48 protein-coding genes are annotated in these 57,671 nt (G+C 39.9%); 20 read left to right on the top strand and 28 right to left on the bottom strand.

Features of this window, described 5'->3' with window-relative positions:
- Positions 1–76: 76 nt before the first annotated feature.
- Positions 77–1,654, bottom strand: coding sequence for a glutamate--cysteine ligase (gshA, locus tag PSR9079_RS06275; RefSeq protein ID WP_149980793.1), 1,578 nt, complete (start codon positions 1,652–1,654; stop codon positions 77–79).
- 485 nt (positions 1,655–2,139) lie between these two features.
- Here gshA and PSR9079_RS06280 point away from each other — a divergent pair, with 485 nt between their 5' ends.
- Complete coding sequence (locus tag PSR9079_RS06280; protein ID WP_149980794.1) at positions 2,140–3,687, top strand: methyl-accepting chemotaxis protein; 1,548 nt, start codon at positions 2,140–2,142, stop codon at positions 3,685–3,687.
- Between the two features lie 111 nt (positions 3,688–3,798).
- On the opposite strand, the gene clpB is transcribed toward PSR9079_RS06280, so the two are convergent.
- The 3 genes from clpB to rluD all read right to left on the bottom strand — a co-directional run bounded on the left by clpB (position 3,799) and on the right by rluD (position 8,185).
- On the bottom strand, positions 3,799–6,375 hold the full coding sequence (clpB, locus tag PSR9079_RS06285; RefSeq protein ID WP_149980795.1) for an ATP-dependent chaperone ClpB: 2,577 nt from the start codon (positions 6,373–6,375) through the stop codon (positions 3,799–3,801).
- A gap of 97 nt (positions 6,376–6,472) precedes the next feature.
- Positions 6,473–7,198 (bottom strand): peptidoglycan editing factor PgeF, encoded by a 726-nt coding sequence (gene pgeF / locus PSR9079_RS06290; protein ID WP_149980796.1) that lies wholly within the window; start codon positions 7,196–7,198, stop codon positions 6,473–6,475.
- Positions 7,199–7,207: 9 nt separating this feature from the next.
- Complete coding sequence (gene rluD, locus PSR9079_RS06295; protein WP_145237221.1) at positions 7,208–8,185, bottom strand: 23S rRNA pseudouridine(1911/1915/1917) synthase RluD; 978 nt, start codon at positions 8,183–8,185, stop codon at positions 7,208–7,210.
- Positions 8,186–8,326: 141 nt separating this feature from the next.
- On the opposite strand from rluD, the gene PSR9079_RS06300 reads away from it, so the two are divergent.
- Positions 8,327–9,088 carry an outer membrane protein assembly factor BamD gene (locus tag PSR9079_RS06300; protein WP_149980797.1) on the top strand — a complete coding sequence of 254 codons (762 nt, stop codon included), beginning with the start codon at positions 8,327–8,329 and terminating at the stop codon, positions 9,086–9,088.
- Between the two features lie 82 nt (positions 9,089–9,170).
- On the opposite strand, the gene glnB is transcribed toward PSR9079_RS06300, so the two are convergent.
- Positions 9,171–9,509, bottom strand: coding sequence for a nitrogen regulatory protein P-II (glnB, locus tag PSR9079_RS06305; protein WP_145237227.1), 339 nt, complete (start codon positions 9,507–9,509; stop codon positions 9,171–9,173).
- A 196-nt stretch (positions 9,510–9,705) separates the two neighbouring features.
- Here glnB and PSR9079_RS06310 point away from each other — a divergent pair, with 196 nt between their 5' ends.
- Together PSR9079_RS06310 and PSR9079_RS06315 are read left to right on the top strand one after the other, a co-directional pair.
- A complete protein-coding gene (locus PSR9079_RS06310) occupies positions 9,706–10,251 on the top strand; it encodes a GspH/FimT family pseudopilin (RefSeq protein ID WP_149980933.1) in 546 nt (181 codons plus the stop codon).
- 155 nt (positions 10,252–10,406) lie between these two features.
- Positions 10,407–10,859, top strand: a complete 453-nt coding sequence (locus PSR9079_RS06315; protein WP_179959147.1) for a GspH/FimT family protein — start codon at positions 10,407–10,409, stop codon at positions 10,857–10,859.
- Between the two features lie 22 nt (positions 10,860–10,881).
- Here the strand turns inward: PSR9079_RS06315 and PSR9079_RS06320 are convergent, their stop codons facing one another.
- The 13 genes from PSR9079_RS06320 to murJ all read right to left on the bottom strand — a co-directional run bounded on the left by PSR9079_RS06320 (position 10,882) and on the right by murJ (position 25,786).
- Positions 10,882–11,304 carry a type IV pilin protein gene (locus PSR9079_RS06320; RefSeq protein ID WP_149980799.1) on the bottom strand — a complete coding sequence of 141 codons (423 nt, stop codon included), beginning with the start codon at positions 11,302–11,304 and terminating at the stop codon, positions 10,882–10,884.
- Complete coding sequence (locus PSR9079_RS06325; RefSeq protein ID WP_149980800.1) at positions 11,288–14,497, bottom strand: pilus assembly protein; 3,210 nt, start codon at positions 14,495–14,497, stop codon at positions 11,288–11,290. The genes PSR9079_RS06320 and PSR9079_RS06325 overlap by 17 nt, the downstream gene beginning before the upstream one ends.
- A gap of 10 nt (positions 14,498–14,507) precedes the next feature.
- The gene (locus PSR9079_RS06330) at positions 14,508–14,990 is read right to left on the bottom strand and encodes a pilus assembly PilX family protein (protein ID WP_149980801.1); all 483 of its coding nucleotides are present in this window, start codon (positions 14,988–14,990) and stop codon (positions 14,508–14,510) included.
- Entirely contained in the window at positions 14,978–15,967 is a 990-nt protein-coding gene (locus PSR9079_RS06335) for a PilW family protein (protein ID WP_149980802.1), read from the bottom strand. Before PSR9079_RS06335 ends, PSR9079_RS06330 begins: the two co-directional genes overlap by 13 nt.
- A gap of 1 nt (position 15,968) precedes the next feature.
- Positions 15,969–16,529: a type IV pilus modification protein PilV gene (gene pilV / locus PSR9079_RS06340; RefSeq protein ID WP_149980803.1), complete on the bottom strand. Its 561-nt coding sequence runs from the start codon at positions 16,527–16,529 to the stop codon at positions 15,969–15,971.
- A 133-nt stretch (positions 16,530–16,662) separates the two neighbouring features.
- Positions 16,663–17,364, bottom strand: a complete 702-nt coding sequence (locus PSR9079_RS06345) for a LytR/AlgR family response regulator transcription factor (protein ID WP_149980804.1) — start codon at positions 17,362–17,364, stop codon at positions 16,663–16,665.
- On the bottom strand, positions 17,361–18,401 hold the full coding sequence (locus PSR9079_RS06350) for a sensor histidine kinase (RefSeq protein WP_149980805.1): 1,041 nt from the start codon (positions 18,399–18,401) through the stop codon (positions 17,361–17,363). Before PSR9079_RS06350 ends, PSR9079_RS06345 begins: the two co-directional genes overlap by 4 nt.
- A 38-nt stretch (positions 18,402–18,439) precedes the next feature.
- Positions 18,440–19,369: a 4-hydroxy-3-methylbut-2-enyl diphosphate reductase gene (ispH, locus tag PSR9079_RS06355; RefSeq protein ID WP_149980806.1), complete on the bottom strand. Its 930-nt coding sequence runs from the start codon at positions 19,367–19,369 to the stop codon at positions 18,440–18,442.
- Positions 19,369–19,809 (bottom strand): FKBP-type peptidyl-prolyl cis-trans isomerase, encoded by a 441-nt coding sequence (gene fkpB / locus PSR9079_RS06360; protein WP_145237262.1) that lies wholly within the window; start codon positions 19,807–19,809, stop codon positions 19,369–19,371. Before fkpB ends, ispH begins: the two co-directional genes overlap by 1 nt.
- Positions 19,806–20,306, bottom strand: coding sequence for a signal peptidase II (gene lspA / locus PSR9079_RS06365; RefSeq protein WP_145237265.1), 501 nt, complete (start codon positions 20,304–20,306; stop codon positions 19,806–19,808). Before lspA ends, fkpB begins: the two co-directional genes overlap by 4 nt.
- 9 nt (positions 20,307–20,315) lie before the next feature.
- Positions 20,316–23,144: an isoleucine--tRNA ligase gene (gene ileS / locus PSR9079_RS06370; RefSeq protein WP_149980807.1), complete on the bottom strand. Its 2,829-nt coding sequence runs from the start codon at positions 23,142–23,144 to the stop codon at positions 20,316–20,318.
- A 25-nt stretch (positions 23,145–23,169) separates the two neighbouring features.
- A complete protein-coding gene (gene ribF / locus PSR9079_RS06375; protein WP_149980808.1) occupies positions 23,170–24,096 on the bottom strand; it encodes a bifunctional riboflavin kinase/FAD synthetase in 927 nt (308 codons plus the stop codon).
- A gap of 109 nt (positions 24,097–24,205) precedes the next feature.
- Positions 24,206–25,786, bottom strand: coding sequence for a murein biosynthesis integral membrane protein MurJ (gene murJ, locus PSR9079_RS06380; protein WP_281290890.1), 1,581 nt, complete (start codon positions 25,784–25,786; stop codon positions 24,206–24,208).
- Between the two features lie 255 nt (positions 25,787–26,041).
- On the opposite strand from murJ, the gene rpsT reads away from it, so the two are divergent.
- Positions 26,042–26,302, top strand: coding sequence for a 30S ribosomal protein S20 (gene rpsT, locus PSR9079_RS06385; RefSeq protein WP_145237275.1), 261 nt, complete (start codon positions 26,042–26,044; stop codon positions 26,300–26,302).
- A gap of 92 nt (positions 26,303–26,394) precedes the next feature.
- Here the strand turns inward: rpsT and PSR9079_RS06390 are convergent, their stop codons facing one another.
- The gene (locus tag PSR9079_RS06390) at positions 26,395–26,778 is read right to left on the bottom strand and encodes a response regulator (protein WP_145237278.1); all 384 of its coding nucleotides are present in this window, start codon (positions 26,776–26,778) and stop codon (positions 26,395–26,397) included.
- Positions 26,779–26,887: 109 nt separating this feature from the next.
- Here PSR9079_RS06390 and PSR9079_RS06395 point away from each other — a divergent pair, with 109 nt between their 5' ends.
- The 3 genes from PSR9079_RS06395 (at position 26,888) to smrA (ending at position 28,395) form a co-directional block, all read left to right on the top strand.
- Positions 26,888–27,337 (top strand): hypothetical protein, encoded by a 450-nt coding sequence (locus tag PSR9079_RS06395; RefSeq protein ID WP_149980809.1) that lies wholly within the window; start codon positions 26,888–26,890, stop codon positions 27,335–27,337.
- A 99-nt stretch (positions 27,338–27,436) separates the two neighbouring features.
- Positions 27,437–27,682, top strand: a complete 246-nt coding sequence (locus PSR9079_RS23880; RefSeq protein WP_145237284.1) for a hypothetical protein — start codon at positions 27,437–27,439, stop codon at positions 27,680–27,682.
- A gap of 134 nt (positions 27,683–27,816) precedes the next feature.
- Positions 27,817–28,395, top strand: coding sequence for a DNA endonuclease SmrA (gene smrA, locus PSR9079_RS06405; protein WP_145237288.1), 579 nt, complete (start codon positions 27,817–27,819; stop codon positions 28,393–28,395).
- 30 nt (positions 28,396–28,425) lie between these two features.
- On the opposite strand, the gene PSR9079_RS24140 is transcribed toward smrA, so the two are convergent.
- Together PSR9079_RS24140 and PSR9079_RS06410 are read right to left on the bottom strand one after the other, a co-directional pair.
- Complete coding sequence (locus PSR9079_RS24140) at positions 28,426–28,557, bottom strand: hypothetical protein (RefSeq protein ID WP_257325490.1); 132 nt, start codon at positions 28,555–28,557, stop codon at positions 28,426–28,428.
- A 98-nt stretch (positions 28,558–28,655) separates the two neighbouring features.
- Positions 28,656–29,576, bottom strand: coding sequence for a 2-hydroxyacid dehydrogenase (locus PSR9079_RS06410; protein WP_149980810.1), 921 nt, complete (start codon positions 29,574–29,576; stop codon positions 28,656–28,658).
- 169 nt (positions 29,577–29,745) lie between these two features.
- Between PSR9079_RS06410 and olsF the strand changes: the two genes are divergently transcribed.
- The 3 genes from olsF to PSR9079_RS06425 all read left to right on the top strand — a co-directional run bounded on the left by olsF (position 29,746) and on the right by PSR9079_RS06425 (position 33,962).
- Entirely contained in the window at positions 29,746–31,458 is a 1,713-nt protein-coding gene (gene olsF, locus PSR9079_RS06415; RefSeq protein ID WP_149980811.1) for a bifunctional ornithine lipid synthase OlsF, read from the top strand.
- 163 nt (positions 31,459–31,621) lie between these two features.
- Positions 31,622–33,235 (top strand): ATP-binding protein, encoded by a 1,614-nt coding sequence (locus tag PSR9079_RS06420; protein ID WP_149980812.1) that lies wholly within the window; start codon positions 31,622–31,624, stop codon positions 33,233–33,235.
- A gap of 19 nt (positions 33,236–33,254) precedes the next feature.
- Positions 33,255–33,962, top strand: a complete 708-nt coding sequence (locus tag PSR9079_RS06425) for a response regulator (RefSeq protein ID WP_149980813.1) — start codon at positions 33,255–33,257, stop codon at positions 33,960–33,962.
- Between the two features lie 123 nt (positions 33,963–34,085).
- Here the strand turns inward: PSR9079_RS06425 and PSR9079_RS06430 are convergent, their stop codons facing one another.
- From PSR9079_RS06430 to PSR9079_RS06440, 3 genes are all read right to left on the bottom strand, one after another.
- Complete coding sequence (locus PSR9079_RS06430; RefSeq protein WP_149980814.1) at positions 34,086–34,757, bottom strand: hypothetical protein; 672 nt, start codon at positions 34,755–34,757, stop codon at positions 34,086–34,088.
- A 227-nt stretch (positions 34,758–34,984) separates the two neighbouring features.
- Positions 34,985–36,172, bottom strand: a complete 1,188-nt coding sequence (gene dapE, locus PSR9079_RS06435) for a succinyl-diaminopimelate desuccinylase (RefSeq protein WP_149980815.1) — start codon at positions 36,170–36,172, stop codon at positions 34,985–34,987.
- 281 nt (positions 36,173–36,453) lie between these two features.
- Positions 36,454–37,872 (bottom strand): MATE family efflux transporter, encoded by a 1,419-nt coding sequence (locus tag PSR9079_RS06440; RefSeq protein ID WP_149980816.1) that lies wholly within the window; start codon positions 37,870–37,872, stop codon positions 36,454–36,456.
- A 238-nt stretch (positions 37,873–38,110) separates the two neighbouring features.
- On the opposite strand from PSR9079_RS06440, the gene PSR9079_RS06445 reads away from it, so the two are divergent.
- Positions 38,111–38,764: an OmpW/AlkL family protein gene (locus PSR9079_RS06445; RefSeq protein WP_149980817.1), complete on the top strand. Its 654-nt coding sequence runs from the start codon at positions 38,111–38,113 to the stop codon at positions 38,762–38,764.
- A 45-nt stretch (positions 38,765–38,809) separates the two neighbouring features.
- On the opposite strand, the gene PSR9079_RS06450 is transcribed toward PSR9079_RS06445, so the two are convergent.
- A complete protein-coding gene (locus PSR9079_RS06450) occupies positions 38,810–39,346 on the bottom strand; it encodes a thioesterase family protein (protein ID WP_149980818.1) in 537 nt (178 codons plus the stop codon).
- A gap of 108 nt (positions 39,347–39,454) precedes the next feature.
- Between PSR9079_RS06450 and PSR9079_RS06455 the strand changes: the two genes are divergently transcribed.
- Positions 39,455–39,946, top strand: a complete 492-nt coding sequence (locus PSR9079_RS06455; protein ID WP_404674458.1) for a hypothetical protein — start codon at positions 39,455–39,457, stop codon at positions 39,944–39,946.
- 27 nt (positions 39,947–39,973) lie between these two features.
- Here PSR9079_RS06455 and tyrR read toward each other — a convergent pair whose 3' ends face one another.
- The 3 genes from tyrR to bcsE form a co-directional block, all read right to left on the bottom strand.
- A complete protein-coding gene (gene tyrR / locus PSR9079_RS06460; protein WP_149980819.1) occupies positions 39,974–41,530 on the bottom strand; it encodes a transcriptional regulator TyrR in 1,557 nt (518 codons plus the stop codon).
- A gap of 97 nt (positions 41,531–41,627) precedes the next feature.
- Positions 41,628–43,208, bottom strand: a complete 1,581-nt coding sequence (gene bcsG, locus PSR9079_RS06465) for a cellulose biosynthesis protein BcsG (protein ID WP_149980820.1) — start codon at positions 43,206–43,208, stop codon at positions 41,628–41,630.
- Positions 43,209–43,377: 169 nt separating this feature from the next.
- Complete coding sequence (gene bcsE / locus PSR9079_RS06470) at positions 43,378–45,003, bottom strand: cellulose biosynthesis protein BcsE (RefSeq protein ID WP_149980821.1); 1,626 nt, start codon at positions 45,001–45,003, stop codon at positions 43,378–43,380.
- 119 nt (positions 45,004–45,122) lie between these two features.
- Here bcsE and bcsR point away from each other — a divergent pair, with 119 nt between their 5' ends.
- The 7 genes from bcsR (at position 45,123) to PSR9079_RS06505 (ending at position 57,583) form a co-directional block, all read left to right on the top strand.
- Positions 45,123–45,338 (top strand): BcsR/BcsP family cellulose biosynthesis protein, encoded by a 216-nt coding sequence (bcsR, locus tag PSR9079_RS06475; protein WP_149980822.1) that lies wholly within the window; start codon positions 45,123–45,125, stop codon positions 45,336–45,338.
- Between the two features lie 3 nt (positions 45,339–45,341).
- On the top strand, positions 45,342–46,064 hold the full coding sequence (gene bcsQ, locus PSR9079_RS06480) for a cellulose biosynthesis protein BcsQ (RefSeq protein ID WP_149980823.1): 723 nt from the start codon (positions 45,342–45,344) through the stop codon (positions 46,062–46,064).
- Positions 46,054–48,720, top strand: a complete 2,667-nt coding sequence (bcsA, locus tag PSR9079_RS06485; protein ID WP_149980824.1) for a UDP-forming cellulose synthase catalytic subunit — start codon at positions 46,054–46,056, stop codon at positions 48,718–48,720. The genes bcsQ and bcsA overlap by 11 nt, the downstream gene beginning before the upstream one ends.
- The gene (gene bcsB / locus PSR9079_RS06490) at positions 48,717–50,966 is read left to right on the top strand and encodes a cellulose biosynthesis cyclic di-GMP-binding regulatory protein BcsB (RefSeq protein WP_149980825.1); all 2,250 of its coding nucleotides are present in this window, start codon (positions 48,717–48,719) and stop codon (positions 50,964–50,966) included. The genes bcsA and bcsB overlap by 4 nt, the downstream gene beginning before the upstream one ends.
- Positions 50,966–52,087: a cellulose synthase complex periplasmic endoglucanase BcsZ gene (bcsZ, locus tag PSR9079_RS06495; protein WP_149980826.1), complete on the top strand. Its 1,122-nt coding sequence runs from the start codon at positions 50,966–50,968 to the stop codon at positions 52,085–52,087. Before bcsB ends, bcsZ begins: the two co-directional genes overlap by 1 nt.
- The gene (locus PSR9079_RS06500) at positions 52,078–55,890 is read left to right on the top strand and encodes a cellulose synthase subunit BcsC-related outer membrane protein (protein ID WP_149980827.1); all 3,813 of its coding nucleotides are present in this window, start codon (positions 52,078–52,080) and stop codon (positions 55,888–55,890) included. The genes bcsZ and PSR9079_RS06500 overlap by 10 nt, the downstream gene beginning before the upstream one ends.
- Before the next feature lie 262 nt (positions 55,891–56,152).
- Positions 56,153–57,583 (top strand): peptide MFS transporter, encoded by a 1,431-nt coding sequence (locus PSR9079_RS06505; protein WP_149980828.1) that lies wholly within the window; start codon positions 56,153–56,155, stop codon positions 57,581–57,583.
- The last annotated feature ends 88 nt before the right edge of the window (positions 57,584–57,671 follow it).

Here is a 57,671-nt window from a genome sequence, read left to right on the forward strand (position 1 = left end):
GCATTGTTTATCCCTGAAGAATCTTTACGCAGCCAACTTGGGCTGCGTTTTTTTGCCTGCTTATTTAGCTGCAAACTTACTTAGTGGCAAAATAATCATCTAAAAATGCATTAAATGTTTGATTATCAGCGGCTTTCAACTCGCGTTCAGCAATAACTGACTGTTCTGCTTGTTGTTTTAAATAGCTGTCTGAATACACTTTATATGGCGTATCTTGATGTTGTTGCTGGTAACTTTTTGCCAACGATAAGGCAAAATAACCATTATCAATACCAGACCCTTTCAGTTGACTAACGTAGCGCCCTGAGTATGTTAATTCAGGATCTGCTATCCATTGGCTTAATCGAGTAATCGTTTCGCTGTAATAGCTAACGCCGTAAGCATTATCCATATAGGCTGCAACTTGTTGTAACTGTACGAAGATATCTGCTCCCCACGTTGCTAGACTGCATAAACTACCAGAGCGATTTAGCATCACTTCTAAAGCGCGACCTTGGCTTACAACCGTATCTAAATTTTCGGTGCTCCGCTGTTGCGAATCCCAATCCATTGTTGGAGAATCTTTCAATAAGCAATAAGTTAGAAAAACATCTAGGAAATGAATTTGCTCAATATCAATTCCCGTTGCTGCAAATGGATTTACATCTAGAGCCCGGATTTCAATATACTCAATACCGCCACGTAACAGTGCGTCAGTCGGTGTTTCACCACTTTTAGCATTGCGCTTAGGACGAATTGGCGAATAAAATTCGTTTTCAATCTGCAATACATTTTTATTCAATTGTTTAGGCTGGGCATCTTTATAATCAGCAAGCTGACCATAAATATCTGACGGTGAATGAATCGCACTTTTTAATCCTGCTACATATTCATCTAGTGAGTTATACAGTACTTTTAGTGATGACTGAGCACTGTTGGTATAACCCAAATTACCTAAGCGCAAAGCTGTACCCACTTCAAGATAAAGCGTACCTTTACCTAGCTTTTTAAAAGGAAGATCCGTACTGCGCCCTTGTAAAAATGAATTACACAGCGCTGGCGATGCACCAAATAAATAACTGATCAACCATAGTTCTCGTTTGAAGTTACGGATCAGTCCTAAATAACCTGCCGAAATAAACTCTTGTAATGAGCCAGTATCGCCTTTAATCGTTTTTAAACTCTGCCAAAATGACTCTGGAAACGATATATTAAAGTGCACACCGGCAATCGCTTGCATCATGCTGCCATAACGATTTTTAAGACCTTCGCGGTACAAGGTTTTCATGCGTCCAATATTAGAATCACCAAATTGAGCTAATACAATGTCATCTTGATGTTCTATAAAACACGGCATACTGATAGGCCATAATAATTCATCGCCCATCTGTGATAGGGTAAACTTTTGTAAGTCTTGCAGCTGATTTAACGTTTCTTCAGCAGATTCACTAACGGGTGTTATAAACTCTAGTAAAGACTCAGAAAAATCAGTTGTGATATGCCCGTTAGTTAACGCACAACCAACCCCTTTTGGATGACCTTGCTGTGAAATTACACCGTTTGGCTTGATCCGCAACGCTTCTCTTTCAATACCGCGTTGAATGCCTTTAATTGCGTATTTATGCTGTTCTGGGGCTAGCGCTGCTAACGCTTTAGTTAAATCATGTGTAGTCAAAAATGCTTCCTCGAGCCACGTGGCCTAATCATAAGTCAATGGGGGCAAATTGATAATACTCAAGGTTTAATAGTGGCATAACTCTAATTTCCACTATTTTCCAAGAAGGTCACCGTATGTTTGTAAAGCAAACTTGCTGCGGGCAGCCAAGCTATAATAGCCAAATATTTACTAATCTTGCCATTGTAAGAGCTAATATACAATTGCTTTAATGACACCACAGTAATGCAAGATACTGACTAATTAAATGTTTGCTTGTTATCTGTAACTCATTGCTGACATTTACTCATTGCTCGCACTAGAGCAATGATATCTATTTATATATTAAGCTATTACCCGCGCACTTTTTGCAAGTTTCTTTGTTTTAGATCATTAAAAAGCTATTTAATAGCTATTTTACTCCTGTGATCACTGAACCTGCTATCATTACATTTGTATGAACTTTATAATCATCACTAATAATAAAGCATGTTTAAGGACTACCTATGCGTCGGGGTCAGCAGTTAATAAACGAAGAAGTCACCTTTTCAGATCACCAGGAGCTCGTCTCCACTACAGATATACGTGGAGTGATAACCTATGCAAATAAAGAATTTTGCAACATTGCCGGCTTCACCCTTGAAGAACTGATTGGCAAAAATCATAATATTGTTCGCCACCCAGATATGCCTAAAGCAGCATTTAAAGAAATGTGGGGAAAACTCAAACAAGGTCATTCATGGCGCGGCATGGTAAAGAATCGCTGCAAGGATGGCCGCTATTATTGGGTTGATGCATTTGTTACTCCTATTTTTGAACATGGTCAACTCGTTGGCTATCAATCAGTACGAACAAAACCGAGCGAACAACTAAAACGACGCGCACAAAGCCTATACACTAAAATAAATGCCGGTAAATCGTTGTCCTCTTGGCGTGAATGGGTAGGTGTTCGCCAAAGTGCAGCCCTACTGATTGGCTTACTTGGTTTAGTACTATTGGCAGCTTTTGTATCTATTTCTGTTGCATTGATAACCGCGTTATTTAGTTTACTAATTATGCTATTAAATTATGATGAATTAGTTTTCACACCAACAGCACTGAAACAGCTAAAGGCAGTAAATGATTCTGTATCCCGCTATGTCTATGTCGGCCATCATCCATTTAGTATTAGTGAATATAACCAGCAAATGCTTAATGCTAAATTACGTACCGTATTAGGACGAGTAAAAGATACGACTGTCACGTTTACCGGTATTGCGGCTAATCTAGACCAACAATCAGCATTAACTGAAAAAGGCATTGCCGCACAAGGACAACGCCTTGGCCAAATGGCCACCGCAATGTCACAAATGAGCGCAACCATAGGTGAAATATCGGGCAACACTCATCATACCGCTGAAAAAGTAAATATTACTTACCAAAGCTGCACTGATATAAAACTGCACATTGCAGACAATAGTGCCATGGTGTCTGACCTTGCTTTACAAGTTGAACAAGCGGCAAGTACTGCTAATTCCCTTGCAACCGAGGCGGATAAAATAGGTCAAGTAATGACTGAAATCGAAGGCATTGCAGAACAAACCAATTTACTGGCATTAAATGCTGCAATTGAAGCCGCGCGTGCTGGTGAACATGGCCGAGGCTTTGCAGTAGTTGCCGATGAAGTGCGTGCATTATCTTCTCGTACTCAACGTGCTACTGCACAAATTCATAGCTCTATTAAAGAAATTCAAGATACCCTGTTTAGCTGGTCTACGGTCATGAAAAACACCAAGGCGCAAGCCGATGAATGTGTAAATACCACCGGACATACTCAAGTTGAACTGGATAGCATTTTCGCGCAAATAAGTGAAATATCACAACTAGCGACACAAATATCTGCTGCCGCCGAGCAACAACAAACTGTCAGCCTCGATATTAGCGACAACATTACACAAATAAAGGATTACAGTGACGAGAACTTAACGTTGAGCTTTAATGTCGCTAAAGGTGCTGCACAGCTTGTTGAAGGCTCACGTAAAGTTAACGATATTTTACTGACTTTTAAGGTTTAATTAAGCGGGGCTAAATGATAGAGGTTTATCTTTAATAGTTACTTTATAACTTTTTATTCGCAACGAGTTTATGGCCAGCATATTCACTGGCCTTAAAACTCAGTTAATCAGTTAGCGTGATGAGAACACTAAACCATTTTCGTCAGCATCAATTACTATCATGTCACCACTTTGATATTCACCTGCGAGTAACTTCTGCGATAATGGGTTTTCAATGGTATGTTGAATAGCCCGTTTGAGTGGTCGTGCACCATAAACCGGGTCAAAACCACTGGCTGCAATTCGATCAAGAGCTGCATCACTTATTTGTAACAAGTAACCCATTCCTGTTAGGCGCTCACGTAACTTGCTTAACTGAATATCTGCAATCTCTTTGATATGTTCATTAGCAAGTGGGTGGAATACTACGGTTTCATCAATACGATTAATAAATTCAGGTCTAAACTCATTAACCAAAACCCCCATCACTTTTTCTTTTAACGCTGCATAATCGTTGTTACCGGTTTGCTCTTGAATAATATCTGAGCCTAAATTTGAGGTCATGATGATCACTGTATTTTTAAAATCAACAGTACGACCTTGGCCATCCGTTAAACGACCATCATCTAACACTTGCAGCAGAATATTAAAGACATCAGGATGTGCCTTTTCGATTTCATCAAGCAAAATTACAGAATATGGACGACGACGAACAGCTTCTGTTAAGTAGCCACCTTCTTCATAACCAACATAGCCCGGAGGCGCGCCAACTAAGCGAGCAACTGAGTGCTTTTCCATAAACTCAGACATATCAATTCGCACCATCGCGCTTTCAGTATCAAACATATATCCAGCTAACGCTTTAGTCAGCTCAGTTTTACCGACCCCGGTTGGGCCTAAAAATAAAAACGAACCGATTGGCCTATTTGGATCTGCAAGCCCTGCCCGTGAACGACGAATCGCATTCGCCACTGCGACTACGGCTTCGTCTTGACCGATCACTTTATGGTGTAAATGTTCTTCCATTTGCAGCAGTTTTTCACGCTCACCTTGAAGCATGCGCGATACAGGAATGCCAGTCCAACGTGAAAGTATCTCAGCAATTTCATCTTCACCCACTTGGTTTTTAAGTAAGCTCATTTCTTGCATTTCAGCTTGTGAAGCTAAGTCGAGTTTACGTTCCAACTCTGGAATGCGGCCGTATTGCAACTCTGACATACGTTGTAGATCAGTGGCACGGCGAGCAACATCTAAGTCTAATCTCGCTTGTTCAAGTTCAGCCTTAATTACTTGAGTACCTTGCAAAGAGGCTTTCTCAGCTGTCCATACTTCATCAAGTTCACGGTACTGGGCTTCAAGATCGGTGATCAGCTCCTGCATCTCAGAACGACGCTTTTGGCTGGCGTCGTCTTTCTCTTTAGCAAGTGCATTATCTTCGAGTTTTAGCTGGATGATACGGCGCTCTAATTTATCTAATGATTCTGGTTTTGAATCGATTTGTAGGCGAATAGACGAACCAGCTTCATCAATTAAATCAATGGCTTTATCCGGTAGCTGGCGATCGCTAATGTAGCGGTGCGATAAATGCGCTGCGGCAACAATGGCTGGATCGGTAATTTCAACACAGTGATGTAACTCGTAACGCTCTTTCAAGCCTCGAAGAATCGCTATGGTATCTTCTACTGATGGTTCTTCAACAAGCACCTTTTGAAAACGACGTTCTAAAGCGGCATCTTTTTCAATATATTTACGATACTCATCAAGGGTTGTAGCACCGACACAATGCAGTTCACCTCGAGCCAATGCAGGTTTGAGCATATTACCCGCATCCATTGCACCATCAGATTTACCGGCGCCCACCATAGTATGAATTTCGTCAATAAACAAAATCACTTGGCCTTCTTCTTTAGCCAATTCATTAAGCACTGACTTTAAACGTTCTTCAAACTCACCACGGTATTTTGCACCGGCCACCAAGGCTCCTAAATCAAGCGATAACACACGTTTGTTTTTCAAGCCTTCAGGCACTTCGCCATTAATAATACGCTGCGCGAGCCCTTCAGCTATAGCGGTTTTACCGACACCGGGTTCGCCAATCAACACGGGGTTATTTTTAGTACGCCGTTGTAATACTTGGATCGTGCGGCGAATTTCATCATCGCGGCCAATAACAGGATCAAGTTTACCCTGCTCTGCACGCTCAGTTAAATCTATAGTAAACTTTTTCAGCGCTTGACGGGTATCTTCGGCATTCGGATCATCAACTTTTTGACCACCGCGAATAGCTTGTATTGCTGCTTCTATTTTAGTGCTGGTCATATTTAAAGCGCGGAAGATATCACCCAATGGCCCTTTATCATCACACGCTGCTAATACAAATAACTCACTGGAGATGTATTTATCTTTACGCTTTTGCGCGTACTTATCGCATAAGTTGATCAGTGAAACCATGTTGTTTGACAACTGCACGTCGCCGCCAACACCTTCCACTTTAAATAGCTTTTCTATCTCTTGCGATAACTTGGTATTAAGTTCATCGGCACTCACACTGGCTTGGGCTAATAACGCACGCACACTTGAGCCACTTTGCTGCAAGAGTGAATACATTAAATGTACCGGTTCAATAAATTGATGATCACGACCAAGCGCTAATGACTGAGCGTCAGAGAGCGCAGATTGAAATTTACTGGTAAATCGATCTAAACGCATAAGGGGTTACCTATTAAAAAAACTAATTACTTAATTAATGGGTATGCTCGGCACTTTGATCAAGGCTTAGGAGTAAATATACTCACTGAATAGACAATTACTTGCGCCAGATCAAAGAAGCCATGCGACCTGTTTGACCATCTCGACGATATGAAAAGAATTGTTTGCTATTGCTAACTGTACAGTACTGACCACCACTAATATTTCTTATGCCTAGATTAATAAGCTGTGTGGTTGCAAGCAGATAAATATCCGCTAAATATTTACCATCTGCCTGCGCCACAAATGCAGTGTGATGAGATGCTGATTGTTCACAGAAAAGCGCTTTTACTTCACTGCCAACCTCAAACTTTGCAGCACCTATGGCAGGACCTAACCACGCTATAATTTGTTCTGCAGGGCTGCTAAAGTGACGCAAAGTATTAGCGATAATACCCGCATGCAAACCGCGCCAGCCACCATGAATAGCAGCCACCTCATCACCACTTTCACTGGTAAGCAAAATCGGCAAGCAATCTGCTGTCATAATTGCCAGTGGTTGATTTTTTAATCGGGTATACAGCGCATCCGCATCATAATTAGCCTGTGGGTCAAAATACTCATCAACAACAACGACTTCACTGCTATGGATCTGATTAAGCCACACCGGTGCTTTAGGAAGCTGAGCAGCTAAAAGTGCGCGATTCGTTAATACCGCTTGCTGATCATCGCCCACATGTAGGCCTAAGTTTAAACTCATAAAAGGCGCATGCGATACACCGCCCTGACGAGTTGTACTGAGAGCCTCTACATTGGTTGGCGCTGTCCAATTAGGATAAAGCATTAAAGCAGCTTAAAAATCGATATTTGGATTAGCTTTGGTGTCTTCACGAAGTACATGCGTCATGGCAACCATGTCATCAGGAATTGGCGCCTGCCAAGTCATCATTTCACCCGTAATTGGGTGTGCGATACTTAGCTTTACTGCGTGCAAAGCTTGACGATTAAATTCACGTAACATTTGGAACAATTCAGGTGTTGCACCTTTTGGTGGACGTGGACGACCGCCATAGGCTTTATCACCAATCAATGGATGATTGATAAATGCCATATGCACACGAATTTGGTGAGTTCGGCCAGTTTCTAAACGAAGACGCAATCGCGTATGCGCACGGAATTTTTCAGCGACACGAAAATGCGTAATTGCTGGTTTGCCCTGCTCATGCACAGCCATGTGTGTACGCTGCGTAGGATGGCGGCCAATTGGTTTTTCAACCATGCCACCCGCTGTCATTGTGCCATTACAAATTGCTTCATATTCACGCGTGAAGTTTTCACGCTTTTGTAATGCTTTAACTAAATGTGTTTGCGCCTGAATTGTTTTAGCTACCACCATCAAACCGGTAGTATCTTTATCTAGACGATGCACAATACCTGCGCGCGGAACATTAATGATATCTGGATAATGATGCAACAATGCATTGAGCACTGTGCCATCAGGATTACCGGCACCAGGGTGCACAACTAAACCCATAGGTTTGTTGATAACCAAAATATCATCATCTTCATAAACGATGTTTAATTTGATATCTTGCGCTAGATATTCACGTGGGGCTTCAATGCTAGTTTCAACATTGACCGTTTCACCACCAAAGAGTTTTTCTCTCGGGGTGTTTAAAATCTCACCATCCACGGTGATTTTATCATCCAAAATCCACGTTTTTATACGTGAACGTGAATAATCAGGGAACAATTGCGCCAATACTTGGTCTAGACGTTTACCGCCTAACTCAGTTGGCACCTCGGCTTGAAGAGAAATTTGCTCTGACATTAGTAACTTTACCCAATTTACCAGTGCAAGCTGTGCTCGACTGGGTTAGAATCGCTTTTAATAAAAGCATTATATAATAAGCATAGTTTACTCGGTTTTACCCACTTGGCCTAGCCGAAGACATCGAAGGTAACAAATAAAATGATAAATAGAATAGGGAAACGTGCATTCGCCATTGTTTTTACAGTTTCATTACTTGGTTTAGGTGCCTGTTCGTCAGCACCTGATGCAGAAGATATCCAACGCGTTCCTAATAAATCAGCGCAAGCGTTGTATGATGATGCCAAACAAACACTTGATTCAGGCTTGTACGCGCGTGCAATTGAGCTTTTGAGTGCGATTGATTCACGCTATCCGTTTGGGCCTATGTCAAAACAAGTACAAATGGATTTAGTCTACGCCCATTACCAAGCGGGTAATACTGAACAAGCGCTTGCAACAATTGACCGTTTTATTCGCCTAAATCCAAACCACAAAGATTTAGACTATATGTACTACATGCGTGGTTTAGTAAATATTAAAGCCGATAAAAACGCATTCCAAGAGTATTTTGGTGTTGATAGAGCCGACCGTGATGCTAATCGTACCCGTGTTGCCTTTACTGATTTATCAACTTTAGTTAATCGCTTCCCTGACAGTGGCTATGCCCCTGAAGCAAAAAGACGTTTAGTTTGGTTACTCAACAAAATGGCACGTTATGAGTTGAAAGTTGCTGATTACTACTATGAACGTGAAGCTTACTTAGCAGCAGCAAATCGCGGTAAATACGTCGTAGAGCATTATTCTCAAAGTAGTTACTTAGATAATGCACTGGAAATGATGGAAAAAAGCTACAACAAGCTTGGTTTACCAGAATTAAGTAAACACGCTAAAATGACCCGTGAGTTAAATAAAAAGAAATAAATTAACATATACAAAAAAGGCGCTACTGATTGTTTATAAGTAGCGCCTTTTTTATGTCTGACTTTTAATCTCAGATAATAAATTAAATCGCGTCTTCATCTTCTTCAGCAGTACGAATACGTACCACACGCTCAACGTCAGTGACGAAAATCTTACCATCGCCAATTTTACCTGTTTGTGCTGTTTTAACTATCACTTCAATAGCACGGTCAACATCGTCATCACCAAGGACGATATCAAGCTTTACTTTTGGTAAAAAATCAACCATGTATTCAGCGCCACGATAAAGCTCAGTATGCCCTTTTTGACGGCCAAAACCTTTCACTTCACTGACGGTCATGCCAGTAATACCTACATCAGACAACGCTTCACGAACATCGTCAAGTTTAAATGGTTTAATTATTGCTTCAATTTTTTTCATTATTAGTCGCTACTCTTATATTGCCAATTGAATCGATTTTAGACAATCCTGCACTTCATAGCAAACAAAGCAATTGAATTACGGTGATTTAATCGTCAGCAATGGTATGATTATATCAATTGGAACAATTATGTTTAAGATAAGTTCCTCAAAGTGCACTGATTTACTCAGCGCCAATCCAGTACCAGAGGTGAACATGAACAAACAACAACATGGCTTTACACTACTTGAGGTGATGGTCACCCTTGCGATAGTCGGAATTTTAGCCTCAATCGCTTTTTGGAATAGTAGCGACATGCTTGAAAATAACCGAGCTGAAAATTATTTGCTGGAGTTAAAACGTAACATCAACTTTGCTCGCGCAAAAGCCACCAGCACCGATTCATTGATCGTAGTATGCAGTGGTAATACAACCAGAATAGAAAATGACAAAAAAGTGACCTGCTTAGATAGTTGGAATGACGGCTCTATAATCGTCTTTTATGATAGTAATAGTAATGGCGATCATAACCCACGCAGAGGAGACCGAATTCTCAGAGTTATGGAAGAAGTCCCTGACAATAATCAATTAACATTTTCAGGTGATAATTCATTGATATTTGATGCAAGTGGTCGTATTACCTCTAACCCAGGCACATTCATCTACTGTCCAAATAAAGATAACAAAAACAATAAAGCACTAACAATCAGCCAATCTGGTACGGCATTTTATAACGGAGATACGAGCGGCACCTGTGATTAAATTTCGCTCTACATTTGCATCTAATTTAGGGTCAACTAAGCTTAATCTACTTGTCATAATTGAGAACTTCAAGGATGAAGGATATAAACAACGGAGCAAATCGACTAGGAACCACGTTGATTGAAACTATGGTAGTGTTAAGCATTATGTCAATAATGTGCCACTTAGTTTTATTTAATTATCAGCCATTACTCATAAATATCCGCCTTGACAACCATATCGCAAAAGTAAATCGAGCTATTGGCTTATCCCGTTTAAGCGCAATATCTTATGGCGCAAACGTAACATTTTGCGCCCTCAAAAATAATCAATGCCATAGCGATAATTGGCACAAAGAACTTACTGTGTTTACTGATACTAACAAGGTGGGTAAATTTGATGGTAAAGATAAGGTTCTATTTTACATTGAACCAACACACTCTGAAGATATGCTTACCTACCCTAGGCCATTTATTACTTTTCGATATAACGGCACACCCATGGGCTTTCATAACGGTACATTTATATATTGCCCTAAGTATAAACAAGCAAGCCACAAAGGGCTTGCTATATCTATAAGCTATACTGGTAGAACGAAGATTAAAAATACCTCAAAATGCCAAGAGTAACCAAAAATAAAGCCATTACAAACTATTTACCCCAGCACATTGCAGAATTCGCTTTCGGTGTTGCGGTTTTTAGTCCTGCATCATCAATAACAAAGGTCTTACAGTCATCATCTTTTAATGGAGGACCAGCAACTGGAGTTGCTGTAAAGCTAAATGTCCCTGCATCGTTATCGACTTCAACCTCAATAGTATAAAAACCATGCTCAGTTGGTGTCGTTACACCAATATTTGCTAAATTATTTGTATATTCTCGATTATCAACAAAGAACTGCTCTTGCCGATTAGCCGCATCAAGTAATGACGTGATTGCTTCTGTGCGAGCAGTCCGTTTAACATGTTCAAAATAGCTTGGTAGAGCAATTGATGCAATAATGCCTAATATTGCTACAGTGATCATGAGCTCAATTAATGTAAACCCTTGCTGCATGTTATTTTTGGTTGTCATTATTCTCTCGCTTATAGATAAAGGTTTGTTGAGTTTTAAAACCAAAGCCAATGGGCACCGCATCACTCACAAGCTTAATTTTGCCATCTTCATCAAACGAAATGCCTGGCCCTAGGATCTCTTTTGGTATAAATGGGTTTTTCGCACTAAATTCATCTTCAGTCGCTTTAGTTTGCTTTACTCCTGGTCCTAGTAATAAAAACTGGCTTTGTTCATTACATGCTTTACCATCACTGTCGCAAACTTCTGAGGTGCCAAAATAAAGTTGCGGTGTATCTGGTACATCATTGCTCGTGACATAACGCAATTGGTTATATACCTTGCTTCCGTAGTGCAAGTGAAATGCATATAAACCGCCACTTCCTCCACTTAAAGAACATTGGTTAATCGTGGCATCTGCTGAAGCTGGTGTGAAACTTGTAAAATAAGCAACTCCTCCAACTACAGTTGCAGCTGCGAGCGACTTTTCACCACTGCGAGGAAGATCATAATACCAACCGCTTTTTTTACTAAGCTTCACTTCCTCTTCTGTAAACTGCTCAATATCATCTAGCGCATTTGCAAAAGGATCACTATTTACATTCATTAAATCACTAGGCGTAATAGTCTCAGGAATGTCATCTCCTATAAATGACATGGTCACAGTATTAATATCACGGATCATATACAATTGATCTTGTACTGTTGTTAGTGTTGGCTTTGGTCTATTACCACTACCAATTAATATTGCGTCAAATGGGGTATCCTCGCGGATTATACTTGTTTGATTATTGCTTGTGGTACTGGTTACCTTGCTAAACATTGTACGTGCTACGGTCGCCTTATAAAAAAAGCGCCTATCTTGACTAGAAATTACTCCCCCCAATTTAGCAAGTTCGAAATGGGTCCAAGGGTTTTTACTGTCGGTCGGGTTTGCGCTTGGCATATCTACACGCCAAATACTACCCGCAGTATCTGTTGCATATAAGCGATCTATAAAACCGTCATAATCTGAATCAAGTATCGAAACTGTTGCTGCAATACTATGTTTTCCTTTAAAGCCTGTTTTAGGCGTTAATTCCCAAACCAAGCTACCGTCTGATGCATTGACGATATATATACCGCGCCCTTTCGTATCATTACTGAGTGATACATTGTCTTTATTAGTATCAAAACCAGCACCAAAAATTAACACGGGCTCTTTCTTTCCCTTAATATATGACACAGTTGGAGCAGACCAAGTTTGTGCTAACTCTTTATAAACTCCACTGCCACCTTGAATTGTCCACATTAATTTTGGTACATCTGGATTAGTAATATCTAATGCATAATATTGGTTACCACCACGTCGCATACCGAAGAATGCCCACACGCGATCACCAGCTTCAACAACACCATCACGATCAGCATCATCAAAAAATACAGTAATTGGGCCGTCAACACCGTACACTTTGGTGTCTGCTTGATTATTACGTAATGGAGTTAAAATTTTATATAAACTACTTGGAATAAATGACCATGTTTCGCTAACATCCTTACCTTTATCTTGGAACATATGCAGAAAACCAGCATTAGTACCAATCAATATGCGAATGTCACCACTACCATAATCAATCGTAACTGGCTTTGAGTGTAATGGATCACCAAATATATCTTTTCGTTGATCACGCCGAGAGCTATCTTTATCTTCATCATCAACATCTACCCCTCTAGCCCATTCAATAGTTGAACCAACACTATTGATATCTGTGCCAAAGCTAGTAGCAACCTTAGCAAGACTACCTAATGCGGTTTGCAACGTTGAGCTTTGAAACTCAATCAATCCTCCTTTAGGGGAATCTGTATAAACAGTTCGCTCTGCTAAATTGGTAAGATGTAAATTGACACCACCACTTTCTACCGAATTACCATCAGGTGGAGTGTTCTCGGGTAACCAAAATGTCGATGCGGTTGACTTAATCAACCCATCGTCGTTCAGTGCAGGGGTCGAATTGGCATCAACTATTTCAGTTCCTGACACTTTTAATTTTTTCAAATTACCACGCCAGCGAGCGCCGGTTTCAGGGTAAAACATAGCGTAATATATAGATTCTCGACTACGAGTTTGATCAACATTATTACTAGCTATGGAAGGTGAAGTAAAAGTATCGTTTACTTCACGGATATTGGTGATGAATTTTTTAAATGCATCAGCTAATTGCTCTGCAGTATCTGCATATTCGTATTGACCACCACCGAGTATTGCGGTTTCCTCTAGTAGTTTTTTACCAGAGCTACTCATCCCCGATCCAAAGCCCACGGTATATACACGGCCGGTTTCGTGAATATCGGGAGTTTGAGGATACAAATCAACAACGACCTCTTCGATGTTAGCCTTTTTATTCGCATCTACACCATGAATTACTTTAGCTAACTGATGTAAGTAGTTACTGTAGATGTAATCATTATTATTTAGATAACGACCGAAATATGACTTATATGCTTCACTTATCGCACCGTCACTATTATTATCACTTCCAGCAGATGGATCGCCGTCCGTCATATAAATTATATTTACTGAGTTATCACAGCGCTTAGCTTCTTCTACACTATCTGCAAAAGGTGAAATATACGAATAACTATATTTATCTTGCCATTCATACCTACAATTCCACCCCCAGTTGTTACATTTACGAACTTGCTCTCTTCCCGCATAAACTTTACTCTCAACATTTGTATCTCTACTGCTCTCGCTGAGATTTAGCGCATAGTGCAAACCTTTCCCTGTTATATACAAATATGCTTCCCAAAGAGTTTCAGCTAATGGAGTACCACCATCGGCGGGTAGGTTATCTATTGATGCTTTTATAGCATTGTGTGAGCTACCAATACCATTCAATATATAACCGCCATCAGTACTGTTATAGCGCATAAGCCCAAAATCGATGTCAGGGTTACCGGTGATCAACTCAGTCATAGCATCTTTAGCCACTCCAAGTCGACTGTCATTACATACCTTCCAGCCACCATCATTATATTGACCACAATCTTTACCTGTTTTGGATGAAAACGCCATACTGCCAGAGGTATCAAAAATCAATAAAACTCGCGCTCTTTCGTCTATTTCTACATTATGGTTTACATATAATTCAATATCTTCCGCATAGCATTGCATACTTAAAAGTACCGCGATACTAAGTGAAATATTCATAACTAACTTTTTAAACTTGATCATATTTACTCACTTAACCGCCAGTATTTAAGCTTGCCATTTCCTGAGCAATGCCTGATGTTACTGTTATAGTATGTCTGCTTTTTGAGCCAAACGTAATGGTACTGTTTACCTGCACCATATTGCACGAAATGCCCGCTGTAAAATTAAACTTTCGAGGACATGGTAAGTCTAGTGCACCATTATTTAAATTACTCATCGTACTTGTTGTATCATCTATCTGAGGCAGTTCAAGCGTGCCATTTGGTATTTGAGCTTGAGTATATAGAAAATGACTTGTGCCGCCCTTGTTAGCCTCACCTGCAATCAATTGTTGTACGTTACCCATTAATAAATTTTCAGCTTCTTCTCGCTCAAATGCAGCATTAGTAATTTTTATATCTACACTACTACTGCTCATAAGTGTCACCGCAATGCCAGTGACAGCGACCACCATAATCAAAGCAACGACCAACACAATTCCTTGCTGTTTGGCAGCTGGTTTTAAATACGCCATAAGTTAGCCCCCACATTATTTAAGCGAATAGTTGTTGTAAATAAAGCTCGACGAAACCTGTCATTAAACCTAAGCACTCGTTGACCTGCATCCTCACCTAAAGTATACGTTTGATTGAGCTGATTTAAGTCTGCATATTCTTGTAATGACCGCACCAGTATAAAAACTTGTACGGTTAATATTCCTCGGCGGTTTTCCCAATCTGTTGCTGTCATCATTCCTACGCTTCGATAAGAATCCACACGGCCGTCATTATTTGTATCTAGCCCAAATAAAAAACGCATGTTTTCAACACCTTCCATAATAGTCTCAGTAATCATTTGGTCTTTTCTGGCGCTAAGTCGGCGTCGCATTAGTACCGGCACATTGATATTTTGTCCATTGACTTGGTAAGTTTGTTCATCAATGTAATAAACATGGTGACGATAACGCCAAATCGTTGCATTGCCGTTTATAGTCCCAGCAGCTATTGGGCCTTTGCGAAATTCAGCTCGCTCTTGCTCAGCTATAAAGTAATAATTACTTGAACTGGTATCAGCAGGATCAATTTGCAGACCCTCTAGAAATTTCACCTGTAAGATATCTGTTGTATCGTTTGAATCTGTAATACAGTTCAACTGCGCGCCTCCAGTTGATTCAAGTGCAAATACCGAACGAAAATTACTATTTGCATTATTAACGGGGAAACTACCGTTATTAAGTCCAGAAAAACAATCACCTGTAGGGTTGGTTAGAGTTGTGGTATTTTCTTTCGAAAATGAATCTTCGTAGAATGTCCCCCAAAAACCGATTTGCTCTATATCGCGCTGCATAATATTTAATGCTAAACGACCCGTTTCTTGTAATTCACCAATTACCATAGTATCTCTGGTCGTTACTTTCATACTTATGTAAGTAAACATAACTCCGCCGAGCACTAAACCACCAATAAAAAGTGCGATCATCATTTCGACTAAAGTGAAACCTCGCTGCTTCATGCTAGCTCCTTGAATAAACATAGCTTTTTAGTACCATAACGCGGCGGGTATTACTTTCTTCGCCACATGTTATTTTTTTTGTCTCAGCATTAGCAGTGATCTCTTGACGTCCCCGCCAACTTACCACGACTTGAATATTAAACCCTCTGCCACCATTACCTGCCGCTACAGTATTTTCTATACACACAGTGGCGTCATCGAGCGCGCCAGTATTTTCACGGGCTTGTATTGCACGGATCCATTGTTGACGATCTAGAGCAGCTATTTGAGCTGAGCTACATGTGTCGGTGTAACATGTTCTAGACTGCTTAAGTGCTGTGTTACTGGTGAATGTGCCATTATACTGAGTGATTGACGCAACTCGGTCATTTGCTCGTATCCGTTGAATAATGTCATTACCTAAAGCAACTGCTGCTGCTCGTTGCATAGAGTCGAAGCTGGCTTGTTTTGCTTTTGCTTGTAGTGCGACCGCACCGAGCAAGCCAAAGCTTAAAATCACAAACGCAATTAAAACCTCAATTAACGTAAAACCATGTTGCGATGTATGCTTGATGGACCTCATAGTACACCCAATATAAAACTATCTGATTATAAGGATATGCTAATAATATGTAGATACAAGATGGGTTAGGATGAACGGTTATATTTGTTGATGAATGGTTAACTATGCATTTTTGCTGCAAAAGTTAATGTGTTTAAAGATGCTCTTTTACTGATTTATAGGCGCGTCTACTTACTGGTAATAAACAACTACAACCTTCTAATAAAACCACATGACTGCCATCGTCAGCTTTTTTTAGAGCGATTAGCCGGGACAGATTGATCACTATCTTGCGGTGAATTCGTAATAACTGTGTAGGATAATCCTGCTCGAGTTGTTTTAAGCTTTGATCAAGCAATGCCTCACCGTTAGTAAAAACTAAACGCGTGTATTTCTCTTCCGCTATGACATAACACACATCCTCTAATGCCACACTGCGTGTTACCCCCGCAAGCTGATAACTGATTGCCGCTGGGCGTTGCTTTTGAAGATGGGCGCGCGTTAAACGGCCTAGTTGATCTATTGCTTTTGCTAAATTTTGCTCCGTCACAGGTTTTACTAAATAACCCGCGGCACTGAGTTGCAAAGCTTCTAAGGCATGCTCAGGATGAGCGGTGACGAAAATAATAGCTGGAGGGACAGACAACTTATTCAATTGTGTTGCAACTTCTAAACCGCTCATAGCAGGCATATCAACATCCAGAAATACAATATCAGGAGCCTGCAGCTTCACTTGTTGCAAAGCCTCGTTGCCATTACTTGCTTGTGCTGCATGGTTATAGTCTGGGTAATGAGCAAGTAATCGCTGTAAGCGAGCACGTGCTAATGGCTCATCATCAACTATGAGTACCTTCATGCTTGCTCCTTGGCATTATTAATAGCCAGGGGCAGCACTAACTTGACCCGAAAAATATCACCTCGTGTTGTCATTGTCAGCTTTGCATGACCTTGATAATAAAGATCTAACCGCTGGCGAATATTATTCAGTGCCATACCATTTCCTGAGCGTTTTTGCTGCTGCGACGAGATTGGGTTTTCAACTAAAATGACTAACGAGCGTTTACTAATATGTAACTCGACATAAATTATAGCGCCAGTCAATGAAGGCTCAACACCGTGACAAACAGCATTCTCTAGCAGTGGTTGTAATGTTAAGCACGGAATAGTTATCTCTGGCAATTGCTCCGGTAATTGCCAGTTGACTTGTAAACGATCAGCAAACCGCCAACTTTCAAGCGCAATATATTGCTGAGTCAGTGCTATTTCATCACTTAGTGCAGTCTCTTTCCCCACTCGCATTGCCGCTTGAGATAATGCCGCGAGCGCTAAAATCGCTTGCTCTGCAGCTTGAGGATCATAATGTGTAAGCTCCGCTGCGGTATTGAGGCTGTTGTATAAAAAATGCGGACGAATACGTGCCTGTAAGGCATCTAGCTCTGCGCGAGCCAACGCATTAGTTTGCTGGTCTTTTTCAAAATGAATAGTTAAAAATTGAATAAATAATGCGGTGACTAAAAAAGCGACTAATAAGTTTCTTAAAATAAACTGATAAGTATGTTGTTGTGCAATAAAGTCGCCTCCATAGGCCACTAACAATCCGCTGAAAACCGCCGTTGTAAGTAGTAATGAAGCCATTAAAGCACTTAATTGCCAAGGCTGACTCAAGTATGCAAGTGGTTTACGTAGTAAGTAAAGCCAAGTTAGACTAGACAAAAATGTGAGATGTAAAAACAGGCTGATCCCGCCGAGGCGGATCCAAATATCATCCGCAGTTGCAGGAGCGAAAGCTAGTATAGTGGCGATAACTTGCGCAACGACTAAAATAGCAAGTACGCCGCGTTCTTTAAACAGCGCCGCAAAAAGCAAAGTATTGGTTTGCACCGACTTGCTCATTGCGCGCTCCTTAAAAATGTCCTGTCAGTACGCTAAGGTTAGCGTAGCTCAACGGGTACAGCAAATACGATATTTTCTACTTCGCCTGGGTTTTCAATAACCTGTTTACCGCCTAATTCTTTAAGGCGGTTAATCACTTGTTGTACAAGCACTTCAGGGGCTGATGCACCCGCGGTAACACCAACCGCATTGACATTAGCAAACCATTGATCTTCAACATTACTGGCGTCATCAATTAAGTAAGCAACAGTACCCATTTTATCAGCAAGTTCACGTAACCGATTTGAATTTGAGCTATTTTTAGCACCAACAACTAATAACACATCTACTTTATCAGCTAAGTCACGTACCGCATCTTGGCGATTTTGTGTGGCGTAACAAATATCGTCTTTACGTGGGCCATCAATCGCTGGAAACTTACTTCTTAAGCCATCTATAACATCTGCGGTATCATCTACCGATAATGTAGTTTGGCTACAATAAAATAAGTTATTTGGATTTTTCACGTTTAGTTTGGCAACATCTTCAGGCGTTTCAACTAAATAAATACCACCTTTAGCGTTATCGTATTGCCCCATGGTGCCTTCAACTTCAGGGTGACCATGATGACCAATTAAAATACACTCGATACCTTTACGACTAGCGCGGGTCACTTCCATATGCACTTTAGTGACCAATGGACATGTTGCATCAAATACTTTTAAATCTCGACGCTTAGCTTCACTGCGTACAGCTTGTGACACGCCATGGGCACTAAAAATAACAATGCTGTCGTCTGGCACTTGATCCAATTCTTCAACAAACACCGCACCACGTCTTTTCAAACCATCTACCACGTAGCGGTTATGGACAACTTCATGGCGCACATAGATCGGTTTTTCAAAGATATCTAACGCACGTTCAACGATACTAATCGCACGGTCGACTCCCGCACAAAAACCGCGCGGATTTGCCAATAAAATTTCCATTACCCGTTCACCTCTAAAATATCAACTTCAAAAGTTAAACGTTGACCTGCAAGCGGATGATTAAAATCGATGGTCACAGACTCACCCTGCACTTCACGAACAACTCCTGGTAATTCGGTACCATCAGGTTGAGTAAACGCAATAATAGAGCCAATTTTTGCCGGCGTTTCTGGGCCAAACTTACTACGGTCTACATAGTAAATATTATCTGGGTTTGGTTGACCAAAAGCATCTTCTGGCTCAAGTTCAAATGACTTGCTGTCACCAGACGCTAAACCAAATAAGCATTTTTCAAAGTTAGCCGTTAGACTACCATCACCCATCGTTAATTTTGCAGGCTTATTATGCACTTTGGTTGAATCTGCCGCAGAGCCATCCGATAGCTTAATTGAGAAATGAAAAATAACCTCTGATTTTTCACCTATAACTGCTTGGCTCATGCTTTTTGCTCCTTAGGACTTTCGCCAGTAAAGGCATCAAATAATAATAATGCGGCACCAATACAAATCGCACTGTCGGCAATATTGAACGCAGGGAAATTCCAGCTTTCATAATAAAAGTGTAGAAAGTCAATCACATAACCATGGCTGATACGGTCATATAAGTTGCCAATTGCGCCCGCTAATACTAACGAATAAGCACTGCATAAAATTTTATTAGTGGCAGGTAAACGCTTTAGCCACCAGATCAATAATACGCTGATTGAAATAGCAATAACGCTTAAAAACCAACGTTGCCAACCACCCGCTTCACTTAAAAAACTAAAAGCTGCGCCATAGTTATGAACATAGGTTAGATTGAAAAATGGCAATATATCAATTGATTCGCGTAAATTCATGGTTTTAACAACCAGTGTTTTACTGGCAAAGTCTGCTACTAAAAGTAGCAAACTTAACCAAAGCCACACTAAACCACTTTTTTGGGCTAGTTTGCTCACTTCCTACTCCTATGCGAATTGGCGTGTTTCGCCTTCGCCATCTACGTTGCTAACACAACGACCACAAATTTCTGGATGCGCAGGATTTGCACCTACATCATCACAGTAATGCCAACAACGTTCGCACTTTTGTGCATCGGTAGCTGATACGCTGATGTATAAGCCTTCAATTTCAGTTGTTTGAGTTGCATCTGGTTGTGCATCAACAGCTGTAACAGTAACGTTAGATGTTAAGAATACAAAGCGAAGCTCATCACCCAAAGCTGCTAATTTAGCTGCAAGCTCTGCATTGGCAAAAATATTCACATTAGCTTGTAGTGTCGCACCGATCACGTCTTCTTTACGTGCACCTTCTAACACACGGTTTACTTCATCACGCACAGTAAGAATCGTTAACCAATCGTCATTACTAAACTGGCCTTCGCCAACCGCTTTTAAGCCATCATACCAAACTGAGGTAAACACATATTGGTCACGCTCACCTGGCAGTGCTTGCCAAATCTCTTGCGCGGTAAAGCTCATGATTGGCGCCATCCAGCGCGTCATAGCTTCGGCAATATGATATAGAGCTGTTTGACATGAACGACGGGCATGACTATCGCTTTTCGCTGTGTATTGACGGTCTTTGATCACATCTAAATAGAATGAACCAAGCTCACCAGTACAGAAATTCATTAGCTTTTGCGTTACTTGGAGCATTTGGTAACTTTCGTAAGCCGCCAAAATTTCATCTTGTAATTGCGCCGCACGGCCAACAATCCAACGATCAAGTTCAACCATGTCATCAATAGCTACTTGGTCAGTTTTAGGATCAAAACCGCTTAAGTTAGCGAGTAAGTAACGGCTAGTGTTACGAATACGACGGTAGCGATCCGCAGAACGGTTGAAGATTTCATCTGATACGGTCATTTCTGCAGTGTAATCAGTTGAAGCAACCCACAAGCGTAAAATATCTGCACCGAGTTTATTCATCACATTCTGTGGTGAAATAACGTTACCTAGCGATTTTGACATCTTACGGCCGTTTTCATCCACAGTGAAACCGTGAGTTAGCACTTGACGATATGGTGCATGACCATTAATTGCCACTGACGTCATCATTGATGACATAAACCAACCGCGGTGTTGATCTGAGCCTTCTAAGTATAAATCAGCTGGACCAACTAAATCTTCGCGAGCATCAACCACACAGGCGTGCGTTACACCAGAATCAAACCATACATCTAATGTATCTTGCACTTTCATGTATTGCTGAGCATCAGCTTCACCAAGTAAAGTTGCAGGCTCTAAGTCATACCATGCTTGAATACCGGATTTTTCAACCAGCAGGGCTGCTTTTTCAATCAAAGCTTGAGTATCAGGATGAAGAGCACCGGTGTCTTTATCAACAAACAGTGCAATTGGAACACCCCAGGTACGTTGACGCGAAATACACCAATCCGGGCGACCTTCAACCATGTTTGCTATGCGGCTTTCGCCCCATTCTGGCAACCACTGAGTGTTTTTAATCTCTTTTAATGAATCTTGGCGCAAATTAGCTTGATCCATACTAATGAACCACTGCGGCGTTGCACGGAAAATAATTGGCGTTTTATGACGCCAGCAATGCGGGTAACTGTGCGTTAAGGCATGGTGATGCATAAGCGCATTACGCTCAGTCAGCACATCAACTACACTCGCATTGGCTTTGAATACATGTTGACCTGCAAAAAGCTCAGTGTCAGGTAAATAAACACCATTTGCACCAACCGGGTTAGCCACCTCTAAGCCGTATTGTAGACCTGCCACGAAATCTTCTTGACCGTGGCCAGGTGCTGTATGCACGATACCCGTACCAGAATCAGTAGTAACATGATCGGCCACAATCACTGGTACATTAAAATCATAAAATGGATGCGCCACTTGTAAATTTTCAAGTGCTGAACCCGTTACATAACCTAATACGTGAAAGTGCTTAAAGCCGTAGCGATCCATTGCATCTTTAACTAGCTCTGACCCTATAATCAAACGCTGCTGCGCGCCTTCATCATCAACTTGCACTAAGGCATATTCTAGTTCAGCATGTACGGCAACCGCACGGTTAGCTGGCAGTGTCCATGGTGTAGTTGTCCAGATCACTGTACTGACTGTACCTTTACCTTCATGATCGGCTTTTAAATCAAAGGCACTAACAACGGCCGCTTGATCAACAAACTCAAAACGCACATCAATCGCTGGTGATTGCTTATCTTGATATTCAACCTCAGCCTCGGCCAAAGCAGAACCACAATCAGTACACCAATGCACAGGCTTTGCGCCTTTGTGTAAATGGCCTTTTTCGATGATACGTCCAAGCACACGAATTGCGTTTGCTTCGAAGTCAAAATTCATGGTTAAGTAAGGCTTATCCCAATCAGCAAATACGCCTAAACGTTTAAAATCAACTTTTTGGCCTTCAACTTGTTTTTTAGCGTATTCACGACATTTCTCACGGAATTCTGCAGCCGTGACTTTCACGCCTGGCTTACCCACTTTTTTCTCTACCATTAATTCAATCGGTAGACCATGGCAATCCCAACCAGGTACGTAAGGCGCATCAAAATCAGATAAGGTTTTTGATTTAACAATAATATCTTTTAGAATTTTATTTACTGAATGACCTAAATGGATATCGCCGTTCGCATACGGAGGGCCGTCATGCAAAATAAAGGTTTTTTTACCTTTCTTAGCGTTGCGAATTTGACCGTACAGGTCGTCTTCATACCATGTCTTAAGCATTTTTGGCTCACGTTGTGCCAAATTGCCGCGCATTGGAAACGTCGTTTCCGGTAAATTCAAAGTATGCTTGTAGTCGCTCATTAATCCTAGTTTCCGTATCGGCTACCTAATTTAAACCAAAACACTGTTTAGCGGCAGCAACATCAGTTGCTATTTGTGCCGTCAATTGTGTTAATGTCTCGAATTTTTTCTCATCGCGAAGCTTTTTAATTAACTCCACGTGCATAAACTGTCCATAAATATCTTGCGCAAAGTCGAACAGATGAACTTCTAATAATGCGCGTGTTCCATTAAATGTGGGTTTGTTGCCAATATTTGCAACCCCATACACTGTTTTATCGTTTAACGTTACTTGTACCGCAAACACCCCATTTACAGGGCATACTTGCCGCTTTAACGCAATATTTGCAGTCCTAAACCCTAATTCACGACCGCGTTTCCAGCCATGGATCACTCGCCCTGATATTGCGTAATCATGACCTAGCATCGCTTTGGCTTGCGCTAACTGACCTTCAGCTAATGCTTGGCGGATCAAGGTGCTGCTTACTCTAGCATTTAATTGCCGAAAACTCGCGGTGCTTTTTACATCCATATGAGCCGCGAGGCCCATTTTTTTTAGTAAATTAAAGTCACCTTGACGTCTTTTGCCAAAGCGAAAATCATCACCTACGGTTAGCGCTTTGACACCCAACTTGTTGATCAGTATTTCTGTCACAAATTGCTCAGCTTGCATATTGGCAAATTGCTGATTAAAACTAATACAAATTACCCGTTCAACGCCTAACTTTGCTAACAGACCTAGCTTATCGCGTAACCGCGTTAATCGAGCTGGCGCATTATCTTTGGCAAAAAACTCTTGTGGCTGAGGCTCAAATAACATTACCGTACTCGGTAAGTTATATTTTTTAGCGTCATTGAGTAATCCATTGAGTACTTCACCATGACCTAAGTGCACACCATCAAAATTACCAATGGTCAACACACAACCATAATGCTGTGTGCGAATATTGTGGATACCTCTAATTAACTCCATGCCACCTAATGCCTTTGTAAGCGTTATGTACCGAGTAAAATTTCACTTGGGTTACAGAATCACCGATTATACCCAAACCACCTCAAGATGCGAGTTTCAGTTGATTTTTTTAGTCTGATTGAGCACTAACAACGTTTTTTATGGTATTTAGTCTTACCCCGAGTAAAAACAACACTAAAAAGTACACCCCCCCTGCCAGAGCGAGTAAACCTATCAATAAAACAACTTGCTCACTAAAATGCCACTGACGCCATAAAAACTGTGTCGCAGCGTACCAAACTACAGCCCCCATCAATAAGGCGGCGAGCAAACATTTGCAGGTAAACAATAAACTAAAACGCGAAAACTGATAAACCTGCTCTTTGCTTAATTGACGATAAAGCAGATACGCATTACAACTGGCCGACATTGAAGTCGCAAGCGCCAATCCTAAGTAACCTATAAACGGTGCTAACATAATATTAAAGACCATGTTCAACACCAGCGTAATAATGCCAATACGCACCGGAGTTTTAGTGTCTTGACGAGCATAAAATCCCGGCGCTAAAACTTTGATCAACATAAAACTGACAAGCCCAACAGAGTAAGCCATCACCCCTAAACTCACGGCCTGAACATGATCGACATCCCCTTGACTAAATGCGCCATGATCAAATAATACAGAGATGATTAACGGGCTAATGATCATCAAACCAATCGTCGCAGGTAAGCCTAAAAAGATCACAAACCGCACTCCCCAATCTAAGGTGTGCTGAAAATCGCTGCTTTTTTCGCTGCTATGTAATTTAGATAGCGCAGGTAAAATAACCGTCGCGATACCAATGCCAAATAACCCCAGTGGAAATTCGATTAGCCGGTCAGAATAATATAACCAAGCAATTGACCCTGTCATTAACAATGACGCAATCATGGTATCAAGCAGTAGATTAATTTGACTAATAGATACCCCAAACAAAGCCGGTAACATTAACTTACGGACTTTTTTTACATTTTCGTCCTGCCAGGCCCAACGTGGTTTACTGAGCATTTTCGCTCGGTACAGAAACGGCAATTGAAACAATAACTGCACCACTCCACCGACAAACACACCAATAGCTAGCGAATAAGCACCAACCGAGAATTTATCGTGTAATAAGATTGCACAGGCAATAATCGAAATATTCAACAGCACTGGCGTAAAGGCCGCAACAGCAAAACGATTATAAACATTCATCACCGCGCCACTGAGTGCAACAAGACTTACAAAAAATAAATAAGGGAACGTTAGCTTAAGTAAACTACTGGCTAATACAAATTTTTCACCGTCTGGGCCACCTTGCCACCACTCAATAAACCACCCAGTACCAAATAGTGCTGCAATAATTGGCGATGCAATTACACCGATTATAGTTACAACCAATAAAATAGTACCAAGTGTGCCAGCGGCTTGAGCAACAAACAGCCTGACTTTGTTGTCTCCTTGTTGCTGTTTGATTTCCGACAAAACGGGCACAAATGCTTGCGCAAATGCCCCTTCAGCAAATAAGCGGCGTAAAAAGTTGGGAATGCGATTAGCAAATAAAAAAACGTCGGCGGCAGCACCTGCGCCAAGTAAATTTGCGACAACAGCATCTCGCACTAATCCTAAAACACGCGATATCATTGTCATTGCACTTACAATCATACCGGAACGAAATAATCCTTTTGCCACACTAAACCTGCTTTAAAACCAACGATAAAACCAATTATGCCACAGTCTTTTTTATAAATCGCTCTAAAGCACTAGGCTGAACTCACCGCCTTTGTTACAATAGCGGTATTAACTGTGCTAGAGCGGCAAATTGATGTTCGTTATATAGGAGCAGTTTTTCTTGGTATGTCAAATTTTTATTGACATTCACGATTAAAAAAGGCATATTCCACGGCCTTTAAATTAAGCTTATTTTAAGATTGTTAGGAGCAAACCTTGGCTAACATCAAGTCTGCAAAAAAACGCGCTATCACTAGCGAAAAAAACCGTCAGCATAACGCAAGCCGTCGTTCAATGATGCGTACATACTTCAAAAAAGTAGTTGTTGCTATTGAAGCGGGCGACAAGGAAGCTGCACAGCAAGCTTTCGCAGTTGCTACACCTATTTTAGACCGTTATGCAACTAAAGGTCTAATTCACAAAAACAAAGCAGCTCGTCATAAGAGCCGCATAGCAGCTAAGATCAAAGCGCTATAATTTGTTTTTGCTAGAATATAAAAAACCGGTCTTGACCGGTTTTTTTATATCTATCATTTAACGCTTAAAATTATTTAAACACTGTTGTTGCGTTAAACAACGTCTAATTCTGGATAAAACTTTTTCAACATTGCCGCTATTTTCTTCGGTGTAAATGGTTTTACCACAAATCCTTTAGCCCCTTTATCGATTGCATCTTTAACATTCTCAACCGTTGAGTGAGCCGATACCATAACGACATTAGTTTGTGGGTTTATTTCATTGATCTGCGCGATAATCTCTTTACCATCACCGTCTGGCAACTCAATATCTAAAAAAATAATATTATAATCGGCCGCTTGGCAAGCACTTATACATTGCGCAGCTGTCGACGCTTCTCTAACATTTTCAATACCTAAGTGCATTAATGTTTGATGGAGAAAGCTGCGCACTGTTCCCACATCATCCACTATTAAAATTGAAAGCTGCGTATTCATTGTTGATCCCCGTAGGTTATGAACTAGGTTTAAGTTATTATGCTTAATAACTTTTCTAATTTAATAATCTCATTATAGAGAGCTCTGCTTAAAAGGCCAGATTTGCTTTATGTCAAATAATATAAAAAAACAATCCTTGCTAGGAAAAACGCCTCAACGAAAAAAACCAACGGCACCAACTAACAAGCGAAAAGCGCCTGCTCAGGCAAACGTCACGCAAGCACAAACACAAACTGCTAGTAGTGAATTAGCTGAAACAAAAAAAAGCCGCACAGGCATTATTGTAGCGGGTGTTATTGTGTTTACTATTTTAGTTATCCCCAAACCACAGTTATTAACCTATGAAAAATTAGGATTAGTAACGCAAAGTGTATATTGGCCGGGACTGTTTGGTTATGGCGCCATGTTATTTGACTCAAATTTGCAGCCAAATGCCGATTTAGCGCGTAATAGCCTTTATTTATGTCAAAACAATAAGCAACCAGATACTTGTCAAAAATATCGAGTAACCGAACAAGCCGGCTTTTTTTCTGCATTACAAAAATTAATTTTGGATTAAAAAAACTAATCTGAAAATATAAAATTACTTGGTTGAAAGGTGCGCAAAATATCAACATAATGGCGCTCCTTTTTTCAACACTTGAACAACGATACAACCATGCTAAACGAGCTAGATTGGCTTTTAAATATTATCCTGTTAGCCCTAGGATTAGGGGCGTTTTTTATCAATCAATTAACAATACTGCGTGTCGCGGCGATCAGCGCCTGTGCTTTACTGTTTTTGTCATTTAGCTTGGATTTAATGTCGTCGAGTGTTATTTCAAACATGAGTTTAGTGTTGATAAACACGTTTTACTTGTTCAAGGTTTATACCTTTGGGCAATTAAATGTCCCGCAAAATTAATATCTCTCCCTAGATAATTTTATGTACCCTACCGGGCTTTGCTCGGTAGGGTATTTTTTTGCGCGAATAGAACTTGGGCAGCAAAATGAACTAAGTTAAAATCATCGGCGTATTATGCTACTTTGGGTATCACTATGCCTTTAACTGACTCTGATTTATTTTTAACGTCTATGGAAGACGTTGCTCGCCTAGATCACGATACGATCGAACCATCACAACACTTAACTGGCCCCTCTTTAGCACAGCAACAAAAACGCAAAGCCGCAGAATTAAATTTAAACATCGATGAAAATTATCTACGTAGTGAATTAGTCGAGCTATTAGAGCCTAATGCACTATTGAGTTATAAAAATGCGGGAGTGCAAGATGCTGTATTTAAAAATCTTCGATTAGCTAAGTATCAGCTTGATGCGACACTTGACTTACATGGCCAAACACTAAAAAACGCACGCCAAGCCTTATTTGAATTTATAACTGATTGCCAAAAACGTAATATTCGTGTGGTAGTGATCCGCCACGGCACTGGTATCAAAAACAAAAAGACCCCTGGAGTGTTAAAAAGTTATACCAATAAATGGCTACAAGAAATTGACTGCGTATTAGCCTTTCATAGTGCGCTTAGGCATCATGGTGGCAGTGGTGCAAGCTATGTGTTAATTAAAAAAAGTGATGAGAAGAAGAGTGAGAACCGGGAGCGTCATAGTAAACGCTAACCCGGCTTCGATATCAATTGTTGGTTCTATTTATTCTGTTTGGCTTTGTAAAACGGGGGCTTGTTCACTTGCATTAGCTTGATTAAACCATGCAGACACACCCATTAAGACCACTGAAATAACGATAATACTAAATTTAACGCCTGTTTGATGCTGTTTCATTGTACACCTTATTATTATTGTTAGTGTTTTTTGAGTTAACTAGACTAACTAAAATTACAGATGTTAACAAGATGTACTACACTATTGTCGCTGAACTTTTAATAACCTTTTGTTCTATCAACCTGATTATTTAATTTAAGGCCTGTTTTCATACGTTGTACATTATTAGCAATCTGCTGCGTTACAGTTTCCAGATCAGACAATGCCGCGCAATGGGGAGTCATTGTAACCGCTGAATGACGCCAAAAAGGATGCTCTGCAGCTAATGGCTCTTGTGCAAAAACATCCAATGTGGCTCCTCTTATAATTTGATTATCTAATGCCCAAAGTAAATCGTCTGCAACGACGTGCTGGCCTCGCGCTACATTGATGAGCACAGCATGACTTGGTAGCTGCATTAATAAGTTGCGATTAATAAAGCCCTTCGTTTGCGTGGTTAGTGGAAATAAACACACGAGATAATCAGCTTGTGCTAACAAACTCGGTAACTCACTTGCTTGATGAATACAATTTACTTCGGGTATATTTTTAGGGTTTTGTGAAAATGCACTTACGGTAAAATTATTAGCCAGTAAACGTTTAGCGCAGCTTTGTCCTAACTCACCAAAACCTAAAATCACAACATGATTATGACTATAAGCGCGTTTTGGCAGCCATTGTCGTTGTTGTTGCTTAATCACATAGTCTTTAAGCCTTAACTTATGCGCTAAAATATGGGTAAGCACATACTCTGCCATATCATGAGCTAAATTTTCATCAACGATGCGTGTCACAACGACATTGTCAGGGAGTAAGTTTAAATCAATGCTATCGACCCCTGCGCCAAATGAAGAAACTACTTTTAAATTTGGTAGTTGTGCCCACATATCTGCAGGTGCCAGCCAAGCAAGCACAAATTCAACATCCTCTAAGTTATCACAATCTGGCCACTGTGAAATTTTTACACCTGGTAATTTAGTCGCTAACGCAGTAATAATTTTACTGCAATCACGTCCACTAATCGCAACGAGTACGCTCATGTTATGCCTATAGAGTTGTTGATTTGCAAAGAGTATAACCTTTGTTAAAACATTTAATCTAATCGAATTACTGCTCGGCTCTTTAAAAAGTCACACAACTGCAACCTAATTGTCATGGCAAGCTTTTACTCTGGCGATATATTGATCACCATATGCAAACGAGGTAATTATGATCAGTGTTGATAAAGTAATCGCAGCAAATCTACCACAATTAGAAAACTCACCTAAAGTAAAAAGTTTAGTTAAAAAAGGGTTAGGTTATTTGCTTCACGAACAAGAATTTGTTGCATTTGGTGATGCCTACCCGCACTTACAAGGCATTGAGTTTGTTGAGCAAGTATTGGATGAACTCGATTTTGATACTCGCTACAAGCCAAAGCAGATTGAGAATATTCCTAGCGAAGGTAAGTTAGTTATTGTTGCTAACCACCCTATTGGCTCTTTAGATGCACTGGCATTAATTAAAGTATTATCAAGTGTTCGTAAGGATTTAAAGGTCGTTGCTAATCGCATGTTAATGTCAGTTACGCCAATGCACTCATTATTACTGCCGGTCGATAATTTATCGGGTGACAGTAAAAAGCAAGAACTCAATAATATCCACCAGCACCTTAAAGAAGCTGGGGCTATTCTCATTTTCCCAGCAGGTGAAGTGTCGCGTTTAAGCCCTACCGGAATTAAAGATTGCAAGTGGAATAGTGGTTTTTTACGGATCGCAAAAAAAGCCAATGCGCCAATTTTACCGATTTTTATTAAAGCCAAAAATAGCCCACTTTTTTATGGCACATCGATGATTTACAAGCCTTTAGCGAGTTTATTACTGGTTAAAGAAATGTTTAAACAACGACAAAAATCATTAGAGTTTGAAATAGGCGCATCGATACCTCCAGAGTCTTATTTAATTGAAAACCTTAAAGACAAAGAAGTAGTCAATCTGATCCGTAAGCAGCTTTATGCACTTACCTCAAAGAAAACCTTACCGCTTAAAACACAAGCACCCATCGCTTCCTCAGAATGCCGCAAGGAACTAAAAAAAGCCATCGAACAGTGTGAGCTATTAGGCACAACTCAAGACGGCATGCAGATATACCTTTATCAATATCAAGGCAGCTCAGCGATTTTCAGAGAGCTTGGCCGGTTACGAGAGATTTCGTTTCGCACTGTTGGTGAAGGCAGTGGTAAGCGTCGTGATATTGATAAGTACGATATGGATTATCAGCACTTGGTTTTATGGGACGGCTCACAACTTGAATTGGTTGGCGCATACCGACTTGCTTGTGCTCAAGCTATTATTGATAAACACGGCCGCAAAGGTTTATATACTGATAGCTTATTTTCTTACAGTGATGCAATGACTCCTTACTTTGCTGCAGGTATTGAACTGGGTCGCAGCTTTGTACAACCTAAATACTGGGGTCGTAAAAGTCTTGATTATTTATGGTATGGGATTGGCGCGTTTGTGAAAAATTATCCTCAGTATCGCTACCTCTACGGCGCAGTCAGTGTCTCGAACGCGTTGCCAGAACCTGCCAAAGCCATGTTAGTTCATTATTATCAGCATTATTACGGCGCTAAGCAGGTTATTGCTACACCTAATAATGAGTTCAAACTCACAGAGCAGCAACTCATACAGTGCGCAAATCTATTTAGCGGTAATGATGTCAAAGAAGACTTTGTTGAGCTCAAACATGTGCTCGCAAACATGGGTGCCCAAGTACCCACTTTATTTAAACAATACACCGAACTATGTGAGCCTGGCGGCGTACAGTTTTTAAGTTTTAGTGTTGATCCTGATTTCAATAATTGTATTGATGGCTTAGTGCTTGTTGATCTTGAAAAAGTAAAAGAAGGCAAAGCAAAAAGATATTTAGGAAAGAACTAAGAACGCAAAGGTGTATAAAATAACAGCGACCAGCCATCTAGCTTATTTACTAAACCTACTTTTGATCCGTAACGTGAATTTGCGCTCGCAGTATGCTATCAAAAGTAGTTTTTATGTGCAGATATGATAAAGTGGTTGTACACAAATTGTTGACAGAACAGCTATGAAAAGGTCCCTGCTATTTTTAGCTTTTATCATTATTTTTTCGGTAGTTAGCATTCAATTATTGGTGATACCTCATTTTGAAAGTAACGTCAGATACCCTACTGAAAAATGGGCTTTAGAGTTTTTAACATCAGGATCTACGGATCTTCTTGCACAACAATTACAATCCATACCTAAACACCAGAGAATGGCATACTTACAAACCATACAAGCTAATTTTGGCTTTGAACTTACTTTACAAGACTATCAACAAAATGATTTTTCAAGTGAGCAACAATCTTGGCTCGCAGAGGATAAAATTTGGGGTGATCCGCAAGCAGATTTAGCATATCGAAAAATAGATGACGAACAGCTATTAGTAATTGTAAAACCCAATACGGTTCCTAAGCATCTGATCAACGAAGCGCAACGTTGGATGATGGGCTCTTTTTACCTACTGAATAATATGCTGATGCAACACCCACAGCAGAGCTGGCCGTCGATAATTGATTCGCTCAGTGATGCTTTTACATATCCCGTTGCACTGATGACATTGAGTGAGTTAACTTACACAGAGCAACAAATAGCCCAATTAAAAACAGGAGCTATTGTGACCATATCAACTGCGGATTCTGATTTTATTGGCTATCCCGCTGACATTGCCGTACAGCGCATCAAAAATAGCGATAAAGTAATTGTACTTGGCCCTTTTAGCCCTCAACTAAAGGGCAAAGTGGTGTACATGTTAAGTATCTTTTATTTTATATTCGGCTTTTTTCTGCTTATACCAATTATAATATGGTTAATTCCTGGCTGGCGCTCTATGTTATCGCTCAATAAAGTGGCGATATTACTTGGACAAGGTAAATTTGATGCTCGCGCTAAGCTAATTCGTTTTAGCCATCTAAACCACTTGTCCAAAACGTTTAATACCATGGCCGAAAAAATACAACGCCTTATCTCTTCTCATAAAACTCTGATCAATGCTGTATCACATGAATTGCGAACTCCCATCGCACGCATTGAATTCAATGTTGAATTACTTAGAAATAGTACAACCAATGACTATCAACTAGGGCAACTAGAGCGGATTGAATTATCTTTGAATGAACTAAATTCATTAGTGTCAGAAATGCTTACACATGCTCGATTTGAGCGCGAAATACCCACTCTTACATTTGCAACCGTTGAACTTAATCATTGGATAAAACAAGAGTTAATCTGTTGGCAAGAAGCCAACCCTGATACTGAGATTGTTTTACTTGAACAAGGCGCTTGCCATGCAATGATTGATAAGTTTTATATGAGCCGTGCATTAAGTAATTTAATGCGCAATGCCATAGCGTATGGAAGAAACCATATTCAAGTAAGCTATGAACAAACCGCAAAAGGCTGGCTGATTTGTGTTGCTGATAACGGTGATGGTATTCCTTTACCCTGTGCTGAGAAGGTATTTGAACCATTCTATCGAGAAGATCAAAGTCGTAATTTGCAAGTCGGTGGAACCGGACTAGGCCTTGCAATCGTTAAACAAATTTTAGGCTGGCATGAAGGAACCGCGAGTGTTGAGCAATCCAGCTTAGGTGGTGCATGTTTCATACTAAATTGGCCAGCCAAACGCACACATCGATAATCCACATAGAGAACAAGAAATGAAAACAAAGATTTTAGTGGTAGAAGATGATTTACCGCTTGCAGAGTCAATTCAAGAGTATTTAACGATTGAAGGCTATCAGGTTGAAGTAGAATCAAATGGCGAGCATGCGGTCTCCCGTATTCTTCAGTGGCAGCCAGCTCTGGTGCTGCTTGACGTTATGTTACCTAACAAGGATGGCTTAACGGTATGCCGCGAAGTAAGGCAGTCATACAGCGGCTATATTTTGATGTTTACTGCACGAGAAGAAGAAATTGATCAGGTTGTAGGGCTTGAAATTGGTGCCGACGATTATTTATTAAAGCCGGTGAAACCTCGCTTACTACTGGCAAAAATTAAAGCTTTTTTAAGACGTGGACATCCCACAGATCCACTCGCCATAAAGCCACAAACGAAAGAGTCTATAACGTTTGGGCAATTAATCATTAATACGCACAACCGAACTGTCTCTTTAGCAACGCAACATATCCAGCTCACAGACGGCGAATATGACCTACTGCTACTGCTTGCTAAAAATGCAGGAGTTATTCTGTCACGTAGTGACATTGTTGAAAAAATAAAAGGTTATCACTATGATGGAATTGAACGTGGTGTTGATAATCATATTAGCCAGTTACGCAAGAAGCTCGGTGATAATGCGCGTAACCCAATAAAAATTAAGACTATCCGTTCCAAAGGCTACTTATTTGTAGTTAGTGCGTGGTAGTTCTAGGTGGATATGGCGCTATATCTCCAACATGAGAGTAGCGCCTTTGAGAGACTTGAACTGTGGATAATACATCTATCTCAGCAACTATTTCACACTAACCAGAGGAGTTTTAATCTAAAGTTATTCTTCAGCCATTACTCGTTTACCATTACTATCGACAACTAATAAATATGAAGCGCCAAAATTACCCGCACATAAATCGATAGCCTGATTGGCAACTTTTAGGCCATTAGCACAATTACTCACCGCTAAGAACGCTGTGACACTGCCCTTTTTTGTAGTTAATACTTTTTTATCATCAATTGACACATCATACTCGCCATAGGCAAATAAACGCACATTAAATACATCTGCAGTATTGTTTTGTTTTTTATCAATGACAGACAAAGCCCGCTTACCTGAAGATTGCCAAGCAATTACCCATAAATCGTCGTTATTACTCAAAGTTGTATTTATGCGTTCCTCTTTATTCGCATTGATACTATCTTTAACTCCCAAGTTAATCATGTTATTGATTACTTTATAACTGTAGTTATAGCGACTACCCACAGCATTGGCCTCTACATCGCCCGCAGCGATGTTATCACTATCGAATAAACCACTGTAGCCGGTGCTAATACTCCTTTTTTTGACATGAAAGTCAGCCATATAATCCAATGAATTTATGAAAGACATATTTGCTTGATGGGTTAATTTATCATCTAATTCATCCGTGCTTTCACCACATCCACTTAAAGCAGCTGCCACACCAAACAACAGTGCAATACTAAATCCTTTATTACTGGTGCTCATAACAATCTCCATAATGTTTAATTTTATCAACGCTAAAAACCGCACTAAACGCTGTTATTACTTTAATAATTTTTTATTAATCAATTACTAAGTATTTTATTTCGAATAGCGAAATTTACTGAAAAAATGTTAGCATATCCTTTACGAGACATCTCTCAGCGCTTGTCGGACATTGTCAGAAATTGTCTGTTTATAATGAACAGTTTAATGATGGCCTTGCGTTATAGTCAGCTGATACGGCTAAATACCTGCTCTAAAAGCTGTGTATATATTTTCTCAATTTTTAGTAAGTCATTAATAGGCACATGCTCGTTAACTTGGTGGATGGTATTATTTCGTACCCCGCATTCAATCACTTGGGTGTAATCATTGGCAAAAAACCGCCCATCAGAAGTTCCGCCACTGGTACTTAATAAAGGATAACTGCCTGTAACATTAAAAATAGCTTGTTCAACTTGAGTCAATAAACAGCGACGCGTTTGATGACTCGTATAAAAAGGCTCACACGGACGCTCCCATTCCAGACTCAGCAAAGCTTGTAAATCGTCTAACGCGAATTGAATCTCATTTTTTATATCACTGCTTTTATAACCATGGCTATAACGAATATTAAATGTCATTTCACATCGTGCTGGCACCATGTTATCGACCACATTAGCAATATTAATCCCGGTTATTTGCAAGCTCGTATGTGAACTTGGCTCGTCACGCTGCCAAGTTATGCTAGTCAAGCGCTTGATTACTTCTGCACTAAGATGAGCTGCATTGATGGTGTTTTCTGGATAAGCAACATGCCCTGCTTTGCCGTTGATCACTAACCGCGCAGAGAGTGCACCTCGACGGCCATTTTTGATTGTATCACCAACATGCAAATGACTGGTTGGCTCGCCGACAATGCAGCCGTCAAGTTGGATGCCCTGTTGCGCTAAACGCTCGGCAATCAGTAGTGAACCATATTCCGCCTCCCCTTCTTCATCAGAGGTGATCAACCAGTAAAAAGTACCTTTTTTTGCAGCTACGTTAGCTAGTAATGCACGACTGGCACATAACATGGCGGCAACGCCCCCTTTCATATCAGCAGCGCCTCGGCCATAAATCGCGCCATCAATAATATCACCTGAAAATGGTTCTGCTCGCCACGCCCCTCCAGATGCGGGGACCACATCAATATGCCCCGAAAAAGCATAGCGTGGCCCATCACCAAAGCTTACTTTAGCTATTAAGTTAGTAACATTATTAAAGGTAAACTGTTCACAGTTAAAGCCAAAGTCTGTTAACTGCTTTGCTAACCAGTCTATTGCCCCGGCTTGCTGTGGCGTAACAGATTTAAATTGGATCAGCTTTTGAAGGTAACTGACCACAGTATCAGTGTGGATTGCATCATTCGTGGTGTGAGATTGGATAGCTAAAGTCATAATTAACACCCTTATTAAGAGAGAGTGTATTCATTACAACCTGAATTTATGACCGCTTTATGAAACACGGATTATACTAATCGTTTTAAGTTACTGACCATTTATAGCGACAGAAAAATACAGTGATAACAAGGCAGAGATTTTGACATGTAGTTGTTCTCGGCAATTGCTCCTGCATTGCTCTACCTCTTGCATCCATGCAGTCGTACATGAAAAATTACTAACGCAGTTAGCGCTTCATTTAGCGCGCTAGAATGGTTAAATATTTAAGTCGATTGGTATTAGTGTGCGCCATCTTCGATAAATGCCTCTTGGCTGACTTTAGCGATATCTTTATCATCTTTGGTCAATTTTGTTTGTTGCCAACGACCACGACAAAACCACAGATACGATAGCGATGCGACGATCACATTGGTGACAGCAAACGAGTACCAAATGCCGTGATCGCCTAAGGGAGTGTGTTTTGACAAAATATACGCCACCGGAAACTGTACTACACATTGAGAAAACAGCGCCAACAACATCGCATTTAGCATGTTCCCTGATGCTCTAAATGCAGCCACCACACATAATTGCACACCTATTCCGCCCCAAGTTAAGCACATTATACGAATAAACTGCGCACCTTTGGCTATCACGCCTTGATCATCAGGGATAAAAAATGTCACTAGGTAAGGTGCAAATATATACGCAATCGCCCCTATAAAAGACAAACCACATAATCCCCAAAGAGCCGCCAGCTTGGTAATTTTCTCTGCTCGTTGCGGATTACCTGCGCCCATGTTTTGTCCGACCAAGGTCGACACAGCCATCGAGAGTCCCATAGCCGGGATCATCACCATCTGTAATATATTCGAACCAACACCATAAGAAGCAATGGTTTGAGTGCCAAAACTAGCCACTAAAAAAGACATGATTATCAAACCAAATGCACGCGCTGACAACTCTACAGAGCCTGGTGCACCTAAAAAAAACGCTTGTTTAATATAACTATAATCAGGAATAAAACTTGATAGCTTTAGCTCAATACCATGGCGACCACGCAGAAAAATAATAATGCCAGCAATGGCTGCTAAACTTTGTGTCACCAATGTAGCCAGCGCTGCCCCCATCACCCCAAGACCTGTAAAGCTGCCATAACCAAAAATAAATAATGGATCGAGTACAAAGTTTAGCAACACGGTTACGGAAACAATGATCAGTGGCACCCTGGTTTGGCCAATACCCCGCATTAAGGCTTGAAACATGGCATAAATAAATACAAATACCACCCCCACAAATGACACATGCATAAATTTTAAAGCATCGTTATAAACGGCATCTTCAACACCCAGTAAATGTAAAAAATAAGGCGATAGCAAATAACCGATAATTCCTAAACAAATGGCTGTCACAGTCACCATTAACACTGTTTGCGCGGCCACATGGTTTACTTTATCTTGTTGGCCAGCCCCCATATATTGCGCTGACAAAATTGCCCCCGCCATCGCAAGTCCAGAGCCAATCGCAATCACTAAAAAAGTCACCGGCATACTTACTGACACCGCTGCAACTTGTGCCGCCCCTAAGCGACCAACCCAAAACGCATCGGTTAATTGATAGGCAGATTGTAAAATGTTGATAAGAATAATAGGAACTGCAAGTTTTAACAGTGCTTTGCTAATAGAGCCAGACAGAAAAAGATGGTTGGTTTCGTTCATTGTATACCCTTGCTTTAAGCAGCAATTATAACTTATTTTCCTGACCTATTGATGAATAGCAATAAAAAAGAGTGCACTGTCAATCGATTTTAAACGTCAATTAAGTAAACCTTAATCTAAATCAAACAAACGCTGCGCCGTTTTATACCCTGTTATAAAGCTTGATCTAGAACAGTTTTATATTTTTTTTTTGGCTGATAATAGCGTCAATTCAAAAAAGTAGTTCTCGGAGAACAGCATGAAAAAACAACTTAGCGCAGCGTTACTCACCTCACTTTTAATCGCGTCTCCTTTCGCCAGTGCAAACTTAAGCGTTAATGTCGGTGCTATTAATGTTAACCCTGACAATAGCAGCTCAGCGATCAATGAAGATCCAAGTTTAGGCTTAAAAGGTAGCTCGGATACACAACTAGGTATTACAGTTGACTATGCATTTAACGATCAGTGGGTTCTAGAATTGGTTGCTGCAACACCCTTTTCTCATGAAGTTAATGGCGCAGGTGGTTTAGCTGGCAATAAAATAGCAGATATTAAGCAATTACCGCCGTCACTAATCGCTCAGTATCACTTTTTAGAAAGCACTTCAGCATTTCGTCCGTTCGTTGGTGTGGGTATTAACTACACAGTGTTTTTTGATGAGCAACCTTCAGCTGCACTAAAAACAGTACTGGGTACCGATAACGTTGAAGTCAAGCTTGATAATTCATTTGGTTTTGTAGCCCAAGCAGGCTTCAATTACATGCTAGATCAAAACTGGGGCGTACACGCAATGGTATCAATCATGGATATTGAAACCGATGCAACTGTGTATGCCGGTGGCAAGCAAGCCCTCACTTCAACAGTAAAAATTGACCCTGTAGTTGCCATGTTAGGGGTTAAATACGCTTTTTAAACATACTCTAAAAAGGCCTGATGGCCTTTTTATCTGTGTGTAAAATCAGCTGGGAAGATTTGTTATTTTTTTCTGCTCTAACATTTCTTTCCAGTGCATAATTTCCGCTGGTAATATAGGCACAACACCGTCGAAGTTTACCGCCTCTAGCATTTCTTCTACACTGACGACACCTCGCTTGCGCTTAAACACACCTCTTACATAGGCGATCGCATGCAAGCCACGCTCGGAATGAAATTTTTGCTCAATATAAAAATACTTATGATCCCAACCCACTAAGCGCGTGCTAATGGTGTAGCGTTGCATTGGCTTAATATCACGAATATAAGTAATGGCCGTGGCGTTAACGATAGGAAACCAACGTTTTTTCATAATCGTTTCAAGCAAGCCAACTCGCTCAGTCATCCAAGTGCGAGCTAAATCCATCATTGCTAAATAACGAGAGTTAGTAAGATGTAAATTAATATCACAATCACTTGGCAGCGCTTTGTAATCTATATCCACAGTGTCTAACAATGATTGATAATCACGGTTACGTTTGATTTTAAAAAATAATAATAAAAGACGAAAATATAAGTTCACAATAAAGGTCTTACCAGTTAACAATTTTGTGAGTGTAGCATAGCGTATTGCATTGGAGAATATTCTGCTCTACTCTGAAATTCTCTGATTATAAATAATAGTAGAAAAATGATGAAAAAATCAGTTTCTTATTTAAGTGTGGTATTAGCATTGATGAGTACCAGCGCGATGGCCGACTTTAACTATCCAGGCGAAGGAAACGTACGTTATCCAACTGGGGTTGAAAAGCCGTTTCAATTTGGGTTTGCTTGGCAGCAACAAAATAGCAAGTTTACTATAGGTAAAAAAAGCTATGATATGCAATTACCTGAATCCTATTCCATTGCTATTACTTTAGCAAAAGACGAGCAACAAGTGTGGGTGCAAGAATTTAATAATGGCTTTATTGAAGGATTCAGCTGGGAAATTGGCGAACACACAATCAAACTTGAAAAACGTCAATATAAAGGCGCGGTAAAAGGGGATTATGTTATCAGTTTAGATAACAAAGATTACTTTTTTGCCCGTAATAACATCAGTATCTTAATTAAGTTCACCGCTGAGGGTATCGATACTGTCGCTATTGACGGTGTAACCAAAGATATGGGTACTAAGCAATAGTACCCAACACTGTTGATTTGAGTCAGTTTACACTTTTACCGTTTTACGATTAATGCCGTAATCACGTAGCTTATTTGCAACTGCGGTATGACTTAACCCTAAACGCTTAGCCAACTGTCTCGAACTTGGGTAAGCAGGGTACAACTTACGTAATAATGTAGCCTCAAAACGCTTTACAGCTTGATCGAGCGAGCCCTCAAAATCAGACTCCAAGTACCCTAAATCATGGGTAAATGTAGGTAATTGTAAATGCTCAACACGCAGCTCGTTATCATCTAATAACGAGACCGCACGGTATATCGCATTTTCTAATTGGCGGACATTGCCCGGCCAAGGATAATCTTGTAAAAACGACAAACATTCTGCAGATAGTTCCGGAATTGCATGACCATTTTGCTGCGCATATTTTTGAATAAAATGTTCTGCAAGTGGCCCTACATCAGCTTTACGATCACGTAGTGGAGCAATTTCTAAAGTCAGTACATTGATCCGATAGTATAAATCTTCTCTAAACGTACCCTCTTGTACCATCGCGGGTAAATCTTTTTGCGTGGCGGCGATAATGCGTACATTTACTTTTACTTCGTTCTCATCGCCAACTTTGCGAAATGTACCATCTTGTAAAAAGCGCAGTAACTTAGTTTGAAGTTGGGTAGACATTTCACCCACTTCATCTAAAAATACCGTGCCACCATCCGCTTGCTCTAACACGCCGCGTTTTGGCGCTGCATTTTCTTCATAACCGGCATAACCAAATAATTCAGACTCAGCAACATCATCAGGCAGTGAAGCGCACGATAAAGCGATAAAAGGTTTCACAGAACGATTAGATGCATAGTGACAAGCGCGTGCCAGTAACTCTTTGCCGGTACCGGTTTCGCCAGTGATAAGTATCGGAGCTTCAAGTTGCGCCATTTTACGCGCTTCACGAACCACACGACGCATCGCAGTGCTAAAGTTGTGAATAGTTGCAAAGCTTTCTTGACCATAACGACGAAACGCACTTACCTGCTGACCTAAACGGCTTTGTGATTTGATGTTGATCACCGCACCGGCTAATACATCACCTTCATTGCCTTGTGGTACTGCGATTGGCAAGATATCCGCGATAAAATCTTCACCAGCCACCTCAACCCGGGTTGTTTGTCCCAGTACTTCTTTGCCTTCTAACCAACGGGTAAAGTTAAAGCCTTTCAATAGATTATTAATATTTGAACCAATAACTTCCTTTTCAGTTAACTGTAAGTCTTTACATGCGGCATCGTTGCAAAGCCTTACCCAACCTTTGGCATCAATTGAGATCACACCATCTGGTAGCGCACGCAACAATGTGTTGAGCTCATTATGCTCACGCTCAGAAGGTAAAAAAGCGGTGGTACGTACATCCTGCACACCATCAATTAATCGAATTGAGGGCATGATTTTTTGAAACTGCTCAAATTCAATCGGTGGAAAACTCACATACATACGACAGTTAATTGAATCAACTTCAATACCTTTTAAATCAACGCGATAGTTGACTAAAATATTGAGTATTTCTTGAGCAATACCGATGCGGTCTGCACAATGGATATCTAAACGCATTTCACCCTCAAAAAGAGAAAACCTACTATGTCGCAAATAATACGCTAACTACCCATCGCTGGGTAGTCTATTGTAAAGATTTTTGGACAACCGCCGACTAATTACTAGGATATCGGGTCCATTCTCCACCATCAAGTTGAATATAAGGTTCGCCTTTGATGTACATCATGACGGTATCCTGATTCTCAGCGACTTTAGTGATGCTCTGAGTATTATCAAGTAACCTGTCAATCGGTGTTGCACCAGAAAAAACATCACTTTTAACAGCATTACTTATTAGCTCTGATAATGAAAAATAACTCATTGTCTCAGTCACTTCTCTAAGCTCACGATTTTTTACATTAGGGCCAATAAACTTAACAGCGGTTGGCACAGATACGATTGACGGGCTTGGGATCTCTCGTAAACCTGCAAATTGTAATTTATCACCCGCTAATGCCGCACCATGCTCAGGCACAACAACTAATAATACATTGCGACCTTGGTTTTCAAGCTCATCAATAAAAAGATTAATATCATTGAATAATTGCTGTTGTCGGGTTGGGTAACTTTGCAAGCTATTCATTCGTCCACGACCTGCTAACTGATTGCCATCATGTAAACTGATTGTATTGTAATACAGAGCCCTAGGCTGAGAGCTGTTAGGTTGTTTATCAAGCCAATCAAGCAACACTTCTTTATCTGAATAAATTGGCTTACCATCAAAGCCATACTGCGACGGTGAAAATTCTGAGAAATCAAGTTTAGAGGCGGATACCCCGCCATACTGATTAATTAATCCAATAAAATCATCAAAATGGCCATCATGGTTCATAGCAACACTGCTGTTATAACCTAACTTAGCTAAGTTATTAAACAGGTGACATTGTTCATCGACAGGTTTAAATAACAAGTCTTGATTTGTTTGTCCGCAGCTTGCCCTAAGTAAACGTATCGCAGCAGGACCACTATAGGAGGTGGCCGAATTAAAATCACTAAACAAAATATCAAAGTTTTTAAACAAGTTACTTGGTTTAACACCAATTGCGTTTAGATCCGCATTAGCTAATGAACATATATTCAACACAACTACATCAAACTGTTCACCTTGAAACGTATCAGCGAACTGTGTTTTTAATTTAGCTTGCTGCTGATAAAACATTTTTAATTGTTGCTCTGGAGTACCTGTAAGTGCAGAGGAAGTTACATTAACGGGCACTTGAGTGGCTACTTTATTCTTTACCACAACGGGATGGTTCGTATCAGTAATAGTTATCGGTGTCGTTGAAAACCAGTATATATACGCAAAGCCAAGCACTGTAATACTGGTATAACGTAACCACTTTGCGCTATACCAGTAAACTAAAACGAGTATAAATACGCCTAACAATAAATCAATACTTATCATTCGAGCTGCAATTTCTAAAAAATATCCAATACTAAACTCTTGTAAGTTTGCAACTTGTTTTAATAGTCGAGAAATGGGAGGCAACCAAGAGTCATGATACAAAAGCACTACAGCCAAAATGACTGACAGTCCATTTTTAATGCGCGTAAGTATGTGTGAGTTGATTGATAACAAAAGAAACGCAAAAAAAGCAGCATTAAATAACCAATCAAATGCAATGTCGCCTCGAAGATACAAAGCAAATTTAGCTAAAAAATATAAATTCCAAACACCTAATCCTGAAAGCTTCACTTGGTATCCTTTTTCTGTCTCTTGGGGGTATATGGGGTTAATAAAACATGGCGAAATGTTAGTTTACGATAGACGCGAATAAGCTTTGTTATAATCGTTTTACCAATATTGCTAACAGCAATCCCTAGTAATAAAGCAATTATAAAAGTTATAAAAAACTGATTTAAGCTCACTTAGCTCCTCCTTTGAGCATAACCTTAATCGGCTCAGAAATAGGTCTCTCAACTTTTCTAAATTCAGCAGTTTCTATAGCCAAAGCTGAAACATCCGCTATTTGACCATCAAAAATATAACTGACATTTTCTTTTAACTGTTCGGTAAAATCAGGAACTTCAGTTGCTTGATACTGACGAACTAAACGACGACACTCTTGCTGTATATAAAAATGATCAGCAATTACATTTTTCGAAATAAAAAAATCCGTAATATCTAACTTAAATAGATGCTTAATAGCGCTATCAACATCATGTTCTCGACACGCATGTAAATAAAGATATACTTGAGCATCAACATAGCTAAAAATATCACCCTCTCGTTTTACATGAAATAAATGCAGCGGATGGATTGCATCAATACGTGGTAATAATTCCAATACCACTAACACACCACTAACACCTAAATTAGCGGCAGAATCACTGTGTTTGGTAACCTGTTTAGCAAAATCGATGAGTGGCAGGTAACCTTTATGCAATACGCTATCGCTATATTTTAACACATCGTCAATTGAGCTTGGTAAAGGTCTAGAAAATTGGAAACCTTGAATAGACTGAATCTGCGACAGCAAACGTGAAGGCTCAGAAAAACTATATAAGATAAGGTTAACCCCTAAGGTTAAAAATAAGCACTCATCCTGATGTCGAATAATGCCATCAACATTCTGAATTACTAACTTTAACTTTCTGCCACACTGTTTACGTAAAAAAAAGCATTCTCTAGCCAGTAAAGATAAGTCGGTATAGCGAGTTACAGCAAAAACGAGTGTGGCAGCCTTCATTTTAAATGCTTTTTCATAAAGAGCATCATTACCTTCAATTACTTTGTAATACGCCGGTAGTTTTGTATCTGCTGGTACTGCACTTTTTACAAGCCAAACATCATCTTCATCAAAATCTTGATTAGTTGCGCGATACGATTGTACGGCTTCATTTTCAGGAGTTAATACTATTAATTGGTTATTTTTATGTTGATAATTAATAGTCTCAGCCGCAATAACGCCTTCACTATGATGCCAAAAGTCATATTCTAGGCTATATACTGATGCCTCTTGAGTCATATTTATCACACCATCTACCACATCGTTAAACGTTAACAACTGGCGGCGTAAGTCACTATTGCTTGCTCCTGAAATTAAAAACACTACGGTCGCATTTTCTGCAATTGAAAAATTCTTGTAAAGAGTGATCTTACTTTTGAGTTCGTGTGTTTTATAGCCAACAAACATATCTGAGCTCAGATGAACAATCACACAGCTGTTTTTTATTTCTGTATACTCTTTAAGTTCATTCAGCACACCTTTGGAAAACCGTAAATTATTTGCAGAGCTGAGATCGTAATTTAAATTAAATGGATGCAACTTACCTTCGTCATACAAGGTATGTAAGTGGCTTGCATGATCGCCGTCAAAAAAAGCCTCTATTTGTTTTGAAAGCAAAAATATATGTTCACTAGTATTAAAAAGCATGCTTTGAGTTAATTCTATTAACTGATTGTCTAAAGGCGCAATCAGTGCATAATTCGCACTACACTTTAGTTCAGAAAATGCTTTATTTAATCCTGAAATATTTAGATTAGGCAACTCAATTCCTTAAAAAGATACTTTAGTACTAGTTTTAAGCTGTATTCTATATATAATACAGCTTATGTACACAAACAAATCACAAATTTAAACGATTTTTATCATATCAGGTACTTTAGATGACTAACTTTGCAGTAAAAAAATCAAGTATTCTAACAGATTATGATATTGATAACCTGTATCGTAAGTTTGGCGGCGCAAACCAAAGTTATATTGAAATAGTCAATGTGATGAAAAATAAATCGACAATTGACAAATATCCTTTGCTCAAAGATATATCTTTATCTATTACAGATACAGTTAAAGAACATAAAATTAACAAAAGCACATACTAAACAATGAAAAGAGTCTTCGTAAAGGGAATAAAAGGAGGAACTGGCACAACTTCAGTGGTGGCAAATTTAGCGTGCGTATTGAAAAAGTCGAAAGAACAGGTATATGTAATAGATTTAGATCCAAAATCTGATGTTGGTCTACACTTAGGTCTAGCATGGGCTCATGAATACGGATGGAGTAACTACCCTACTTTTAACGAAGCAAGCTGTCAATTCCATCAAGATAGTGATGGTGTCATTTTCTTGCCCTTTGGCTCAAATAGCCAAGCGCAATTTTCGTCCTCTCGTATTATTGAAGGCTGTAAGCAAATCGATAATAGCGATAATGCATGGCTATTGTTTGATTGCCCGGCTCACATTGACGTAACTCAGTACTCATTAAATGAAGATGATATCTTTTTAGAAGTCGTTAATTGTGATGCCATATGCCATAGCTTAATCTATAAAAGACTACAAACCCTCTCGCAAGCAGCCGGACAATGGCAGCATTATTTTTTAGCTAACCGCTATAATAGTGCATCTGAACTAGAATTCGATTTACTACAACTTTGGCAATCAGAAATTCCCCTTCTAGCTTCTTTATATATAAATAAAGACGAAGTCATTAAAGAAGCAACAGCTTTTAGAAATGTTGCTATCAACTGCGCCCCTTATAGCGTAGCGAATGACGATTTTGAAACTTTAGCCGGTTGGTTAGTCAGCAGAGTAAACCAAGATGAAAGCTAATCGTTCTCGCATGTCTTTTGCTGAAAAGACTATTCGGGTTTTACTGAGCCTATTTTTTAGCAAACTACTCGTACGCTTTATTTTTCTAAAATTTCATAGTTATTTCAACCAGCACAAAATGAGTGCGATAGCGGCATTTTGTTTACCTTTTTTATTATTATTTTTATCCCTATTCTTTAAATTAGATAAAAATAAAAAACGTAAACTAAAATCAAGGCTAAGGTATTTTTATCCGCATGTTACTTTACCTGTGTTTACAATCAGTAATTGTGTTCGGATTATTCTTCAGACGTCATACTTAGCTTTTTTTAGAACAAATAAAGCTAGCCTTGGCGAGCTCAAAGCTGAAAGAGCAAAAACGTGGCAAGATATTAAACGCTCAGTTCGCGTCATTCGCCTTGTTGATAAAAAACTAGTTAAAGCCTTTAAGCATGCTTGGTTTATAGGTAAGAAAAAGTCTCAACAAGCTAATTACAAACGCATCAGTGAAGCTAATGTTTGGCAAAGTCAAATTTTAAAAGTCGCGTTTATTATGTTGCTATTTTTTGCAGTTGCAGTGTTTGTAACGGTCCCCTTTAGCGTCGAAGCTCAGGCGGTATTTATTAGCTTAATTCTAATAGTTGCTTACTCTTTGCGTCGTGTTGAAGGTCAGATAGCAACTATTACTATGATCACCTTGTCAGTGACGACTTCTACTCGCTACTTATGGTGGCGCTATACAGAAACGCTAAACTGGGACGACCCTTTAGCGTTAACTTTAGGCATCGGCTTGTTACTCGCTGAAACTTACGCATGGCTGGTGCTTATATTAGGTTTCTTTCAGACCATCAATCCACTCAATCGCAAACCGGTGCAATTACCAGCAGATTCATCTTTATGGCCCTCTGTTGATATTTACATACCCACCTATAACGAACCTTTAAGTGTGGTAAAACCAACGGCTATCGCAGCACAAAGTATTGATTGGCCTGCTGATAAGCTCAATATATATATTTTAGATGATGGTAAACGTCCAGAATTTGCTGAGTTTGCAAAACAAATCGGGATTGGCTATTTAACACGCCCTAATAATAACCACGCTAAAGCAGGGAATATGAATCATGCAATGACGCTAACTGACGGCGACTATATTGCTATTTTTGATTGTGATCACATTCCCGCCCGCTCATTTTTGCAAGTAACCATGGGGCAATTTATAAAAGATGAAAAAGTATGTCTGGTGCAAACCCCTCACCATTTCTTCTCAGCAGATCCCTTTGAACGAAACTTAAATAACCAAGGTAAAATACCAAATGAAAATATGCTGTTCTATGGCCTGATCCAAGACGGTAATGACATGTGGGATGCAACTTTCTTTTGTGGTTCTTGTGCTGTTCTAAAGCGCGAAGCGCTTGATAAAATTGGTGGTTTTGCAGTAGAGACCGTTACCGAAGATGCTCATACAGCGCTGCGTATGCAACGAGCCGGCTATAAAACAACTTATATAAATATTCCACAAGCAGCAGGGCTTGCCACCGACAGTCTTTCTGCTCACGTAGGGCAACGGATCCGCTGGGCGAGAGGCATGGCACAAATATTCCGTCTCGATAATCCATTACTTGGTAAAGGGTTAAATCTGGCGCAGCGCATGTGCTATCTCAATGCCATGCTACACTTTTTATCAGGCATACCTCGCATAGTATTTTTAACGGCACCGTTAGCACTTATCTACTTCAATGCGGCGATTATTTACGCCCCGTTTCTCGCTATTTTCTTATATATAGTGCCAACTTTACTACAGGTGAAAATTACCAACTCGCGTATTCAGGGCAAGTATCGTTATTCATTTTGGGGCGAAGTCTATGAGTCAGTACTTGCCTGGTATATTTTAAAACCAACCACGGTTGCCCTTATTAATCCTAATAAAGGGAAATTTAATGTAACTGAAAAAGGCGGCTTGAACGATACTGAAAGATATGACTGGATCATTTCTAAACCGTATATCTTTTTATTGCTGATTAATGTCGTCGGTATGGGTTACGGCATTTTGCGACTATTTTTTGGTGATACATCACAAATAGGTGTACTGCTGATCAGCATGCTCTGGGCAAGCTACAACATTATTATATTAGGCGCTGCGGTTGCTGTTGCAGCAGAAGCGAAACAAATCAGAAGCTCACACCGTGTTAATGCAAATTTCCCTGCGGCAATTAGATTAGCCAATGGCCATACTATTAAAGTGAAAATAACTGACTACTCAGACAGCGGTGTGGGAATTGAAACCCAACATATTCCAACCTGCCGCGTTAACGATAAGGTTGAACTGTTAATGAGCCGAGGCTTAAAGCAATACTCTTTTGCTACCTATATTTGCAATACGCGTGATAAACAAATTGGTCTAACTTTAAGAGATCTTGATATTGAAAAACAAAAAGCATTTATCCAATGTACTTTTTCGCGAGCGGATGCATGGCTTGATTGGCAAGAAAACTTTAAACATGACAAGCCTTCTTACAGTTTTTCAAATGTCCTGAAGGTCAGTCTAAGAGGCTTTAAAAACTTAATTTTTCATGCCCCTAATGAATTAAAACCCTTAATTGAATTTTCATCGCGGGCAATTGAATTTATTGCAACACTTTTACCCACAAAACCTAAAAAAGTATTTGAAACATTATGATAAGATCATTATTCACCGTGTTATTCGCTATAAGTACGCTTAGCATTAATTGCTTAGCTACAGCAGCAGAGCCACTTTCAGATAAGTCTATATTTGATAATGGCTACCCAGAAGCACCTCCTCAAGAGCAATTAACTTTGCGCTTTGAACGTTTAGGTCTGAACAAGTTTAAGCTTGATGGAGTTAGTAATAATACACGCGTTGATTTTACCAATCGCCTTGATAAACTCGGCACAAAATTAATACTCAACTTTTCATTTACCAATTCGCCTGCGCTAATTGAACGTGTTTCTCATATTAAAGTGTTTTTTAATGAACATTTGGTGACTGTATTACCTATTGATGAAAAACTTGCGCTTACAGGTTCAAAGTCACAACACAATATTGAACTCAACGCTAAACTGATGAAAGACTTTAACCAAGTTCGTTTTGAACTAATTGGTTTTTATGATTTAGCGTGCCAAGATAATTTTAGCAAAACTATTTGGGCTGAAATAGATAAAGATAGTGCACTAGAAATTGAACAACAAAGCTTGGCTTTAGAAAGCCTATTAGAATATTTTCCGGCTCCTTTTTATGATGAGCGGGATAATAACCAATTAACTTTACCATTTATTTTTGCATCGCAGCCAGATGAAACCACGCTTGAAGCGGCATCAGCACTTTCTAGTTTTTTTGGTGGGCAAGCAAAATGGCGTAAAGCCGACTTCCCAGTAGCAATAAACAAAATACCGACAACTCATAGTGTGGTGTTTGCTACCAATAATGATAAACCTGACTTTTTGTTGAACTACCCCGATGTAGAAAAACCAACCATAGAAATAATAAGTAGCCCAACACACCGTTATGCCAAAGTATTACTTGTGTTAGGTAAAGATACAAAGCAACTTAAAGATGCTGTCATTGGCTTATTGTTTGGTCATAAAGTGATGACAGGCCGCACTGCAGTGATTGACGATATTAGTAAGTTACCACTGCGTAAAGCCTATGATGCACCACTTTGGCTTCGCTCAGACCGTGCAGTGACATTTGACGAATTTATCCAATACCCAACTCAATTGCAGTCACAAGGGTTTCGTGGCCAACCTGTGAATCTTGATTTACGTTTTGCGCCAGATCTATTTACTTGGCGTGAAAATGGTATCCCCATCACCCTAAATTACCGTAATACCCCTGTAGAAAAAAACTTAATTTCTCGCTTGAACATGCTGATAAACGGTAAGTTTATTGATGGCTTTGTACTGGATGATGACGGTGGAAAAACCATCACAACAAATACTTTCTTACCTTTACTATCTGATATTAATCCAAATCAGACACGTCAGGACTTTGAGTTAACTGGTTTAGATTTGACCATGAAAAATCAACTTACTTATGATTTTAACTTTTCGGTGGCTAAATCTGGTACATGTAATGCCATACCAGCAGGTGGTGAATTTGGCGCTATCGATGGCAGTTCATCAATTGATGTGAGTGCATTTAATCACTATATGGCACTACCAAATCTGCATGCTTTTGCAAACAGTGGCTTCCCATTCACTAAATTTGCCGATTTACATCAAACAGTGTTAGTTATGGAGCCAAACAGCTCAGTTGAAGGTATTCGCTTATTACTTAACTTTACAGGGCATTTAGGTGCAATAACGGGTTACCCATCACATCGACTGGCTATTAAATTCCCTGCAAAAGATATTAACTTTGACGACAAAGATATTATTATTATCGGTAAACCAGACTCTTTTCAAAATGACATGAGCAAAAACAGTGCGCTCAGTGTTTTAATAAATGATAACGATAGAGTGGTTAACCAAGCGGTTTATAATGGCGCATTTAATACGAGTGATCCTGAGAGAATTCAAGTTAATATCCAAAGTATGGGCAAGCTTGGCATTATATCTGGTTTTCAATCTCCGTTTGATTCTGAGCGCTCGGTTGTGTCTTTAATCGCAACTAACAATGCAGCCTATCCACTGTTAAGTGATGCCCTACTTATAAATGAACAAACATCACAAATTACTGGCAGCTCCGCGATTATTAACGGCCAAGGTATAAAAACAATAAAAACCGATGAACAATATTTTGTTGGTCATGTGCCTATTCATACTTTAATTTGGTTCCACTTTTCAGATCGTCCATTCCTGCTCGCTGTATTGTCGATTATTACCTTATTGCTAATATCATTTATGTTATGGCGATTGCTAATGTTACTGACGCAAAAACGATTATCTGAAGGAGATAATAAATAATGAAAAACGTTTTCTTACTCGTCAGCATGCTGCTTATTTGGCCATTGAATTCTATAGCTCAAAGCTGTGCCGACTGGCCTCAGTGGAATACTTTTAAAAAGCACTTTATTTCCGAACAAGGGCGGGTTATTGATTTAGGTAGTAAACAAAGTATTACTACCTCAGAAGGTCAATCATATGCTTTATTTTTTGCTTTACTTGCAAACGATCAAGCAAGCTTTGACAAAATTTTAGAGTGGACTCAAACCCACCTTGCAGAGGGCGACTTAAGTACTCGTCTTCCAGCTTGGCAATGGGGGATTGATGGTAGTGGTAAAGGTAAAATACTCGACTCGAATCCTGCATCCGACTCAGATTTATGGATAGCTTATGCGCTTTCACAAGCAGCGACTCTTTGGCAAGAGCGACGTTACGCAGTCCTAAGTAGCGTTATGGCAGAACGTATTATACGAGAAGAAACAGCTTATTTGCCTAACTTAGGCTTGACATTACTCCCTGCCCCCAATGGTTTTGAGCCTAGCGAACAAACCTGGAAATTAAATCCAAGCTATGCGCCATTATTTATTTTGCAGCAGTTTTCACAACGCTATCCACACTCTGCATGGCAAGCACTTCATGACAGTTCAGCCAAGTTAATACTTGAGACCAGCAAAAAAGGCTTCAGCCCTGACTGGGTTATGTATAACCCAGAGAAAGGTTTTTACCACACAGAGAAAGCCCCCACAATTGGTAGCTATAATGCAATTCGTGTCTATCTATGGGCAAGTATGATGGCTGATGAAGCACCATATAAAAGCGAGCTTATAGCACAGTTTGATCCTATGCTGCAGTACCTCGTAAACAATAATAGGGCGCCACTTGAAAGCCGAGTAGATACAGGTAAAGCTATAGGTTCAGGCCCTGTGGGCTTTATCGCAGCATTACTACCATTGCTTACTGATAAGGGGCAGACCCAAACGTTATCTGCTCTACAGCAAAAGTTGATGATTGACACTCGCTTTATCACAAATCGTTATTACGACAGTGTCTTATATTTATTCGGAACGAGTACCGCAAGTAAACGTTTTACTATTGATAAGCAAGGTGCCCTACTTCCAAACTGGAGCAATGAATGCCGATAAAATGGCTACTTGCTGTACTCTTATTTAGCCCATTTCTGTCAGTATCTAAACAGCAAGACTTAGATACTGAATCAGTTGATTGGCTTATAAGCCAAGTTCAGCTGGGTGAGATCGAGCAAGATCTTCAGTTAATGACTGATAGCTTAGACAAGCTGTTAAGTATTGCACCTAAAAATATTGAGGTGCAATGCGCACAAGCACAAGTGTATTTTGCTCTCGCACAAAATAGCAAAGCAACCAACTTGCTCAGTAAGATAAAGGATGCACACCACCCGTGTATCGAGAAAATAAGCTTATTAGCTCGAGTGAACGATCAGGATAGAGCATCAGTCCAAGAAGCAAAATTATTAGCGAGAGCTGGGCAGTACAGTGCTGCAATGGCAATTTACGACAATTTATTTAAATCAACCTACCCTAGTATTGAGTATGAATTTGAATATATAAATTGGCTAGCGCAAAGCGACAATAACTGGCAGCAAGCACTGCGAGGCTATCGCTCATTGACAAAGCGATACCCTGAATCTAGTCGTATTGAGCTCACCTACGCAAAGCACTTATTAAAGCAAAATCCGCAAGACAAAGATGCATTACGTATATTAAATCACTATGCACACAGTAAATTTCTTGCTGTTGAGGCTGAATCTGCGTGGTTATCTGCGCTTGAAGAAATGCCAATTAATAAAAAAACACAAAATGCTTACCAAGACTATTTTTTGGCTTACCCTAAAAGTAGTAAAGGTAAATTGCAATATAATGACTTTGAAACACAATTAGAAAAAGAACTAATTAAACAAGCCGATCCTGCATATCAAGCATGGCAAAAAGGGGTTATTGCGCTTGAGAATGGAAAATATAGTAAAGCTAACCAACACTTTAAAATAGCACTTGCTGGTCGCCCTAAAGATCCGGAAGTACTCAGTAGCTTAGGACTATTAAACCTACGCCAAGGAGACAATGCCGCAGCCTACCGTTATTTCAAAAAAGCAGAGCAACTTAGTGAGGACGTTAACCGTATTTCTGTGCTTAAAGGTTTAGCGAACACTGCAAAGTTTTGGCAATATATTAACCTCGCAGAATTTGCCATCGCAGCAAACAATTTAAGTCGTGCTAAATTGCAACTTGATTTAGCACAAACACTTGATGAAGATCCTCAGACCGTTTTATTTTATCGTGCGCAACTGGCAGAAAAAGCAGGCCAAGCTCAGCAAGCTATGGTTTATTATCAGCAAATTTTGACTCAAGATCCACTACAAGCTCGTACCTTAGAGGCAATGTTAACACTAACAACTAGTGATAATAATTTTTCCCGTAGTCATCAGTTTTATAGTCAATTAACAGCAAAACAACAGGCTTTAATAACTGAACAATATACTCGAATTAAAAGCCGTCAGTTACGCGCCCGTGCCGATGAACTCACAGCTGAAGGAAAGTTAGATCAGGCCGTTAATTTACTTCTATTAGCAATAAAACAAACTCCTAGTGAAAGTTGGCTTTATTATGATCTAGCCAACTTATATCAACAACAAGGCTTATTGAACCACGCAAAAGCTTTATACAATAAAACCTTGTGGCAATTTCCCCTCGATGCTGAGTTACGATACAGTCATGCGCTATTTTTACGCTCTTTAAATGATTATCAAGGCGCTTTAGATACCCTTAGCTACGTGCCTAACAACGCCCGTACAGAGGAGGTTGCTCAACTAGCGCAGCAGCTTTCAATCAATGCAAAGATGACCAAACTAGCTGATAACACCAAAGATAATAGAAGTACGATTATTTTTAATCTAACAGAGCTAGAAGCCCAGCCTTTAACACCTTTAATGCAGGCAGAGCTTGCATCGCAGTGGCAACAAATTAATGAATATAATTATGCACTAAGGCAATTACGTACTGCTTTAGAGCGTGACAGTAGCTTAAGTCCTTATTGGCATATGACATACGGTCAATGGCTATTAGGCAGTGATAACGAGCAGCAAACTAAACAGTGGTTTGCAAGTTATCAATTGCCTCAACTTGCGACAAAAGAACAACACACACGCTGGGTTTTACTACAAGCTGATTTCATCAACAAGTTTAACCAAGGTGAGCAACGTCTTGCGCAGCTTAATCAACTTGCTCAGAATTCCCCTGATACTCCTGCTGTGTACAATACATTAATTGCTACTAATATAGAGTTAAAGCATCCAAAAGTAGCTATTGAGTTATACCAGCAACAGCTGCAACAAGGTCAAAAATTAGCACCAGAAACAGAATTAGCTGTCGCTCGAGTTAGCCGTGAACTAGGACAACATGCACTATCAGATCGTATTATTGCAACATTGATAAATGACGTAAACAAAGATCAAACCTATCAACAGCAGCTATTAATGACAGCACTTGTTGATTTTGAAGATGATAATAACGTAATTCGCTTAACTAACGAGTTACTTGTTAAATCTAATTATAGTCAGGAAATGTATTATCAAGCTGCGCAAGTAGCCGAAAATCATGGCCAAAATAATTACGCAGAAAAGTGGTATAAAGAAGCAATAGAACCACATAGCAGTATTAAAGTAAAAAACGATCCTTCTCTTAACTTCCAGTTATACGCCTTAGATGATAAGGCTCCTTGGTATGTAAATAATGCAAAGAGAGAGCTTGCCCGAATGCAGCAGCATGACCAAGCTTATATAACTGCAGGCGTTAATTTTAGTAGCCAAACAAGCACACAAAATAATGCAACCCTTGGTGCTGGCTCAATTCCTATTGAGGCTGGTTTTTCACTTTGGGGTGGCATGGCAATTATAAAACTCGATCCTATGACAATATCTAGTCAGGAAACTCGTTTTGATGAGACATTTTCTGGCAGTCGCTATGGCCAAGGTGCTTTGTGCATTTTAGATTGCCCGCTAAGCAGTATTGAACCAAAACAAGAAGGTCTCGATATTGGTTTAGCATGGAAAAATGATACATGGCGCTTTGATATTGGTACAACCCCTCTGGGCTTTTTAGTTGAAGATATTGTTTGGGGTGTTGATTACAATGATAGTTTCGGTGATTTTGGCTACAGCGTCACTTTAAATAAGCGCCCAATTACTAGTTCTGTATTATCGTATGCCGGCCTTAAAGATGTATTTACCAATCAAGTGTGGGGAGGAGTGAGAGCCACTAGTTTACGCTTTAATTTATCTCATGACTTAGGACTCGATTGGGGATTTTGGGGCTCTACCGACTTTCAATTACTACAAGGTAAAAATGTAAAAGATAACCAACGTTATAGTTTGATGGGTGGCGCTTATAACCGCTACATACGTGAAAAAAATACCGAGCTTACAATCGGTGTTAATCTATTACATTGGTCATATCAATATAATTTAAGTGAAGAAACCTTTGGTCATGGCGGTTATTACAGCCCACAAAGCTACGTAGGTGTATCACTGCCCATTACTTTCGATCACCGCGCAAATAAAGACTTTATATACAGGTTACGCGCAGGTATATCATGGTCAACAACTACCAATGATGGCAGCGAGTTTTTCCCTAACGATCCTCTTTTGCAAGCACAAGCCATTGAACGAGAGTCGCTAACCGGTGTGACCCCCTATTTTGACGGTAATACAAGCTCGGGGATATCTTACAACTTAGGAGGTAGTTTTGAGTACCGCTATACTCCACACTGGTTTTTTGGTGGCTTTTTCAATTTAGATCGTGCAGATTTTTATGAACCTAATTATGCACAATTGTATTTTAGATACTATTTCAAACCGGTTTATACAGAAATGACTTTTCCAGGAACCCCTGTTGTACCATATGCTGACTATTAATTAATGCTTGAAAGTCATCAGTAAGCTAACTATCGCAAGCACTTCCCCTGCACTGTCCGTATATGTATACTTAGGCGCAATTGTAGCTAGGATAAGGGTGTGACTCTTACCCACTAAGCAAAAACTTAGTGAGCAAACCATTACCTTAGCTGCATTAAAAATAATATTCATGGCCACCCGTTCTATTTGTGTTGAAAGCACATGAACGACCAAAGCAAAAAATATAAGGCCGCAATAATTAACGTTGAGTTAGGAAGTAAATATGAGTTCATTACCTAAAGCAGGTGATTTTTTAGGGCATCCTAAAGGATTATTTCTGTTGTTCGGCACAGAAATGTGGGAGCGATTTGGTTATTACGGCATGCGTGCCATTTTAGTACTTTATCTTGTTGCTATTGTCCAAGACGGTGGTTTTGGTTGGAGTAATGCAGACGCACTAAGCCTTTATGGTACGTTCACAATGGCGGTTTATATAACTCCATTATTTGGTGGTTGGTTAGCTGATAACGTACTTGGTCAACGAAAAGCTATTATCATCGGCGGTCTACTAATGGCTGCTGGCCATTTTACTATGGGTATCCCCCACGATATGTTAGCCGGCCAACAAGAAAACGTATTTTATATTGGTCTTGCATTATTATGTATGGGTAACGGTTTATTTAAACCTAACATCTCAACTATGGTTGGCGACTTGTATAAAGAGGGTGATCAACGTCGTGATGGCGCCTTCACAATCTTCTATATGGGTATCAACTTAGGTGGTGCGCTTGGTCCACTTGTTGCGGGTTTCGCAGCTGCATCTATGGGTTGGCAATATGGCTTCATTGTAGCGGGTGTTGGTATGCTTGTATCTGTGGCGATGCAAGTGGTTTTAAGTAATAAATACTTAGGTGATATTGGTGTTGTTCCTGCAGCTAAATTAGCGCAATCACAATCAACTTCAGATACCAAAGAGCCGCTAACTAAAGTAGAAACTGACCGTATCAAAGTTATTTTCACTATGAGTGTATTTAGTATCATATTTTGGATGGGTTTTGAGCAAGCCGGTGGCTTGATGAATTTATTCGCAAATGATTACACAGACCGTATGTTGTTCAACTTTGAAATTCCAGCGTCTTGGTTTCAATCATTAAACTCTATTTTCATTATCATTTGTGCTCCTATCGTTGCTATCGTTTGGCTAAAACTTGATAAACGTGAACCTAATTCACCCGTTAAGTTTGCCATTGCGTTGATATTTTTAGCGCTTGGTTTCATCACTATGATTTTAGCACTTATGACTCAAGGTCACGGTGAGCCGTTACAGATCAGCATGATGTGGTTAGTGTTATTTTACTTATTCCATACTCTGGGTGAATTATGTTTATCACCTATCGGCTTATCAATGGTGAGTAAACTAGCACCACTGCGTTTAGCATCAATGCTAATGGGTATTTGGTTCCTATGTACTGCGGTTGCAAATAAGATTGCAGGTTTCGTTGGTTCATTCTTAGGTGAAGGCGAAGAAGCGCTTGATAACGCATTAGGCATTTTTATTGGTTTAGGTGCCACTGCTGTTCTCTCTGCTGTGATCATGTACTTACTAAGCGACAAGCTTGTTAAGTGGATGCACGGTGCTGAAGGTCAACACGAGCCACAAACACAAGAACACATTTTAGCTGAAGAGCTTGAAGTAGTTGCTGAAAAACCGTAACGTTGTGTTTATTGCTTACCCACAAGCCGCCGTGCTTGTGGGTGATTTCTAATCAACATCTCTATATCTTGTTTCTAGATACTGTTAC

Source organism: Pseudoalteromonas rhizosphaerae (genome assembly GCF_902498845.1).
Lineage (GTDB): Bacteria > Pseudomonadota > Gammaproteobacteria > Enterobacterales > Alteromonadaceae > Pseudoalteromonas > Pseudoalteromonas rhizosphaerae.

Coding starts and splice junctions, on each gene's coding strand:
- PSR9079_RS06280 (WP_149980794.1), top strand. CDS start 2,140: ATGCGTCGGGGTCAGCAGTTAATAAACGAAGAAGTCACCTTTTCAGAT.
- clpB (WP_149980795.1), bottom strand. CDS start 6,375: ATGCGTTTAGATCGATTTACCAGTAAATTTCAATCTGCGCTCTCTGAC.
- pgeF (WP_149980796.1), bottom strand. CDS start 7,198: ATGCTTTATCCTAATTGGACAGCGCCAACCAATGTAGAGGCTCTCAGT.
- rluD (WP_145237221.1), bottom strand. CDS start 8,185: ATGTCAGAGCAAATTTCTCTTCAAGCCGAGGTGCCAACTGAGTTAGGC.
- PSR9079_RS06300 (WP_149980797.1), top strand. CDS start 8,327: ATGATAAATAGAATAGGGAAACGTGCATTCGCCATTGTTTTTACAGTT.
- glnB (WP_145237227.1), bottom strand. CDS start 9,509: ATGAAAAAAATTGAAGCAATAATTAAACCATTTAAACTTGACGATGTT.
- PSR9079_RS06310 (WP_149980933.1), top strand. CDS start 9,706: ATGAACAAACAACAACATGGCTTTACACTACTTGAGGTGATGGTCACC.
- PSR9079_RS06315 (WP_179959147.1), top strand. CDS start 10,407: ATGTGCCACTTAGTTTTATTTAATTATCAGCCATTACTCATAAATATC.
- PSR9079_RS06320 (WP_149980799.1), bottom strand. CDS start 11,304: ATGACAACCAAAAATAACATGCAGCAAGGGTTTACATTAATTGAGCTC.
- PSR9079_RS06325 (WP_149980800.1), bottom strand. CDS start 14,497: ATGATCAAGTTTAAAAAGTTAGTTATGAATATTTCACTTAGTATCGCG.
- PSR9079_RS06330 (WP_149980801.1), bottom strand. CDS start 14,990: ATGGCGTATTTAAAACCAGCTGCCAAACAGCAAGGAATTGTGTTGGTC.
- PSR9079_RS06335 (WP_149980802.1), bottom strand. CDS start 15,967: ATGAAGCAGCGAGGTTTCACTTTAGTCGAAATGATGATCGCACTTTTT.
- pilV (WP_149980803.1), bottom strand. CDS start 16,529: ATGAGGTCCATCAAGCATACATCGCAACATGGTTTTACGTTAATTGAG.
- PSR9079_RS06345 (WP_149980804.1), bottom strand. CDS start 17,364: ATGAAGGTACTCATAGTTGATGATGAGCCATTAGCACGTGCTCGCTTA.
- PSR9079_RS06350 (WP_149980805.1), bottom strand. CDS start 18,401: ATGAGCAAGTCGGTGCAAACCAATACTTTGCTTTTTGCGGCGCTGTTT.
- ispH (WP_149980806.1), bottom strand. CDS start 19,369: ATGGAAATTTTATTGGCAAATCCGCGCGGTTTTTGTGCGGGAGTCGAC.
- fkpB (WP_145237262.1), bottom strand. CDS start 19,809: ATGAGCCAAGCAGTTATAGGTGAAAAATCAGAGGTTATTTTTCATTTC.
- ileS (WP_149980807.1), bottom strand. CDS start 23,144: ATGAGCGACTACAAGCATACTTTGAATTTACCGGAAACGACGTTTCCA.
- ribF (WP_149980808.1), bottom strand. CDS start 24,096: ATGGAGTTAATTAGAGGTATCCACAATATTCGCACACAGCATTATGGT.
- PSR9079_RS06390 (WP_145237278.1), bottom strand. CDS start 26,778: ATGAATACGCAGCTTTCAATTTTAATAGTGGATGATGTGGGAACAGTG.
- PSR9079_RS06395 (WP_149980809.1), top strand. CDS start 26,888: ATGTCAAATAATATAAAAAAACAATCCTTGCTAGGAAAAACGCCTCAA.
- PSR9079_RS23880 (WP_145237284.1), top strand. CDS start 27,437: ATGCTAAACGAGCTAGATTGGCTTTTAAATATTATCCTGTTAGCCCTA.
- smrA (WP_145237288.1), top strand. CDS start 27,817: ATGCCTTTAACTGACTCTGATTTATTTTTAACGTCTATGGAAGACGTT.
- PSR9079_RS24140 (WP_257325490.1), bottom strand. CDS start 28,557: ATGAAACAGCATCAAACAGGCGTTAAATTTAGTATTATCGTTATTTCA.
- PSR9079_RS06410 (WP_149980810.1), bottom strand. CDS start 29,576: ATGAGCGTACTCGTTGCGATTAGTGGACGTGATTGCAGTAAAATTATT.
- olsF (WP_149980811.1), top strand. CDS start 29,746: ATGATCAGTGTTGATAAAGTAATCGCAGCAAATCTACCACAATTAGAA.
- PSR9079_RS06420 (WP_149980812.1), top strand. CDS start 31,622: ATGAAAAGGTCCCTGCTATTTTTAGCTTTTATCATTATTTTTTCGGTA.
- PSR9079_RS06425 (WP_149980813.1), top strand. CDS start 33,255: ATGAAAACAAAGATTTTAGTGGTAGAAGATGATTTACCGCTTGCAGAG.
- PSR9079_RS06430 (WP_149980814.1), bottom strand. CDS start 34,757: ATGAGCACCAGTAATAAAGGATTTAGTATTGCACTGTTGTTTGGTGTG.
- dapE (WP_149980815.1), bottom strand. CDS start 36,172: ATGACTTTAGCTATCCAATCTCACACCACGAATGATGCAATCCACACT.
- PSR9079_RS06440 (WP_149980816.1), bottom strand. CDS start 37,872: ATGAACGAAACCAACCATCTTTTTCTGTCTGGCTCTATTAGCAAAGCA.
- PSR9079_RS06445 (WP_149980817.1), top strand. CDS start 38,111: ATGAAAAAACAACTTAGCGCAGCGTTACTCACCTCACTTTTAATCGCG.
- PSR9079_RS06455 (WP_404674458.1), top strand. CDS start 39,455: ATGATGAAAAAATCAGTTTCTTATTTAAGTGTGGTATTAGCATTGATG.
- tyrR (WP_149980819.1), bottom strand. CDS start 41,530: ATGCGTTTAGATATCCATTGTGCAGACCGCATCGGTATTGCTCAAGAA.
- bcsR (WP_149980822.1), top strand. CDS start 45,123: ATGACTAACTTTGCAGTAAAAAAATCAAGTATTCTAACAGATTATGAT.
- bcsQ (WP_149980823.1), top strand. CDS start 45,342: ATGAAAAGAGTCTTCGTAAAGGGAATAAAAGGAGGAACTGGCACAACT.
- bcsA (WP_149980824.1), top strand. CDS start 46,054: ATGAAAGCTAATCGTTCTCGCATGTCTTTTGCTGAAAAGACTATTCGG.
- bcsB (WP_149980825.1), top strand. CDS start 48,717: ATGATAAGATCATTATTCACCGTGTTATTCGCTATAAGTACGCTTAGC.
- bcsZ (WP_149980826.1), top strand. CDS start 50,966: ATGAAAAACGTTTTCTTACTCGTCAGCATGCTGCTTATTTGGCCATTG.
- PSR9079_RS06500 (WP_149980827.1), top strand. CDS start 52,078: ATGCCGATAAAATGGCTACTTGCTGTACTCTTATTTAGCCCATTTCTG.
- PSR9079_RS06505 (WP_149980828.1), top strand. CDS start 56,153: ATGAGTTCATTACCTAAAGCAGGTGATTTTTTAGGGCATCCTAAAGGA.